At 73.0% G+C, this 54,405-nt stretch carries 51 protein-coding genes and 1 tRNA gene (1 of these 52 cut by a window edge); 26 read left to right on the top strand and 26 right to left on the bottom strand.

Annotated elements, in window-relative coordinates; genetic code table 11:
• The 3 genes from D3P35_RS14275 to truB form a co-directional block, all read left to right on the top strand.
• Positions 1 to 176, top strand: partial view of a pitrilysin family protein gene (locus D3P35_RS14275; RefSeq protein WP_232830510.1) — the final stretch only. 1,156 nt of this gene lie to the left of the window's left edge; 176 of the gene's 1,332 nt are visible here — the last part of the coding sequence; its start codon lies off the left edge, out of view; its stop codon occupies positions 174 to 176.
• 83 nt (positions 177 to 259) lie between these two features.
• Positions 260 to 682 (top strand): 30S ribosome-binding factor RbfA, encoded by a 423-nt coding sequence (gene rbfA / locus D3P35_RS14270; protein WP_118135407.1) that lies wholly within the window; start codon positions 260 to 262, stop codon positions 680 to 682.
• Between the two features lie 99 nt (positions 683 to 781).
• A complete protein-coding gene (gene truB / locus D3P35_RS14265; RefSeq protein ID WP_118135406.1) occupies positions 782 to 1,693 on the top strand; it encodes a tRNA pseudouridine(55) synthase TruB in 912 nt (303 codons plus the stop codon).
• A 16-nt stretch (positions 1,694 to 1,709) separates the two neighbouring features.
• Here the strand turns inward: truB and D3P35_RS14260 are convergent, their stop codons facing one another.
• Entirely contained in the window at positions 1,710 to 2,690 is a 981-nt protein-coding gene (locus tag D3P35_RS14260; protein WP_118135405.1) for a hypothetical protein, read from the bottom strand.
• 173 nt (positions 2,691 to 2,863) lie between these two features.
• Between D3P35_RS14260 and D3P35_RS14255 the strand changes: the two genes are divergently transcribed.
• Positions 2,864 to 3,211 carry a hypothetical protein gene (locus D3P35_RS14255; RefSeq protein ID WP_118135404.1) on the top strand — a complete coding sequence of 116 codons (348 nt, stop codon included), beginning with the start codon at positions 2,864 to 2,866 and terminating at the stop codon, positions 3,209 to 3,211.
• A gap of 123 nt (positions 3,212 to 3,334) precedes the next feature.
• Here the strand turns inward: D3P35_RS14255 and D3P35_RS14250 are convergent, their stop codons facing one another.
• From D3P35_RS14250 to ileS, 3 genes are all read right to left on the bottom strand, one after another.
• Positions 3,335 to 3,544 carry a cold-shock protein gene (locus D3P35_RS14250; protein WP_118135403.1) on the bottom strand — a complete coding sequence of 70 codons (210 nt, stop codon included), beginning with the start codon at positions 3,542 to 3,544 and terminating at the stop codon, positions 3,335 to 3,337.
• A gap of 192 nt (positions 3,545 to 3,736) precedes the next feature.
• On the bottom strand, positions 3,737 to 4,156 hold the full coding sequence (locus D3P35_RS14245) for a DUF1810 domain-containing protein (RefSeq protein WP_118135402.1): 420 nt from the start codon (positions 4,154 to 4,156) through the stop codon (positions 3,737 to 3,739).
• A 60-nt stretch (positions 4,157 to 4,216) separates the two neighbouring features.
• A complete protein-coding gene (ileS, locus tag D3P35_RS14240) occupies positions 4,217 to 7,171 on the bottom strand; it encodes an isoleucine--tRNA ligase (RefSeq protein WP_118135401.1) in 2,955 nt (984 codons plus the stop codon).
• Positions 7,172 to 7,470: 299 nt separating this feature from the next.
• Here ileS and D3P35_RS14235 point away from each other — a divergent pair, with 299 nt between their 5' ends.
• Complete coding sequence (locus D3P35_RS14235; protein WP_118135400.1) at positions 7,471 to 8,247, top strand: hypothetical protein; 777 nt, start codon at positions 7,471 to 7,473, stop codon at positions 8,245 to 8,247.
• A 185-nt stretch (positions 8,248 to 8,432) separates the two neighbouring features.
• Here D3P35_RS14235 and D3P35_RS14230 read toward each other — a convergent pair whose 3' ends face one another.
• A complete protein-coding gene (locus D3P35_RS14230; protein WP_118135399.1) occupies positions 8,433 to 9,557 on the bottom strand; it encodes a YcjF family protein in 1,125 nt (374 codons plus the stop codon).
• A gap of 4 nt (positions 9,558 to 9,561) precedes the next feature.
• Positions 9,562 to 10,980: a YcjX family protein gene (locus D3P35_RS14225; protein WP_198670621.1), complete on the bottom strand. Its 1,419-nt coding sequence runs from the start codon at positions 10,978 to 10,980 to the stop codon at positions 9,562 to 9,564.
• Positions 10,981 to 11,247: 267 nt separating this feature from the next.
• Between D3P35_RS14225 and truA the strand changes: the two genes are divergently transcribed.
• A complete protein-coding gene (gene truA, locus D3P35_RS14220; RefSeq protein ID WP_118135398.1) occupies positions 11,248 to 12,024 on the top strand; it encodes a tRNA pseudouridine(38-40) synthase TruA in 777 nt (258 codons plus the stop codon).
• Positions 12,025 to 12,031: 7 nt separating this feature from the next.
• Here the strand turns inward: truA and D3P35_RS14215 are convergent, their stop codons facing one another.
• From D3P35_RS14215 to D3P35_RS14195, 5 genes are all read right to left on the bottom strand, one after another.
• Entirely contained in the window at positions 12,032 to 12,820 is a 789-nt protein-coding gene (locus D3P35_RS14215; RefSeq protein WP_118135397.1) for a metal ABC transporter permease, read from the bottom strand.
• Between the two features lie 19 nt (positions 12,821 to 12,839).
• Positions 12,840 to 13,682, bottom strand: a complete 843-nt coding sequence (locus D3P35_RS14210; protein ID WP_118135425.1) for a metal ABC transporter ATP-binding protein — start codon at positions 13,680 to 13,682, stop codon at positions 12,840 to 12,842.
• Positions 13,679 to 14,134 (bottom strand): Fur family transcriptional regulator, encoded by a 456-nt coding sequence (locus D3P35_RS14205; RefSeq protein WP_118135396.1) that lies wholly within the window; start codon positions 14,132 to 14,134, stop codon positions 13,679 to 13,681. The genes D3P35_RS14210 and D3P35_RS14205 overlap by 4 nt, the downstream gene beginning before the upstream one ends.
• 339 nt (positions 14,135 to 14,473) lie before the next feature.
• On the bottom strand, positions 14,474 to 15,343 hold the full coding sequence (locus D3P35_RS14200; RefSeq protein ID WP_232830512.1) for a bifunctional helix-turn-helix domain-containing protein/methylated-DNA--[protein]-cysteine S-methyltransferase: 870 nt from the start codon (positions 15,341 to 15,343) through the stop codon (positions 14,474 to 14,476).
• 693 nt (positions 15,344 to 16,036) lie between these two features.
• Complete coding sequence (locus D3P35_RS14195) at positions 16,037 to 16,801, bottom strand: MBL fold metallo-hydrolase (protein WP_118135394.1); 765 nt, start codon at positions 16,799 to 16,801, stop codon at positions 16,037 to 16,039.
• A gap of 437 nt (positions 16,802 to 17,238) precedes the next feature.
• Here D3P35_RS14195 and D3P35_RS14190 point away from each other — a divergent pair, with 437 nt between their 5' ends.
• On the top strand, positions 17,239 to 17,637 hold the full coding sequence (locus D3P35_RS14190) for a hypothetical protein (protein ID WP_198670620.1): 399 nt from the start codon (positions 17,239 to 17,241) through the stop codon (positions 17,635 to 17,637).
• Here D3P35_RS14190 and D3P35_RS14185 read toward each other — a convergent pair.
• Positions 17,583 to 18,356, bottom strand: coding sequence for an FkbM family methyltransferase (locus tag D3P35_RS14185; protein WP_118135393.1), 774 nt, complete (start codon positions 18,354 to 18,356; stop codon positions 17,583 to 17,585). The genes D3P35_RS14190 and D3P35_RS14185 overlap by 55 nt on opposite strands.
• Before the next feature lie 86 nt (positions 18,357 to 18,442).
• Between D3P35_RS14185 and nth the strand changes: the two genes are divergently transcribed.
• The 4 genes from nth (at position 18,443) to D3P35_RS14165 (ending at position 22,043) form a co-directional block, all read left to right on the top strand.
• Positions 18,443 to 19,087 (top strand): endonuclease III, encoded by a 645-nt coding sequence (gene nth / locus D3P35_RS14180; protein ID WP_118135424.1) that lies wholly within the window; start codon positions 18,443 to 18,445, stop codon positions 19,085 to 19,087.
• Positions 19,084 to 20,073: an adenosine kinase gene (locus tag D3P35_RS14175; protein ID WP_118135392.1), complete on the top strand. Its 990-nt coding sequence runs from the start codon at positions 19,084 to 19,086 to the stop codon at positions 20,071 to 20,073. The genes nth and D3P35_RS14175 overlap by 4 nt, the downstream gene beginning before the upstream one ends.
• A 17-nt stretch (positions 20,074 to 20,090) precedes the next feature.
• A complete protein-coding gene (locus D3P35_RS14170; protein WP_118135391.1) occupies positions 20,091 to 20,828 on the top strand; it encodes an SOS response-associated peptidase in 738 nt (245 codons plus the stop codon).
• 747 nt (positions 20,829 to 21,575) lie between these two features.
• Positions 21,576 to 22,043, top strand: coding sequence for a DUF1203 domain-containing protein (locus tag D3P35_RS14165; RefSeq protein WP_118135390.1), 468 nt, complete (start codon positions 21,576 to 21,578; stop codon positions 22,041 to 22,043).
• 207 nt (positions 22,044 to 22,250) lie between these two features.
• Here the strand turns inward: D3P35_RS14165 and D3P35_RS14155 are convergent, their stop codons facing one another.
• The gene (locus tag D3P35_RS14155; protein WP_118135388.1) at positions 22,251 to 23,702 is read right to left on the bottom strand and encodes an MFS transporter; all 1,452 of its coding nucleotides are present in this window, start codon (positions 23,700 to 23,702) and stop codon (positions 22,251 to 22,253) included.
• 646 nt (positions 23,703 to 24,348) lie between these two features.
• Here D3P35_RS14155 and D3P35_RS14150 point away from each other — a divergent pair.
• The 3 genes from D3P35_RS14150 (at position 24,349) to D3P35_RS14135 (ending at position 29,371) form a co-directional block, all read left to right on the top strand.
• Positions 24,349 to 25,362, top strand: coding sequence for a methyltransferase (locus tag D3P35_RS14150; protein WP_118135387.1), 1,014 nt, complete (start codon positions 24,349 to 24,351; stop codon positions 25,360 to 25,362).
• Positions 25,363 to 25,518: 156 nt separating this feature from the next.
• Positions 25,519 to 26,532 (top strand): alpha/beta hydrolase, encoded by a 1,014-nt coding sequence (locus tag D3P35_RS14145; RefSeq protein ID WP_118135386.1) that lies wholly within the window; start codon positions 25,519 to 25,521, stop codon positions 26,530 to 26,532.
• Positions 26,533 to 27,904: 1,372 nt separating this feature from the next.
• Positions 27,905 to 29,371 carry an amidase family protein gene (locus D3P35_RS14135; RefSeq protein ID WP_157982153.1) on the top strand — a complete coding sequence of 489 codons (1,467 nt, stop codon included), beginning with the start codon at positions 27,905 to 27,907 and terminating at the stop codon, positions 29,369 to 29,371.
• A 220-nt stretch (positions 29,372 to 29,591) separates the two neighbouring features.
• Here D3P35_RS14135 and D3P35_RS14130 read toward each other — a convergent pair.
• Positions 29,592 to 29,668: transfer RNA gene (locus D3P35_RS14130), tRNA-Arg, on the bottom strand.
• A gap of 20 nt (positions 29,669 to 29,688) precedes the next feature.
• Between D3P35_RS14130 and D3P35_RS14125 the strand changes: the two genes are divergently transcribed.
• Positions 29,689 to 30,591, top strand: coding sequence for a phosphotransferase family protein (locus tag D3P35_RS14125; protein WP_118135384.1), 903 nt, complete (start codon positions 29,689 to 29,691; stop codon positions 30,589 to 30,591).
• 345 nt (positions 30,592 to 30,936) lie between these two features.
• Here D3P35_RS14125 and D3P35_RS14120 read toward each other — a convergent pair whose 3' ends face one another.
• The gene (locus D3P35_RS14120) at positions 30,937 to 32,088 is read right to left on the bottom strand and encodes a DNA recombination protein RmuC (RefSeq protein WP_118135383.1); all 1,152 of its coding nucleotides are present in this window, start codon (positions 32,086 to 32,088) and stop codon (positions 30,937 to 30,939) included.
• Positions 32,085 to 34,004 (bottom strand): DNA mismatch repair endonuclease MutL, encoded by a 1,920-nt coding sequence (mutL, locus tag D3P35_RS14115; protein ID WP_118135382.1) that lies wholly within the window; start codon positions 34,002 to 34,004, stop codon positions 32,085 to 32,087. Before mutL ends, D3P35_RS14120 begins: the two co-directional genes overlap by 4 nt.
• Before the next feature lie 427 nt (positions 34,005 to 34,431).
• Between mutL and D3P35_RS14110 the strand changes: the two genes are divergently transcribed.
• The gene (locus D3P35_RS14110) at positions 34,432 to 35,766 is read left to right on the top strand and encodes an amidase (protein WP_118135381.1); all 1,335 of its coding nucleotides are present in this window, start codon (positions 34,432 to 34,434) and stop codon (positions 35,764 to 35,766) included.
• A 359-nt stretch (positions 35,767 to 36,125) separates the two neighbouring features.
• Here D3P35_RS14110 and D3P35_RS14105 read toward each other — a convergent pair whose 3' ends face one another.
• From D3P35_RS14105 to D3P35_RS14090, 4 genes are read right to left on the bottom strand one after another with little or no spacing between them, the layout of a single operon-like run.
• Positions 36,126 to 36,608 (bottom strand): periplasmic heavy metal sensor, encoded by a 483-nt coding sequence (locus D3P35_RS14105; RefSeq protein WP_118135380.1) that lies wholly within the window; start codon positions 36,606 to 36,608, stop codon positions 36,126 to 36,128.
• 2 nt (positions 36,609 to 36,610) lie between these two features.
• Entirely contained in the window at positions 36,611 to 37,027 is a 417-nt protein-coding gene (locus D3P35_RS14100) for a hypothetical protein (protein ID WP_118135379.1), read from the bottom strand.
• Between the two features lie 44 nt (positions 37,028 to 37,071).
• Entirely contained in the window at positions 37,072 to 37,656 is a 585-nt protein-coding gene (locus D3P35_RS14095) for an RNA polymerase sigma factor (RefSeq protein ID WP_118135378.1), read from the bottom strand.
• Between the two features lie 50 nt (positions 37,657 to 37,706).
• A complete protein-coding gene (locus tag D3P35_RS14090) occupies positions 37,707 to 38,276 on the bottom strand; it encodes an EF-hand domain-containing protein (RefSeq protein WP_118135377.1) in 570 nt (189 codons plus the stop codon).
• A gap of 384 nt (positions 38,277 to 38,660) precedes the next feature.
• Here D3P35_RS14090 and D3P35_RS14085 point away from each other — a divergent pair, with 384 nt between their 5' ends.
• The 4 genes from D3P35_RS14085 (at position 38,661) to rpmG (ending at position 41,336) form a co-directional block, all read left to right on the top strand.
• Complete coding sequence (locus tag D3P35_RS14085; protein WP_118135423.1) at positions 38,661 to 39,059, top strand: DUF983 domain-containing protein; 399 nt, start codon at positions 38,661 to 38,663, stop codon at positions 39,057 to 39,059.
• Positions 39,060 to 39,158: 99 nt separating this feature from the next.
• The gene (locus D3P35_RS14080; protein WP_118135376.1) at positions 39,159 to 39,875 is read left to right on the top strand and encodes an NUDIX hydrolase; all 717 of its coding nucleotides are present in this window, start codon (positions 39,159 to 39,161) and stop codon (positions 39,873 to 39,875) included.
• On the top strand, positions 39,847 to 41,025 hold the full coding sequence (locus D3P35_RS14075) for an MFS transporter (protein ID WP_118135375.1): 1,179 nt from the start codon (positions 39,847 to 39,849) through the stop codon (positions 41,023 to 41,025). The genes D3P35_RS14080 and D3P35_RS14075 overlap by 29 nt, the downstream gene beginning before the upstream one ends.
• A gap of 143 nt (positions 41,026 to 41,168) precedes the next feature.
• Complete coding sequence (gene rpmG, locus D3P35_RS14070) at positions 41,169 to 41,336, top strand: 50S ribosomal protein L33 (protein WP_118135374.1); 168 nt, start codon at positions 41,169 to 41,171, stop codon at positions 41,334 to 41,336.
• Positions 41,337 to 41,415: 79 nt separating this feature from the next.
• Here rpmG and D3P35_RS14065 read toward each other — a convergent pair whose 3' ends face one another.
• From D3P35_RS14065 to D3P35_RS14050, 4 genes are all read right to left on the bottom strand, one after another.
• The gene (locus D3P35_RS14065; RefSeq protein ID WP_118135373.1) at positions 41,416 to 42,438 is read right to left on the bottom strand and encodes a hypothetical protein; all 1,023 of its coding nucleotides are present in this window, start codon (positions 42,436 to 42,438) and stop codon (positions 41,416 to 41,418) included.
• An 85-nt stretch (positions 42,439 to 42,523) separates the two neighbouring features.
• Positions 42,524 to 43,318: a Bax inhibitor-1/YccA family protein gene (locus D3P35_RS14060; protein ID WP_118135372.1), complete on the bottom strand. Its 795-nt coding sequence runs from the start codon at positions 43,316 to 43,318 to the stop codon at positions 42,524 to 42,526.
• A 228-nt stretch (positions 43,319 to 43,546) separates the two neighbouring features.
• On the bottom strand, positions 43,547 to 46,090 hold the full coding sequence (locus D3P35_RS14055; RefSeq protein WP_118135371.1) for an ABC transporter permease: 2,544 nt from the start codon (positions 46,088 to 46,090) through the stop codon (positions 43,547 to 43,549).
• Positions 46,087 to 46,818 carry an ABC transporter ATP-binding protein gene (locus D3P35_RS14050; RefSeq protein ID WP_118135370.1) on the bottom strand — a complete coding sequence of 244 codons (732 nt, stop codon included), beginning with the start codon at positions 46,816 to 46,818 and terminating at the stop codon, positions 46,087 to 46,089. The genes D3P35_RS14055 and D3P35_RS14050 overlap by 4 nt, the downstream gene beginning before the upstream one ends.
• Here D3P35_RS14050 and D3P35_RS14045 point away from each other — a divergent pair.
• Both D3P35_RS14045 and thpR read left to right on the top strand, forming a co-directional pair.
• The gene (locus tag D3P35_RS14045) at positions 46,817 to 47,542 is read left to right on the top strand and encodes an arylesterase (RefSeq protein WP_118135369.1); all 726 of its coding nucleotides are present in this window, start codon (positions 46,817 to 46,819) and stop codon (positions 47,540 to 47,542) included. The two genes, D3P35_RS14050 and D3P35_RS14045, sit on opposite strands and share 2 nt — an antisense overlap.
• A gap of 75 nt (positions 47,543 to 47,617) precedes the next feature.
• Positions 47,618 to 48,160, top strand: coding sequence for an RNA 2',3'-cyclic phosphodiesterase (thpR, locus tag D3P35_RS14040; RefSeq protein WP_118135368.1), 543 nt, complete (start codon positions 47,618 to 47,620; stop codon positions 48,158 to 48,160).
• On the opposite strand, the gene D3P35_RS14035 is transcribed toward thpR, so the two are convergent.
• The gene (locus D3P35_RS14035; RefSeq protein ID WP_118135367.1) at positions 48,154 to 48,378 is read right to left on the bottom strand and encodes a DUF1127 domain-containing protein; all 225 of its coding nucleotides are present in this window, start codon (positions 48,376 to 48,378) and stop codon (positions 48,154 to 48,156) included. The two genes, thpR and D3P35_RS14035, sit on opposite strands and share 7 nt — an antisense overlap.
• A gap of 145 nt (positions 48,379 to 48,523) precedes the next feature.
• On the opposite strand from D3P35_RS14035, the gene D3P35_RS14030 reads away from it, so the two are divergent.
• On the top strand, positions 48,524 to 49,396 hold the full coding sequence (locus D3P35_RS14030) for a LysR family transcriptional regulator (RefSeq protein ID WP_118135366.1): 873 nt from the start codon (positions 48,524 to 48,526) through the stop codon (positions 49,394 to 49,396).
• A gap of 181 nt (positions 49,397 to 49,577) precedes the next feature.
• On the opposite strand, the gene D3P35_RS14025 is transcribed toward D3P35_RS14030, so the two are convergent.
• Complete coding sequence (locus tag D3P35_RS14025; RefSeq protein ID WP_118135365.1) at positions 49,578 to 50,549, bottom strand: NADPH:quinone oxidoreductase family protein; 972 nt, start codon at positions 50,547 to 50,549, stop codon at positions 49,578 to 49,580.
• A 69-nt stretch (positions 50,550 to 50,618) separates the two neighbouring features.
• Here D3P35_RS14025 and D3P35_RS14020 point away from each other — a divergent pair, with 69 nt between their 5' ends.
• From D3P35_RS14020 to D3P35_RS14010, 3 genes are all read left to right on the top strand, one after another.
• Entirely contained in the window at positions 50,619 to 51,668 is a 1,050-nt protein-coding gene (locus tag D3P35_RS14020) for a DUF2332 domain-containing protein (RefSeq protein ID WP_118135364.1), read from the top strand.
• Between the two features lie 229 nt (positions 51,669 to 51,897).
• Entirely contained in the window at positions 51,898 to 53,718 is a 1,821-nt protein-coding gene (gene typA / locus D3P35_RS14015) for a translational GTPase TypA (RefSeq protein WP_118135363.1), read from the top strand.
• 278 nt (positions 53,719 to 53,996) lie between these two features.
• Positions 53,997 to 54,386, top strand: coding sequence for a helix-turn-helix domain-containing protein (locus tag D3P35_RS14010; protein ID WP_118135362.1), 390 nt, complete (start codon positions 53,997 to 53,999; stop codon positions 54,384 to 54,386).
• The last annotated feature ends 19 nt before the right edge of the window (positions 54,387 to 54,405 follow it).

Raw genomic sequence — 54,405 nt, 5'->3', positions numbered from 1 at the left:
TCCTCGTGGGCGTGCAGGAGGAGGGCCTCGGCATCGACTACACCGAGAAGCGCAACGACTACGTGAACGCGGTCACGAAGGAGGACATCGCCCGGGTGGCGAAGCGGCTGATGACCCCCGACGGCCTGCGCTTCGTGGTGGTGGGCAAGCCCGAGGGCGTGACCGCCTCGAACTGACGCCTGCCGGGCATCCGGCGCGCGGGGGCGGTTGCGTCCGCCCCCGCGCGGCTCTACATGGGCGGCAGCGAAAGGATATCCCGATGGCCAAGCGACAGTTCACTGAAACCTCCGGACCCAGCCAGCGCATGCTGCGCGTGGGGGAGCTGATCCGTCGCGCCCTCTCGGACGTGCTGTCGCGCGGCGACCTGCATGACCCCGATCTCGGCCGCTCGCCCATCACCGTCTCCGAGGTGCGCTGCTCGCCCGACCTGCGGCACGCCACGGTCTTCGTGCTGCCGCTGCTGGGCGAGAACACCGCCGGTGTGATCGCGGCGCTGGAGCGCAACCGCGGCGAGCTGCGCCGCGTCGTCACCCGCGCGGTGAAGCTGAAATTCTCCCCCGAGCTGCATTTCCAGCCCGACGAGAGCTTCGACCGCATGGACCAGACCCGCCGTCTGCTCTCCACCGAGACCGTGCGCCGCGACATCGAGAGCGACGACGACGAGGACGACGAGCGGGACTGATCCCGCACGCACTCCCGCGCTGCCCCCGGCGCGCTTGAAACCCGGGCGCGGCGGCGGTACAGGCTCTGGCCTCGGGAACGGCACGCAGGAAGGGCGCAGATGGCACGCGGAAAGAAGGGTCGTCCGGTCGATGGCTGGCTGGTGGTCGACAAGCCTGCCGGCATCACCTCCTCCGCCGTGGTGAACAAGGCCCGCTGGGCCTTCGGCGCGCGCAAGGCCGGCCATGCCGGCACGCTCGACCCCGCCGCCACCGGCGTGCTCGCCATCGCCTTCGGCGAGGCCACCAAGACCGTGCCCTACATCACCGACGCGATGAAGGCCTATCGCTTCACCGTCACCTGGGGCGCTGCCACCAACACCGATGATGCCGAGGGCGAGGTGATCGAGACCACCGATGCCCGCCCCTCCGAGGCGGAGGTGCGCGCGGCGCTCCCCGCCTTCATCGGCGACATCGAGCAGGTGCCGCCGCAGTTTTCCGCCGTGAAGGTGGACGGCGAGCGCGCCTATGCGCTGGCCCGCGCCGGCGACGCGCTGGAGCTCGCGGCCCGGCCGCTCTTCGTGGAGAGCCTCGAGCTGGTGGAGGCCACGGCCGATGCGGCGGTGCTGGAGATGGTCTGCGGCAAGGGCGGCTACGTGCGCTCCATCGCGCGTGACCTCGGGCGCTCGCTGGGCTGCCTGGGCCATGTGAAGGAGCTGCGGCGCATCTGGTCCGGGCCCTTCGAGGCCTCCGACGGCATCCGCTTCGAGCTGCTCGACGAGCTGGCGAAATCGCCCGAGCTCGACCGCCACCTCCTGCCGCTCGAGACCGGCCTCGCCGAGCTGCCCGAGCTGCGCTGCACCCCCGAGGGCGCCGCGCGGCTGCGCAACGGCAACCCCGGCATGGTGCTCGCCTCCGACATCGAATACGGCGAGGAAGCCTGGGCGAGCCACGAGGGCCGCGCAGTGGCGATCGGCGTCTACAAGGCGGGCGAACTGCACCCCTCCCGCGTGCTGCTGCCCGCCGGCGAGTGACGGGCGCGCCGGCGGCTCAGGTGCCGGCCTTCACGCGTGACTGGCTGTGGGCGAAGGATTTCAGCAGCCCGTCGCTAGGCTCGGGATCGGGGCCGGCATGGCGGGCGAAGACCTCGCGCAGGCGCTGGCGAACCTGGGGGCGGATGTCGTCGTGCCCGTCGAGCAGGGCGTCGAAGCCCGCGGCATCGGCAGGCACGCCGCTTTCCGCCAGCCGGGCATAGATCTCCGCGCGGGTTTCGGGCGCGAGGTGGCGCACCCCGTTGAGCCGCCGCATCAGCGAGACCACCGCCCAGTCCGGGCTGCGGTTGAGCCACTGCCGCCCGGGGTCGATCCGCGCCGCGAGGTCGGGCGACAGGCCGCAGGCCACCAGCACCGTGGGCACCACGCCGCCCGGCTCGGTGGGCGCATCGTAGCGCAGCCGGGTGACCGCCTCCGCGCCGAAGGCCGCTTCCCACAGCCGGGCGTCGTCGGCCATGCGCCGGGTGGCGCGCAGGGCATAGGAATGAAAGTCGAGCCGGCCGTAGGGCGGCGCCTTCACCGACTGGATGTAGCGCGAGCGCAGGCGCTGCAGCGGGTTGCGCTCCATCGCCACCACGTGCACGTCATGGCCGGAGAGATACTCCGCCACCCGGGCCACGGCGCCGGTATCGAGCTGGAAGAACGCCTCGGAGGACAGCAGGATGCTGCCCGGCCCGGCGCGGTCGATCTCGGCGAGCAGGGCGGGCCACACCTTCTCCGCCGGCAGGCGGTCGGACGGGCCGATGAAGGCCGGGTACTCCGGGCGCAGCGACAGGGCGAGCAGGTGCTGCGCCACCCCCGCGCCATGCGAGAGGCAGCCGGCGCGCGGGTAGATCACCCCCTCGCGGGCCAGCAGGCGGCGGTTGGTCGCGAGCGCGGTCTGCAGCGTCGTGGTGCCGGTCTTGGGCGCCCCGATGTGCAGGACCACCCTGCGCCGGCTCCCCGCGGGTTTCAGTTTCCTCAGCAGGGTGCCGAACATCCCGTATCTCCTCGCTTCCCGCCCGGCCGGCGCCCCCGCACCCGCCGGGGCGCACCCGTCCCCGGATGAGGAGGGTAGGGCGGTTACCGCACTGCGGCAAGCCGACGAACCAAACCGGGCCGTCGCGCGTTCATGCCGGTGAAGGCCATTCCGGCCCTTGAAAGGAGACTGCCATGTCGGTTTTCGGTGCTGTCTACGACGGCCAGAACGACCCGTCTCTCTCCGAGCAGGCGGTCATCATCCGCTTTTCACACGCGGATGACGACATGACCGAGGTGCTCGCGCTCGAGGATGCACTGCGCGAGACGCTCGGGGAGGACAGCAATGCCTCCGTCGACGGATACCATGTCGACCCGGCGGACGGCCGCGTCGTGATCACCATCACCGGGCCGCGCGCCGACGAGATCTGGGCGCAGGTCCAGGACCTGGTGCAGAAGGCGCACCTGCTGTCGGGCGCGATCATCACCCTGCGCCACGGCCCGGACGCCGAGGGCACCGCCCGGGAGTCGGTCACCTACTGACCGCCATCGGGCGAGGGCCCCCGAAAATGCGAAACGCCCCTGCCGGCATCACCGGCAGGGGCGTCTTACGTTACGTCAGGCGTTGGCGCGCGCGGCCCTGCCGCGGGCGCCGAGGGGCCTGAATCAGTCGATGAACTTCACATCGCCTGCGGATTCGCGGCCGTCGCGGCCCTTCTCCATCTCGAACTCGACCTTCTGGCCATCGGCCGGAGCGGCGAGGCCCGCACGGTTGAGCGCCGAGATGTGCAGGAACACGTCCTTGCCCGCGCCATCAGGCTGGATGAAGCCGAAACCCTTGGTTTCGTTGAACCATTTCACGGTGCCAGTAGCCATCGTGGTATCTCCGTCTGTCTTTTCCGCCGTCTGCAGGATGCAACGGCGCCGGCGTATCGGTCCTGTATCGAAGGACTGTGCGCCGGTAGTCGACGGAACAGCAGGCTCAATAGAAGAACGTTTAGCAAGTCCCCTATGCGGGCAAAGCCGATTCAACGCAAGGACTATCGGGGCCCGGCCACCGGCGCCGCTTCACAATCGCGCAAGGGTGGCGGGGTCTTCCGCGCCGTCGAAGAAGGCTTCCAGCGCGCGGTCGAACAGGGCCTCGTCGGCGCTGCCGGGCGGCGAGACGCGGCGGAAAAGTGTCATGCAGGAGCGGAACTTGGCGTCATCCGGCTGGCCGAGAATGTCGCGCACCGGGCTGCCGGCATGCAGCAGCATCGCCTCGGTGACCTCGCGCAGCCGGGGGCCGAGCACAGGGTCGGCGAGGTAGGCCTTCGCCTCGCCCGGGCCGGTGATGGCGAAGCGGCGCGACATCTCCGAGCGGCCGAGGCCGACAAGCTGGGGGAACACGAACCACATCCAGTGGCTCGTCTTGCGGCCGGACCTGAGTTCGGCGAGCGCAGCGGGGTATACCCCCTCCTGCGCCTCGGTGAAGCGCATGAGCGACATGTGCAACGATGTGCGCCCGACCCCGGCTGCGTCAAGCGCGCCGGGGTCGGGGGGGGAGGTTCAGCGGGCCGAGAGCGCCTCGTCGCAGCGGCCGCAGACGCCCGCGTGGGCATGGGTGCCGACATCGGGCAGGATCTGCCAGCAGCGGGCGCATTTCTCGCCCTCCGCCAGCGCCGGCACCACGGCGATGCCCGGCACGTCCTCGAGGGTGAAGGCCCCCTCGGGCGCCGGAGCGTCGGTGAGGGTGAGGCCCGAGGTGATGCACAGATCGGCGAAATCGACGCTCTCGAGCGCTGCGCGCACCTCCGCATCGGCCACGTGCACCACCGGGGCGGCCTCGAGGCTGGCGCCGATGCGCTTCTCGCGCCGCTCCACCTCGAGCGCGCCGGTCACCACCCGGCGGGCGCGGCGGATCTTCTCCCATTTCGCGTCGAGCGCATCGTCACGCCAGGCGGGGTCGGTGGCGGGGAAGTCCTGCAGGTGCACCGAGCTGTCCTCGCCGGGGAAACGCTCCAGCCAGACCTCTTCCATGGTGAAGGCCAGGATGGGCGCCAGCCAGGTGGTGAGGCGCTGGAACAGCATGTCGAGCACCGTGCGCGCGGCGCGGCGGCGGAGGCTGGAGGGCGCGTCGCAGTAGAGCGCGTCCTTGCGGATGTCGAAGTAGACCGAGGAGAGGTCGACCGTGCAGAACTGGAACAGCTCCTGGAACAGCTTCTGGAAGCCGTAGCGGCCGTAGCCCTCGCGCACCGTCACGTCGAGCTCTGCCAGCCGGTGCAGCACCCAGCGCTCCAGCTCGGGCATCTCGGCGGGGGAGAGACGCTCGCTCTCCTCGAAGCCGGCGAGGTTGCCGAGGATGAAGCGCATGGTGTTGCGCAGGCGGCGGTAGCTGTCGGCCACGCCCTTGAGGATCTCGGGCCCGATGCGCTGGTCGGCGGTGAAATCGGTCTGTGCCACCCACAGGCGCAGGATGTCGGCGCCGTACTGCTTCACCACCGTCTCGGGCACGATGGTGTTGCCGAGCGACTTGGACATCTTCATGCCCTTCTCGTCGAGCGTGAAGCCATGGGTGACCACGCCGCGGTAGGGCGCGCGGCCCTTGGTGCCGCAGGCCTGCAGCATGGAGGAGTGGAACCAGCCGCGGTGCTGGTCGGTGCCCTCGAGGTAGACATCGGCGATGCCGTCGGCCGCGCCGTCCGCCCGGTCGCGCAGCACGAAGGCATGGGTGGAGCCGCTGTCGAACCACACGTCGAGGATGTCGTCGACCTTCTCCCACTCGGCGGCGTCGTATTCATTGCCGAGGAAGCGCTCCTTCGCGCCCGCCTCGAACCAGGCATCGGCACCCTCGGCGCGGAAGGCCTCGGCGATGCGGGCGTTCACCGCCGCGTCGCGCAGGATCTCGGTGCCGTTGGTGCCCTTGCGCACGAAGCAGGTGAGCGGCACGCCCCAGGCGCGCTGGCGGCTCAGCACCCAGTCCGGCCGGGCCTCGATCATCGAGTAGAGCCGGTTGCGGCCGGTCTGCGGCGTCCAGCTCACCAGCTTGTCGATGGAGGTGAGGGCGCGCTCGCGGATCGTGTCGCCGTAGGTGTCCATGCCGTCGTCGAGCGGCTTGTCGATGGCGGCGAACCACTGCGGCGTGTTGCGGAAGATCAGCGGCGCCTTGGAGCGCCAGGAATGCGGGTAGGAATGGGTGATGCGCCCGCGCGCCACCAGCGCGCCGCAGCCCGCCAGCGCGTCGATCACCCGGGTGTTGGCGTCCTTCTCCTTGCCCTTCTCGTCGAAGATGACGGCGCCGCCGAACAGCGGCAGGTCGGGGCGGAAGGAGCCGTCCTCCAGCACGTTATGCGTCATCGGCAGGCCGTGCTTGAGGCCCACCAGGTAGTCGTCCGCGCCGTGGCTGGGGGCGGTGTGCACGAAGCCGGTGCCGGCGTCATCGGTCACGTGGTCGCCGGCGAGCATGGGCACGTCGTAGTCCCACTCGGCATTCGCCGCATCGAGGCCGCGGAACGGGTGGGCGAGGGTGAGGCCGGCGAGCTCGAGCGCGCTCACGGAGCGCAGCTTCTCGAAGCCCTGCACGCGCGCGGCGCGGAAGGTGTCCTCGGCCAGCTTGTCGGCCAGCAGGTAGGTGGCGCCGGGCTTCGCCCAGTTCTCCTCCGCCGCCTCGGTGACGCGGTAGAGCCCGTAGGAGATGTCATCCGAGAAGCACACCGCGCGGTTGGACGGGATGGTCCAGGGCGTGGTGGTCCAGATCACCACGGAGGCGGAGGTGAGGTCGTCCTCCTTCACGTCGGTGGCGGCACCGGGGAAATCGGTCACCTCGTCGGTGTCGGGCAGCGGCTTCACCGCGCCCACCACCGGGAAGGCCACCCAGATGGTGTGGCTCTTGTGGTCGTGGTACTCCACCTCGGCCTCGGCGAGGGCGGTCTTCTCCACCACCGACCACATGACCGGCTTCGAGCCCTGGTAGAGCGAGCCGTTCATCACGAACTTCATGAATTCCTCGGCGATCACCGCCTCGGAGGTGAAATCCATCGTGCGGTAGGGATCGGCCCAGTTGCCGGTGATGCCGAGGCGCTTGAACTCCTCGCGCTGGATGTCGATCCACTCGGCCGCGAAGCGCCGGCACTCGGCGCGCAGCTCGTTGATCGGCACCTCGTCCTTGTTCTTGCCCTTCGCGCGGTACTGTTCCTCGATCTTCCACTCGATGGGCAGGCCGTGGCAGTCCCAGCCGGGGATGTAGCGGCTGTCATGGCCCAGCATCTGCTGCGAGCGGACGATGAAATCCTTCAGGATCTTGTTCAGCGCGTGGCCGATGTGCAGGTGGCCGTTGGCATAGGGCGGGCCGTCGTGCAGCACGAAGGGCTTGCGGCCCTGCTGTTCGCGCAGCCGGTCGTAGACGCCGAGGCGCTCCCAGCGGGCGAGCCATTCCGGCTCGCGCTTGGGCAGGCCGGCGCGCATGGGAAATTCGGTCTCGGGCAGGGCGAGGGTGTCTTTGTAGTCAGGCGTATCGGCACACATGATCGTGGTCCCGTTCATCTTGCATCGGTCTGGGGAAGAGGGTGGCGCGGCAGTCCATGCGCCTTTGTCCCGGCGCTTCAGACGTGGAGCGCCGGGCCGCTAATTCGCAAAGCGATGCTGAAATCGGTCCGCATGGCCAGCGCTATACATCATGTGCCGGAGGGGGTCCAGCACGGCGCGCCGCTCACGCAGCCGTGAACGAGACGCGCGACGGAATGGGGATTGCGGCGCGTTTGTGGCATTGTAACACGACAGGAACGCGACGTGACGGCGTGCAGACGCGAAGGAGGTCCCCCGCGATGATCAGGATCATGACAGCGGCCGTGCTCAGCCTGGGCCTCGTGCTCGGGCTCGGGGCGCAGCAGCCCGCGCGGGCCGATGACAAGACAGGACAGATCGTGGTCGGCGTGCTCGCCGGGGTGGCCGCGCTCGCCCTGCTTGCCGACGCGGCAAGCGACAACGACAGGCACTACGCCCCGCCGCCGCGCTACGTGGAGCCGCGCTGGGCCTATCGGCCAGCGTACCGACCCGCCTACCGGCCGTATTACTACCGCCCGGCGCCGGTCTACGTGGCGCCGCGCCCGGTGGTGGTGGTGCCGCGCGCCCCGGTCTATTACGTGAAGCCCCGGCCGCGCCCGGTGATCATCGTGAACCGCCCGCGGCCGCATTACGCCCCCTCGCATGGCCGGCCGGACTGGCATTACCGCCCCGATCGCGGCCGCCCCGCGTGGCAGCACCGCCCGGACCGGGGCCGGCCCGACTGGCAGCATCGGCCGGACCGGGGGCGCCCGGACTGGCAGCACCGCCCCGACCGCGGCCGTCCCGACTGGCAGAATCGCGCGGACCGCGGCCGCCCGGAATGGCAGCGCCCCGATCGCGGCCGCCCGGGCTTCGCGCCGGGCAACAATCGCGGCCCGCGCCCCGAGGCGCGTGACCGCGGCAGGGAGCGGGACCGGGCCCGGCCCGTGCCGCGTGCCGACCGGCGCGACCTGCGCGAGGCCCGCCAGCGCGCCGCCCGCGGCAACATGCGTGACGCCCGCTTCCAGGGCGGCGGCCGCCCCACCGGCCGCAACTGAGCCATACGCCCCGGCCCGACCGCCCCCGGCAGAGGGGTGGCGGCGCCGGTGGTCTGCCCTTCGGAACGAGGCAGGGCAGTGCGGACACGCCGGTGATCGGCGTGTCCGTTTTCGTTTGCGCGGCAGCGATCCCCGGGAGCCGGTGCCGCCCGGAGGCGGCGGGAGGTTTGCGCCCCCCCGGGCGCTCAGCCCTTGGCGGCGAAGCCGGTGAGGGCGCGGCGCACGAGGCCGGTGACGGCGGGTTTCTCCAGTGCCGCGAAGGGCATCGGGCGACAGACATCCATCGCCGCCACCCCCACCCGCGCGGTGAGCGCGCCGTTCACCACCCCCTCGCCGAAGCGGCGCGAGAGCTTCGACATCACCCCGCCGCCCAGCATGGCGCCGATCATGTCGTCGCCCATCGCCACCGCGCCGGTGGCCACCAGGTGGGCCGCAACCGCCCGCACCAGCCGCCAGGAGCCCAGCGTGCCGGCCCGCCCGCCGTAGATCTCGGCGATGCGGCGCACCATGCGCACGTTGGAGGAGAGCGCGGTCAGCACGTCGGCGAAGGCAAGCGGGATCAGCGCCGTCGCCACCGCCACCTGCCGGGCGGCGAGCTCGACCTCCCGCGCCGCCGCGGCATCGAGGGGGCCGAGGTATTCGCGCTCGGTCAGGGCCAGCAGGGCGTCGGGGTCGAGGATCTCGGCCTCGCGCTCCTTCACCCGCGAGCGCGCCCAGGAGAGGTCGGAGCGCCCGGAGTAGAGCGCCGCGACGCCGGAGGTGACGGCAAGGGCCGCCTCGCGCTCGGGCAGGCGGCGGGCGGCATCGGCCCGGGCGCGCAGCCGGTCGACGCGTGAGAGCCGGGCGAGGCCGGCCAGCTCGCGCACCACGAAGACGAGCACACCCAGCGCCACGATGCCGCCCAGCACCAGTGCGGCGAGGCCCAGCCAGGGGTTGCGCTCCGCGAGGCCCAGCACGAAGGACCAGGCCGCCCAGCTCACCGCCATGCCCACCAGCCCGGTGACCGCCGCCCAGACCAGCTTGCCGAACCAGCTCATCCGCCGGCTCGCGAGCCGGGTGGCGCGGGCCATGGCGGCCCCGGTGGCGGGGTCGTCATCGGCGATGGGCGGCGCCTCGGCGGGGGAGGGAGCCTCGGCGGCAAGCGCTGCCCCCTCGTCGAGCAGCACCGCGCCACGGCGCAGGGGCGCGCGGCGCTCGGCCTCGGCGGCGGCGTCGCGGGCGGGGGGTGTCTCGGGGGCGCGCGGCGTTTCGCCCGAGGGGCTGAAGACCACGGGGCCGCGGCGGCGGGGCGGATTCTGCTCGGATGTCATGGCGTTACTCCAGCCTGTCGCCGATGAGGAAATCGAGCGCGCGGTCGAGGCGGATGTGCGGCGGCCCCTCGCCCGGGCGGCGGGTGAGGCGCGGCGGCGCGAAATGCATCACCTGGTAGTCGCCGTCGAGCCAGAGCGCCTCGCCGGTGCGGGCGGGGGCGAGCACGGCGGCGGGGTCTTCCGGCAGGTCGCCGGGGTGGAGGACAACCTCGCGCCCGGTCTCCTCCAGCGTGCCGCGCACGCAGTCGAGCGGCTGGCCCTCGTGGGTGACAGTCTGCTCCACCGTGGCGCGCAGGCTGGCGATGGCCATGGCGGCGGTGCGCGCGCCGCGGAAATCGGCCCGGTCGCGCGCGTCGCGCAGCAGGGCCTCGGTGATGGCCACCAGCCGGTCATGCTGGGAATGGTGCAGGTGGTCGGCCTTGGTGGCGCAGAACAGGATGCGCTCCACCCGCCGCAGGCCGATGAGCGAGGAGAGCCACGAGTTCGCCCCCGGCCGGAAGCCGCGCAGGATCTCCGACATCGCGAGGCGCAGGTCCTCGATGGCGCGCGGGCCGTCATGCAGCGCCTCCAGCACGTCGACCAGCACCACCTGCCGGTCGATGCGGGAGAAATGGTCGCGGAAGAAGGGTTTCACCACCACGCGCTTGTAGGATTCGTAGCGCCGCTCGAAGGCCCGCCAGAGGGAGCCGGAGCGCGCGCCCTTCACCTCCGGCAGCGGGCAGAAGGTGAGCGCGGGCGAGCCCTCGAGATCGCCGGGCATCAGGAAGCGGCCCGGTGCGAGGTCGGAAAGCCCGGCATCGCGCCCGGCCTGCAGGTAGTCGCGGAACGACCGGGCGAGGGTTTGCGCGGCGGGCTCGTCGAGCGCGGCGGAGGGATCGCTGGCCTCGAGCTGGCCAAGCCAGCCTGTCGCCAGCGATGCCCGCGCCGGGGCGCGGGCCGCCGCCAGCGCCTCGGCCGACCATTCGGCGAAGGAGCGGGTCATCAGCGGCAGGTCGAGCAGCCATTCGCCGGGGTAGTCCACGATGTCGAGATGCACGGTGCGCGGGCCGGAAAGGCCGGAGAGCCAGCCGCCGGGCCGCACGCGCAGCGAGACGCGCAGCTGGCTGATCGCCCGGGTGGAGGCGGGCCAGTGCGGCGTGGCGCCGGAGAGGGCGGCGAGATGGCCCTCGAGGTCGAAGCGCGGCACGGAATCGTCGGGCTGGGGTTGGAGGAAGGCGGTCTCGATACGCCCGCCCGCGGCGAGCTGCGGCATGCGCCCCCGGTCGAGCAGGTTCGCCACCAGCGAGGTGATGAACACGGTCTTTCCGGCGCGCGAGAGGCCGGTGACCCCCACCCGCACCACGGGTTCGAACAGCGATCCCACCCCCTGGCTCGCGTCCTCCACGAGGCGCGTCACGCCGTCCGCGATGTCATTCAGTCCCATGCCTGCCCGCGTTCTCCTGATCTTCAGGGCACAATATGGGGCGCCCGGCGCGGAATGTTGAGCCCCGATGCCCCGGGCGCGCCGGAATGTCCGGGGAAGGGGCTGGTTGAGGGGCTCGGCAGAGGTGACCTTCCCTGAACGATGGCGGCCCGTGTCCCGTGCTCCGTGCCGGCCGCTTCCGGGCCGGGCGGCTCGTGCACGCATCCCTCAGCCGGTCGCCTTGCCCCCGCGCTTGAGAAATCCCCGGCGCCGGGATAGGGCAGGGCCATGCCTCGCTTCGCCCTTGTCATAGAGTATCACGGCGCGCCCTTCGCCGGATGGCAGCGCCAGAAGGACCAGCCCTCCGTGCAGGAGAGCCTGGAGCGCGCGCTGCGCCGGCTCGACGGCACGGTGGGCTCGATCGCGGCTGCGGGCCGCACGGATGCCGGGGTGCATGCCGCGGGCCAGGTTGCCCATGCCGATCTGGTGCGCGAGTGGGAGCCCTTCCGCCTCTCCGAGGCGCTGAACTGGCACCTGAAGCCCGAGCCGGTGGCCGTGGTGCATGCGGCCCGGGTGCCCGATGACTTCCACGCGCGCTTCTCGGCGCTCGAGCGGCGCTACCTCTACCGGGTGGTGGAGCGCCGCGCGCCGCTGGTGCACGAGAACGGGCTTGCCTGGCGGGTGGGCCGCAGGCTCGACGTGGAGGCGATGCGGGCCGGGGCCGCCCACCTGCTGGGCCGGCATGATTTCACCACCTTCCGCTCCTCCATCTGCCAGGCCGACAGCCCGGTGAAGACCCTCGATGCGCTGGAGATCGAGGCGGAGGACCGCGGCCTCGCCGGGCGCGAGATCCGCTTCCGGCTGCGGGCGCGCTCCTTCCTGCACAACCAGGTGCGCAGCTTCGTGGGCACGCTGGAGCGGGTGGGCGCCGGGGCCTGGCCGCCGGAGCGGGTGCGCGACGCGCTCGAGGCGCGCGACCGCGCCGCCTGCGGCCCCGTGGCGCCGCCCGATGGCCTGAGCCTGGTGGGCGTGGGCTATCCGCCGGAATTCGGCCTGCCGGGCTGAGCGGGCCTCAGCGCCGCAGGGTGGCGATGGCGTTGGCGAGGCAGAAGAAGGCCGCCGCGGCGAGGATGATCGAGGGCCCGGTCGGGCTGTCGAGGGTGAAGGACAGCCAGAGCCCGCCCACCACCGACACCGTGCCCACCAGCGCCGCGCCGAGGGCCATCGCCTCGGGCGTGCGGCTCAGCGGCCGGGCGGCGGCGGCGGGGATGATCAGCAGCGAGGTGATCAGCATCACCCCCACGATGCGCATCGCCAGCGCCACGAACAGCGCCAGCAGCAGGGTGAGCACCAGCCGGTCGCGCACCAGCGAGCCGCCCTCGGCCACCATCAGCTCCGGGCTGAGCGTGCCGTTCACCAGGCTGCGCCAGAACAGGCCGGTGACCGCGAGGATCACCGCCCCGCCGGCGGCGATGAGGGTGAGGTCGTCCCAGCCCACGGCCAGGATGTCCCCGAAGAGATAGGCCATCAGGTCGACCCGCACCCCCGGCAGCAGCGCGAGCGACACCAGCCCGGTGGCCAGCGCCGCATGGGCGAAGACACCCAGCACCGTGTCCATCGCGTAGCGCCCGGCGGCGGTGGCGGCGGTGACGGTGAGCGCCATGGCCGCGGCGAGGGCCGTGACGGCGAACATGATCGGCAGGCCGGCGAGCAGCCCCAGCGCCACGCCCAGCAGGGCGGCATGCGAGGTGGCATCGCCGAAATAGGCCATGCGCCGCCACACCACGAGGCAGCCCAGCGGGGCGGCCACCAGCGCGGCCACGATGCCGGCGAGGCCGGCGCGGATCAGGAAATCGTCCATCGGTCTGGGGGTCCCGGGGTCAGGATGCGGCGTGGTCGGGTGCGGAGGCGCGCGGAGGCTGCGCCGGGCCGTGCGTGTGCCCGTGGCCATGGTCGTGCCCGTGGCCCTGTGCATCTCCGTGCTCATGCCCGTGCTCATGCCCGTGGTCGTGCCCGTGATCATGGCTGTGGTCGTGCCGGTGGCGGTAGAGGGCGAAATCGGCGCGGCTGCCGAACAGGCGCTGGTAGGCGGGGTCGGCGGTCACGTGGTCGGGGGCGCCGGAGCAGCAGACATGGCCGTTGAGGCAGATCACCCGGTCGCAGGCGCCCATCACCACGTGCAGGTCGTGGCTCACCAGCAGGATGGCGACGCCGCGCTCGGCCCGGATCTCGGAGACGAGCCGGTAGAAGGCGGCCTCGGCCGGCTGGTCGAGCCCCTGGGTGGGTTCGTCGAGGATGAGCAGGTGCGGCTCGCGCAGCAGGGCGCGGGCGAGGAGCACGCGCTGCATCTCGCCGCCCGAGAGGTCGGAAAGCTGTGCGCTCTCGAGCCCGGTTGCCCCCACCCGGTCGAGCACCGCGGCGCGGGCACCGTGCTTCAGCCCGCCGGAGAGCGACAGGAAGCGGCCGACGCGCATCGGCATGGTGCGCTCGATCTGCATCTTCTGCGGGGTGTAGCCCAGCCGCAGGCCGGGGCGGCGGATCACCCGGCCCGAGCCGGGGCGCAGGGTGCCGATGAGCAGGCGCAGCAGCGTGGTCTTGCCGCCGCCGTTGGGCCCCACGAGGGTGACGATCTCGCCCTCGGCAATGTCGATGTTCACATCGTCGAGGATGCGGCGGCCGCCCTGGCGGAAGCTCAGGCCCTCGGCGCGCAGGAGCCCGCTCATGCGCCCGCTCCCGTCGCGGCGCAGCCGGTGCACAGGCCGTGGGTCTCGACCGACATGTGCTCGACGCGAAAGCCGGTTCCCGCCGCCTCGCGCGCCAGGCGGTCGAGCGCGGGCGTCTCCAGCTCCGCCACGCCGCCGCAGCCCCGGCAGATGAGGAATTGCGCGTGGTGGGGGTGGTCGGAGGCGGCGCAGACGGTATAGGCGGAGAGGCTCTGCAGCTTGTGCACCAGCCCCTGGGCGGCGAGGAAGTCGAGCACGCGGTAGACCGCCGGCGGGGCCGAGGCCGCCCCCTCCGCCTTGAGCAGGTCGAAGAGCTCGTAGGCCCCGAGCGGCCGCCCGGCATGGTGAAGTGCCGCCAGGACACGGGTGCGCAGCGGCGTCACGCGCAGGCCACGCCGGGCCAGCGCAGCGGAAGCATCGGCGCTGCGGCTGCAGGCGAGGCACTCGGTCATCGGCATCCTTCCGGGTTACATTGTATCCCGGAAAATAGGCGGCCGGCGCGGCGGATGCAAGGCGCCACGCCGCAACGCGCGCGGCTGGAACGGCGCGCCCGCCCGCCATCCCGCGCCGGAGACGCGGCACGCGGCGACACGACGGGCGGGGGCTCGATGCCCCCGTCCGGCGTCTTTCCCCGCGGTCCGGCGGGCGGTCTGCCTGTCGCCGGGGCCCGCGCTGCCACGGCCGGCGCGCCGGTGGAGGGCGGACGCGCGGCAGGGGCATCGAACCCCTGCCGCGCGTGTCGCCGCAGGGCGGCTCCGGCGCCCGGCCCCGCCGCCGGCCCCTTCTGCCGATCAGGCTGCCGTGCCGGAGGGCAGGGCGACGGGGCGCGGGGCCGTGTCGGACCGGTCGGTGTCGGTGGCGGCGTCGGCACGGGCGGCTTCCCAGGCGAGCATGGCGCGCTTCACCGGCAGGCCCCAGTGGTAGCCGCCGAGCTCGCCCGACTTGCGCAGCGCGCGGTGGCAGGGGATGAGCCAGCTCACCGGGTTGCGCCCCACCGCGCTGCCCACGGCCCGCGATGCTTTCGGACGCCCGATCACCCGGGCGATCTCCGAATAGGTGGTGACGTGGCCGCTGGGGATGCGCAGCAGCGCCTCCCAGACCTGAAGCTGGAAGGGCGCGCCGATCAGGCACAGCCGCGTCTCGCCCCCGGTGCCGCCGAAGGCGCTGCCCACCAGCGGTGCGAGGGCGGCGGGGGCTTCGCAGAAGCGGGCGGCGGGCCAGCGCCCGGTCATGTCGGCCATCGCCGCGTCGCGGCCGGTCTCGGCGGCGAAGGCGATGCCGCAGATGCCGCGGTCGGTGCCCATCACCAGCGCCTCGCCGAAGGGCGTGTCGAACCAGCCCCAGCGGATGTCGAGCCCGGCGCCGCCGGAGGCATAGGCACCCGGGCTCATCGCCTCCCAGCGCAGGAACAGGTCATGCAGCCGCGAGGGCCCGGAGAGCCCGGTCTCGAAACTGGTGTCGAGCACGGTGAACCGATCACGCAGCAGCGAGCGGGCGTGGTCGAGCGTGAGATACTGCAGGTAACGCTTCGGGCTCACCCCCACCCACTGGCTGAACAGCTTCTGGAAATGCGCCGGGCTCATGCCCATCTCGGCGGCCAGCGCGTCGAGCGAGGGCTGATCCTCCCGGCGCTCGCCGATCAGGCGGATCGCCTCGGCCATCACGTCGTAGGCGCGCGGGCTGTGCTCGGTCATCTCGTCTCTCCTGTGGCGGCATGGCTCGGGTTCCGGGGTGAAGATACCGCGGCGCCGGGCGGCGGGCGACCCGAATCCTGTGGGCCCCCGCTCCTGTGTGCCCGACTCCTGTGCGTGGCACGCGGCCCGTGCTGCCCCTTGCCGTGGCACGCGGCCTTCGCCGGCCTGCCTCCGGGGCTGTGCCTGGTCCGGGCCGGGGTCTCGGGGCACGGTTGACGCCCTCGCCCGAGGCGGGGCGGTGGCGCGACCCGGCGAGAGGTGGACAGGGACTACAGGGCGCACCGAAGGCGCGGGTCCACGGTCAGGCGGCAGCGAAGGCGAGCCGCGCGGCCTGCGTGCGGCACGGCGGGACTCGCGCGGCGGGACCTGCACGGCGGGACTTGCGCGGCGGGACTTGCGCGGCGGGACCTGCGCGGCGGGACGGGGCGCGGCCGGCATGCAGCGCGGCGAGCCGGCGGAGGGGGGGCCACGCAACGCACCGGGCAGGGGAGGCTCCGGGGCCGGCGCAAGACGGCGCGGCGAGCAGGCGGCGGGGCGGTGGCCCCCGGGATCACCGCGGGCTCCGGCGAGAGCGTGCGCGCGGGCATCGCGGGCGGAGCGCGCGCCTCGTGGGGGGCGGATGCGCTTTTCGAGCCGCGGGGAGGCCGCTTGCCGGCGCGCTCAGAACCCCTCGGGGTCGTGGGTGCACACGATGTCGATCGCGTCGCGCGCGCGGGCGTGCAGGTCGGCGGCATGGCGGTGGTTGCCGGCGATGGCGTGGCGGTCGAAGGCCGTCACGTTTTCCACGCCGCGCAGGGTCCAGGGCACGCAGCCGCCGCTCTCCAGCGTCTCGCGGTGGTAGAACATGTCGCCCACGTGCAGCAGCCAGCGCTGGCCCTGGCGCACCGCATAGCCGGTGTGGCCGCGCGAATGGCCCGGGATCGGCACCATCAGCAGCCCCTCGGCCACCTCGTCGAGCGGGGTGACGCCGGCGAAACCCTGCCAGCTGCACTCGCCGGGCGGATGGGCGCGGATGTCGGGGCCGTGGGCGATCTGCGCCGGGCGGTAGCGGCGGCGCTCGGAGAAGGCGGGGCGCTCGCGCAGGGCCGTCGCCTCGTCGAGGGTCATGTGCACCCGGGCCTGCGGGAAGTCGGCGAGCCCGCCGATATGGTCGAGATCGCCGTGGGTGATCAGGATGTGGCGCACGTCGGCGGGGTCGAGGCCCAGCCGCTCGATCTGGCGCAGGGCGGTCTCCTCGGGGTCGAGGGCGGGGCGCAGCACGTGGCGCAGCGGGCCGAGCCGGCCGGCGGGATCGGCGATGTCGGCCAGGCCGATGCCGCTGTCCACCAGCACGAGCCCGGCGTCCGTCTCCAGCAGCAGCACCCGGCACACCATCGGCGTGCGGTAGAGGCGCAGGGTGCCGCAGTTGAGGTGGTGCAGTTTCATGGCGTGTCCGCGTGGCTCCGGTCCCTCGGCCATGAAACACCTTTCCGGGCTCCGGATAAATCCCCCGGTTGCAGGCGGGGGCGGCCACACTCCTGCGCGGGGGCCGGGGCGGCGCGCGCTCGGGTGCGGGCCCGCCCGTCGACCGCCCGTCGCCTGCGCCGCCCGGCCATCGGCGTGGCGAGCGCCGGCGTGGCGGCGGGCGGCCTGCCGAGGCGACGAGACAGACGCAGCGGGCATCAGCGAAAGCCCCGGCCCGACGGCCGCCCCGCGCCGCCTCGACGCCTCCGCCGGCATGTCGGGCAAGGCGCGATCCGCCATCCTTGCACTCCCCGCCAGGGGGGCGAGATCTCCGTGCCACAGGCATCGGGCAGGACTGCCTGCCTCACCGGCACGAGCCGGCCCGCAGCGGGCCGTGCCACCAGCCGATGGAGAGTATCGTGAAGGTCCTGTATCGCATCCTGTCGCAATCTGCCTTTTCCGCCGGGATCGATGTGCCGCTCGGCGCGGTGGACATCGGGGAATGGCTGCTTTCCCTGCCCGAGGCCGAATACCTGCGCTGCTGCCCGCCCGACCATATCGCCGCCGGCGTGACCAGCACCGACGACGGAAGGCGCATGACGATCAATGTCGAGATGACCGGCACCGGGCTCGTGGTGCAGCATTACGCGGCCGAGGAGGTGGGCCCGGCCTATCTGCGGATGAACTCGATCTCCGACGTGTTCACCGCCGCCGGCCGCACCAGCGTGAACGTGGTCTGGGAGCTGACCGCTCGGCCCGCGCCTCAGCCCCGGCGCAGCCAGATCTGGTCGACGCCGATATGGGTGGCGAGCCGGTAGCCGGCGCGCTCCATCAGCGCGTCGATGGCCGGGCTCGCCTCGTTCACCTCGATGCTCCAGGCGGTGATCTCGAAGCGCTCGAAGGGAAAGGCCGCGAGCACCGCCTCCTCGCCGCCTTCGATGTCGATGGAGAGGTAGTCGATGCGGCGCAGCCCGGCCTCGTCGAGGATGGCGGCGAGCGGGCGGGTGGGCACGCGGATCACCTCCGCGCGGGTGCGGCTGTCGGCCTCGATGGCGGCGCGGGCCTGCGCGCCCATGGTCTCGACCAGCCCGCCCATCTGCAGGTAGCCGCGGCGGATGTCGAGGAAATCGGCCTCGCCCTCCGCCGCCGCCACCGCGAGGTTGAGGCAGGGGCTCGCGCGGTTGCGCTGCACCTCGGCATGCAGGTGCGGGGCCGCCTCCACCAGCAGGCCGCTCCAGCCGCGGAAGGCCTCGAAGAAGGCGGTGTTCGAGCCGGTGATGCCGTCATAGGCGCCCACCTCGACGAAGACGCCGCCGCGCTTGCGCCGGAACACCGCGCGGTCGAGGAACTCGTCCTGCCCGGCCTGGCTGAAATAGGGCCGGTCGCGCCCCAGCATCTGCCACAGCGCCCAGCGTTCCTGCGCCAGCCGGCCGCGCTGCGGGCTGTCGGGCATCTGGCGCACCGCGGCGCGCAGCCGGCGCTCGGCCTCGGCGATCACCTCGCGGGCGCGGGCCAGTTCCTCGGTGATGTCGCTCATTCCTCGGCTCCTTTCGCGCGGGAGCGGGGCCGCCCGCCCGCGCGGGCCCTTGCTCCGGGCGCGGCGGCGGTGCAATGTCCCGGCTCATGACGACCCAGCTCGATTTCAACACCATGCGGGAGATTTTCGCCCGCTTCCACGCCCGCGAGCCCGAACCCCGCGGGGAGCTGGACCATGTGAACGCCTACACGCTGCTCGTGGCCGTCGCCCTCTCGGCACAGGCCACGGACAAGGGCGTGAACCGCGCCACCAAGGCGCTGTTCGAAGTGGCCGATGCGCCGGCGAAGATGCTCGCCCTCGGCGAGGAGGGGCTCACCGAGCACATCAGGACCATCGGTCTCTACCGTAACAAGGCCAAGAACGTCATCAAGCTCTCGCGTATCCTGGAAGAGCAGTACGGCGGCGAGGTGCCCTCCTCGCGCGCCGCGCTGCAGGCCCTGCCCGGCGTGGGGCGCAAGACCGCGAACGTGGTGCTCAACATGTGGTTCCGCCAGCCGGCCCAGGCGGTGGACACGCATATCTTCCGGGTGGGCAACCGCACCGGCATAGCGCCGGGAAAGAACGTCGACGTGGTCGAGCGCGCCATCGAGGACAACGTGCCGGCCGAGTTCCAGCTCCACGCCCATCACTGGCTGATCCTGCACGGGCGCTACACCTGCACGGCCCGCGCCCCGCGCTGCAGCCTGTGCCTCATCAACGATCTCTGCACATTCGAGGAAAAAACCGCATGAAATCCCATCAGGTCACCGGAATCGGCAATGCGCTCGTGGATGTCATCGCCCCGGTGCAGGACGCGTTCCTCGCCGAGCACGGGGTGGAGAAGGGCATCATGACCCTGATCGACCGCCCGCGCGCCGCCGAGCTCTATGGCCACATGGGCCCGGCGACCGAGATCTCCGGCGGCTCCGGCGCCAACACCATCGCCGGCCTCGCCGCGCTGGGCGACCGCACCGCCTACGTGGGCAAGGTGAAGGACGACCAGCTCGGCGCCATCTTCGCCCATGACCTGCGCGCCCAGGGCGCCACCTACGACACCCCGCTCGCCCCCGCCGACCACGAGGCCGAGACCGGGCGCTGCATGGTGATGGTCTCGCCCGACGGCGAGCGCTCGATGAACACCTATCTCGGCGTGTCCGAGTTTCTCGCTCCCTCGGACATCGACGAGGCGCTGATGGCCGGCTCCGAGTGGCTCTACCTCGAGGGCTACCGTTTCGACGGGCCGGAGAGCCACCAGGCCTTCGCCAGGGCGATCTCGGCCTGCAAGAGCGCGGGCGGGCGCGCCTCGGTCACCCTGTCGGACCCGTTCTGCGTCGACCGCCACCGCGACGCCTTCCTGAAGATGATCCGCGAGGACCTCGACCTGCTGTTTGCCAACGAGCACGAGCTGATGTCGCTCTACAAGGCGCCCACGCTCTCCGCGGCGCTGGAGGCGGCGCGGGCCGATTGCGCGCTGGTGGCCTGCACGGTGGGCGAGCGCGGTGCGATCATCCTGCACGGGCAGGACACGATCGAGGTGCCGGCCACCGCCACCAAGGTGCTCGACGCCACCGGGGCGGGCGACCTCTTCGCCGCCGGCTTCTTCCACGGGCTGGTGAGCGGGCGCGACCTCGCGGCCTGCGGGCGCATGGGCTGCATCGCGGCCGGCGAGATCATCTCGCATTACGGCGCGCGGCCCGAGGCCGACCTGAAGGCGCTGTTCTCCGCCGCGGGCCTCTGAGCGCGAGGGCCCGGGAGATGTGCGGACGCTTCACCCATCACCTCTCCTGGGCCGAGATCCACCGGCTCTACAACCTCACCGCCGAGGCCGACCGGGCCCGCAACACCGCGCCGCGCTACAACATCTCCCCCACCGAGGACGTGCTCTTCGTGCGGGCGGGGGAGGAGGAGGACGGCGAGGTGCTCGACGAGGGCCGCTGGTGGCTCGTCCCGCCCTGGGCGAAGGAGGTGCCGAAATACCCGATGTTCAACGCCCGTGCCGAGACGGCGGCCACCAAGCCCGCCTTCCGCGAGGCGTTCCGCACCGGGCGCTGCCTGATCCCCGCCGACGGCTATTTCGAGTGGACGAAGGGCGAGGACGGCGGGCGTGACCCCTGGTACCTGCACCTGCCCGGCGGGCGGCCCTTCTCCTTCGCCGGGCTCTGGGCGCGCAACGAGCGGCTGGGGCTGACGAGCTGCACCATCCTCACCGCGCCCTCGGTGGCGCCGATCGACCGGCTGCACCACCGCATGCCGGTGATCCTCGCGCCTGATGCCTATACGGAATGGCTCTCCTCCGACACCGGCGCCGAGGCGGCCTCGGCCCTGCTCGCCCGGCATCTCGACGGCGAGCTCGCCTTCCACCGGGTGAGCCGCCGGGTGAATGCCACGCGCTACGAGGGTGCCGACGCCATCGCGCCCCTCGACGAGGCGGCAGAGCAAACGCCGGACCCCGAGGAGAAACTCCCGCCGCGTCAGGGCGACCTCTTCGGCTGAGCCCCCGTTCATTCCGCCTGCCGTGGCCGCGCAAGGCGGTGGCGGCCGGGCGTCCCCGCCTCCCCCGGGCGGGTCCTCCGCTCCGATCGCCGCGCGCCGAGGCAGCGCCTCGGGGGGCATCGAGCCCCCCTCGGCGCTGGCCGGCCCCCGGGGGGCCGGCGGGACCGTCGCCCTCCGGCGGATCAGGCCGGCGTCGGTGGGGCCGGTGATGGCGGTGGCCATCGGCCGGGGCTCGAATCCGTCCTCCGGCTGCGCGGGAGCCGATGTCACCCGCCCGGGACGGTTCGCTCTCCTTCGCCGGGGGCGCTGCAGCCGCGCGGCACGCGCGGCCCGGCCCAAACCGCAGGAGACGCGCCCGCAGGGCGGGTCGACGGAGGGCGGGAGCCCCCCGGACCGCGGCCGGCTGGCGGGCGCCGGCGAGAGCCTCCGGTCCGTGCGCCTGCCCTGCGTCGCGCCCGCGCGGCCGGTGATATGCAACGACCACGGCGGGTCTCTCGCGGCGGGCCCCTGCAGCGAGCAGCTTCCACCCGGGGCAAGCGGAGCCGGTGCATCTCCTTCCGGGCCCGATGCCGGGACGTGGGGGCTGAACGGGATCCTGCCGCTCGCTGCCGGCAGCCCGGCCCCGGCCGCGTGCGGGCCGATGCCGGGTGCATCGCGCCCTGCCGCCGCCCGATCGCAGGATCCGGGTGGCCCGGCGGGCCCTCGCCGGTCTAGGCCCCGGGGCACAGGCAAACAGAGGAGAGTGCCATGTCCTTCCGCATCACCGGTCTCGCGCCGGACCCGTTCCTGCCGCTCTACGGGCTCGACCCCGAGACGCTCGCCGCCCGCGGCATCCGCCGGATGACCGCCGGTGCCGCGCCCGAGTTTCCCGACCGCATCGAGATGCGCCATGCCCGCGAAGGCGAGACGGTGCTGCTGCTCAACCATGTCTCGCAGCCTGCCGCCTCGCCCTACCGCGCCACCCACGCGATCTTCGTGATCGAGGGCGCGACCGAGCGCTACGACCGCAGCGGCGAGGTGCCCGAGGTGATGCGCCCGCGCCTGCTCTCCCTGCGCGGCTTCGACGCCGAGGGCCTGATGCGCGACGCCGACGTGGTGGAGGGTGCGGAGGTGGAAGGGCTCATCGAGCGGCTCTTCGCCGACCCGCAGATCACCGAGATCCATGCGCATTATGCCCGGCGGGGGTGCTTCTCGGGGCGCATCACCCGGGCCTGACCGGCGGCCCTCCCCCCCGCCCCGCGGCCCGGGGGAGGGCCCTCGCGCGGTCGTCCTGCCACGCGCGGGCGGCAGGCGCGGGATGCCCCGGGACCCCGTCGCGACCGGTGACCGCGCCCGGCCGGCCGGGGCCCGCGCCGATCCCGCGGGGGCCGACCCCCCGCCGGGGGCGCGTGATCCCGCCGGGGCCGGCCCCGTGTGGCGGGCTCAGGCGGGGCGGGGGAGCGCGCCCTCTCGTGGCGGGCGCACGAAATGCGCCGCCGCCAGCAGCCCCACCCCCGCCACCGGCAGGCAGGCGATGAAGATCACCGAGGAAACCCGCCGCGCCGTCTCCGGCTCCATCACCGTATCGAGGCCGAAGGCATTCGCCACGATGCCGACATAGGCGGCGCCCACCGCGTAGCCCATGCGCTGCACGGTGGGGAAGGCGGCGGCGATGCGCTCCAGCTCGCCCGGGGCCGCCAGCGCCTTCGCCCGGCGCAGGATGAAGGTCCAGGCCATGCCGAAGCCGCCGCCCTTGAGCACCGCGCAGGCGGTGATCAGCCAGATCGGCCCGGTGGGCATCACCACCGCCGAGCCGGCCACGCTGAGCGTGATCAGCGCCATGCCGGCGAGGATCAGCTTCGCGTCATGCCGCTCGGCCGCGCCGGAGACCAGCACGGCCATCACCGTCCAGGACACGGAGCCGGCGGCGATCACGTAGCCCGCCAGCAGCGCCGGCGTGCCGTGGATCTGCGCCATCAGCAGCGGGCCGAAGATGTTCATGGTGATGGTGGCGGCGGAGAAGCAGAAGATCATCACCAGCGCCGCGCCCGCCGGCCGGCGGATGTTCACCGGGCCGGCCGGCAGCAGCCGCCCCGCCCCGGAGCGCCCGTCGATCACCAGGAACAGCGCGAGGCAGCCGAGCCCGGCCAGCACCAGGAGCGGCGTGCGCAGCGCGGTCACCTCGATGCCGGCATAGGCGATGAACACCACGCCGGCGGCGAGGCAGGCCAGCCTGCGCACCGGGACCCGGCCCGCGGCCCGCGCCGCCTGCCGGTCGGGCCCCGACATGTCGGAGGAGCGCAGCAGGATCCAGGCGGTGAGCGCCACCGCCTTCACCATGAACAGCACGAAGCCGCCGCGCCAGCTGCCGAGCTCCACGAAAGCCCCGCCGATCAGCGGGCCGAGGAAGGCCGAGACACCCCAGAGCGTGGAGATCGCCGCCATGGCCCGCGCGGTGAGATGGGTCGGGAACACCCGCGTCGCGGTCACGAAGGAGAGCGCCACCAGCCCGCCGCCGCCCAGCCCCTGCAGCAGCCGCCCGGCAAGCATCACCCACATCTCGGGCGCCGCCGCCGAGAGCGCGCAGCCCAGGGCGTAGAGCGCCGCATGCGCGGCCATCGGCAGGCGCACCCCGTGGCGCAGCGAGAGCAGTCCGCTCATCGCGCCCGCCACGATCGAGCCCACCTCGTAGAGCGCCGATGTCCAGGAGATCAGCCGCGTGCCGCCGATATCGGCGACGATCGAGGGCATCATCGTGGAGACCAGCAGGCTGTCGGCCGCGTGCAGCCACACCCCGAGGCACACCAGCAGCAGGCTCGGCGCGTAGCGGGCGGTGAGCAGCTCGCGCCAGCGGCCGGTACCGCCGGGCCGCGGCGCGGGTGAGGTGGGGTCCACGGGGGGAGGCCTTCTATATTACAAAGATATCACTTTGAATAATGGCCCGGGCGGCGCGATGTCAATGCCGCCGCGCGCGGCCCGAAGCCGCCATCCGCGCGCATTCCTCCGCCACCGCAAGTTGCTTCCTCCCCCGGCGCGCCGGCTGCCCGGATCGCTGCTTCCCATCCCCCTTGCCCGGGCGACCAGCCCGGGCCGCGCCCGACCCTCCCCCCGGGAGGGCGCGTTGGCGTTGCCCCGCGCCGCACAGCCCTCGTCCGGGGCTTTCGGGATGAACCGCTGACCACCAGCGGAGGTGCGCCCACCCGGGGTCGGGCGCGGCCCTCCGTTCCCGGCTTGGAGCGGAGACAAGACCTGCCAAGGGGCACCCGCACTTCCCGGTCCGGGACCGGCAGCGGCCCGGCCCGGGCCGTCTGCCACGCGCGCCGGGGTGCGGGGGCCGGCAGGCCCCCTCGGCCTGGCGCGCGTTCCCCCCTCGGACGAGGGACGAACGAGGCCGCTCCGCGCGAGCGTCGGGCGCTCCCCCTCAGGGCAGGGCGGTGTGACGCCCGGTCGAAAGGCTCCCGGGTGGTGCGGCGCCGAAAAACCGCGTAGCATCGCGGTCATTCCACCGAAATTCCCGAGCATACCCCACGAGGACATTTGCATGACACTTCTGACCAGGGCCGAAGAGATATCCGATGTCGCCTTCGGGTTCATGGGCTCGAAAGCCCTCTTCGCGGCACTTCATCACGGAGTATTCACCGTGCTCTCCGGCGGCAGCCTCACGGCCGAGGAGACCGGCGCCGCGACCGGCCTGCACCCGGAGCGCGCGCGCACCCTGCTCACCGCTCTGGCCGCCCTGGGCCTCGTCTCGGTGGAAGGGGCGCGCTTCGCCAATTCCCCTGCCGCCGAGGCCTTCCTGGTGAAGGGCGCGAAATACGATTTCGGCGATTACCTGCGCCTGCAGGTGGACCGGCAGATGTACCCGCTGCTCGACCAGATCGAGCAGGCACTCGACAATTCCCTGCCCGAGGAGGCCACCGCCTCCTACGCGGACTGGTTCTCCGACCCCGAGGAAGCCCGGCTCTACTCGGCCAGCCAGCATTCCGGCTCGCTCGGGCCGGCGCGCAGCCTCGCGCGCAACGTCGACCTCTCCGAGGCGCGGCGGCTGCTCGACGTGGGCGGCGGCACCGGCGCCTTCGCCATCACCCTGTGCCAGGCCTGGCCGGAGCTGGAGGTGACCATCGTCGACTTCCCCAACGTGGCCGCGCTGGGCACTGCCTACGTGAAGCAGGCCGGGCTCGGTGACCGCATCCACTACGCGCCGGGCGATGCGCTGCAGGCCGACTGGCCGGAGGAACAGGACGCCATCCTGATGTCCTACCTCTTCTCCGGCGTGCCGGGGGAGGCGCATGACGCGCTGCTCTCCCGCGCCTACGACCACCTCGCCCCCGGCGGCCGGGTGATGATCCACGATTTCGTGGTGAACGCCGACCGCACCGGCCCGAAGCTCGCCGCCCTCTGGCAGCTCCAGCACACCGCCTTCACCCCCGAGGCCCGCTCGCTCGACGATGCCTGGCTCGACGCGGCGCTGGGCAATGCCGGTTTCGCCGAGGCGAGCGTGGCGCCGATGATCCCCGGCATGACCATGCTGGCCCAGGGCGTGCGCCCCGACTGAGGCCCGCCTGCCACCCGCCGCAGCGGCCGCGGCGGCGGGGAGGGTCGAGAAAAATATCGCACACGATTAAATCGCAGGCTTGACGTGCGGAGGTCGAAGTCCTAATTGAATCGCACACGATACAATCGGACACGATTTTCAACAGGAGCCACGACCATGACCCGTACCATTCTCAAGGCCGGCGCTGCCGCTCTCGCCCTCACCGCCGGTGCTGCCAAGGCCGATCCGGTGCTCTACCCGGATGCCGCCGCCTTCGTCGCCGCCACCTCGCAGGGCGCGCCGATCTACACCCTCACCCCGGAGGAGGCGCGCGAGGTGCTGCGCGGCGCCCAGTCCGGCCCGGTCGATGCGCCGGAGGTCGCGGTGGAGGACCGCACGCTGCCCGTCGGCCCCACCGGCGAGACGAAGATCCGCGTGCTGCGCCCCGAGGGGCTGGGCGAGGACGCCCCGGCGGTGGTCTATTTCCACGGCGCGGGCTGGGTGATGGGCGACACGCTCACCCATGACCGGCTGGTGCGCGAGATCGCGGCCGGCGCCGGTGCGGTGGTGATCTTCGTCGACTACGAGCGCTCGCCCGAGGCCCGCTACCCGGTCGCCATCGAGCAGGACTACGCGGTGACCCGCTACGTGGCCGAGCACGGCGCGGAGTTCGGCATCGACCCCGCGCGCATCGCCATCGCCGGCGACAGCGTGGGCGGCAACATGACCGCGGTGGTGAGCCTGCTCGCCAAGGAGCGCGGCACGCCGCGGATCGCCGCCCAGCTGCTGTTCTACCCGGTGACCGACGCGGGCCTCGACACGCCGTCCTACGACGCGTTCGCCGAGGGCCCCTGGCTCACCCGCACCGCGATGGAATGGTTCTGGGACCAGTACCTGCCCGACGCCGACGCGCGCGAGGACATCCACGTCTCGCCGCTGAACGCGACGCCGGAGCAGCTCGCCGGCCTGCCGCCGGCGCTGGTGATCACCTCGGCCAACGACGTGCTGCGCGACGAGGGCGAGGCCTATGCGGCCAAGCTCATCGAGGCCGGCGTGCCGACCGTGCAGACCCGCTACGCCGGCACGATCCACGACTTCGTGATGCTCAACGCGCTCGCCGATCTCCCGGGCACCCGCGCCGCGATCGCCCAGGCCAACGGCTTCCTGCGCGAGCACCTCGCCGCCGAGTGACGGCCGGCCCCGGCCCGCACCCCTGACAGACCGGGCCGCGCTCCCCCTCCGGAGCGCGGCCCGGCCCCCGTTCCCCCCCCCGAAACGCCGCCCCGGACCCTGCGCGCGCCGAGCCAGATCACGGAGCCGCCCCGGGGCGCCGCACGACCGCTCCCCCCGGGGCGGTCCCTGTCGGACCAGGACCCGACACGCTCGCTGCCGCACTCGCGCCGCCTCGCTTGCGGCACGCACCGCGGCTCCGGCCGCCTGCCGGCCATACTGCCTGAGGCGCCCCCGACACATCGGCCCCTCGAGGGCGCTGGCAGAGCCGACAAGGCGCCGGCCCCGCCCCGCGTGCCCTCGCCGCGACACTCGCGTCACCGCCCGCCACCGCGCCGGTCTGCCCTTGCACGGCCGCCAGAATCACCGACTGTCTCCCTGTCTCCCTGTCTCCCTGTCTCCCTGTCTCCCTGTCTCCCTGTCTCCCTGTCTCCCTGTCTCCCTGTCTCCCTGTCTCCCTGTCTCCCTGTCTCCCTGTCTCCCTGTCTCCCCGTCTCCCCCGGGCAGGCCGGCGCCGTGCGGCTACCCGTCCCGGCTTGCGCGCGGGCTGTCCGATCGCGACGGCCCTCCGGGCAGTGGGCAGTGGGCAGTGGGCAGTGGGCAGTGGGCAGTGGGCAGTGGGCAGTGGGCAGTGGGCAGTGGGCAGTGGGCAGTGGGCAGTGGGCAGTGGGCAGTGGGCAGTGGGCCGGACCACCCGGCCCGCCGCCGGGCTGCACCGGGCGAAGCGCCTGTTCCGCTCCCCGACGCCTTTGCCCGCCCGCCGGATGCGCAGCATCCGGCCCGGCCCAAAGAGGCGGTCACCGACAGGTGGGCGCATCACGGGAGAGCCCCGGCCGACAGGCCCCCCGCGTGCGGAAGCGGAGCCCTCCCGCCCTCCGTCGACGCGCCCTGCGGGCACGTCTCCTGCGGTTTGGGCCGGGCCGCGCCTGTGGCGCGGCGGGCGTGCGGGGCCCGGCCACGCGCCCGGACTGTCGCGGCGGCCCGAGTGTTGCCGGGTGCAGCTCCAGGTGGGGCCGCCCGAACGCCTTGCAGCGCCTTCCCGCCGCGCTCCGAGGTCGCAGGGCCGCGCGACCGGCGCGGGAAGGGCCAATGCCCGGCGGCGCCGCGTTTCAACGGCCGGTGCCGCGTCTTGCCCGGGCCCGGGCGTCCGCGGCGCTACCCTCGGCGAATTTTCGCATACGAAAGACACGAAATCTCGCACGCGCCGGGTTGCCTCTCCGGCCGATCGCGCCGACTGTCCTGCAAGGCCCCCGGCGCCCGGCGGCCTTCACCCGACCGAGACATCCCGCGCGCCCGCCCCGGGGGCCGCACCGCATGGAAAGACCTGCCGCCGATGGACCTCAACCTGCTCAGCGCCAGACGGCTCCTGGAGGGCTATGCCCGGGCCGAATTCACCCCCGTCGACGTGGCCCGCGCCTGCCTCGCGCGCATCGAGGCCACGCAGGGCGCGCTGAATGCCTTCTGCCTCATCGACAGCCCCCGGACCCTGGCCGAGGCCGGGGCCCCCGCCGCGCGCTGGGCCACCGGCGCGCCGCAGGGGCCGCTCGACGGCGTGCCGGTCTCGATCAAGGACCTGATCGACGTTGCCGGCTGGCCCACGCTCTCGGGCAGCAACGCCACTTCGCCGGAAACCCACACTGCTGCACGCGACGCGGCCCAGGTGGCCCGGCTGCGCGCGGCGGGGGCGGTGATCCTCGGCAAGACCACCACCACCGAGTTCGGCCACAAGGGCGTCTCCGACAGCCCGCGCACCGGGGCCACGCGCAATCCCTGGAACCTCGCGCTCACCACCGGCGGCTCGAGCTGCGGGGCCGGGGCGGCGGCGGCGGCCGGGCTCGGGCCGCTGCACCTGGGCAATGACGGCGGCGGCTCGGTGCGCATCCCCGCCTCCTTCTGCGGGGTGATCGGGGTGAAGCCGGGCGCCGGCACGCTGGTGACCGACCGCGCCGGCATCACCGGCCCGCTCGTCGCCTCCGGCCCGCTCACCCGCCACGCCGGGGACGCGGCGCTGCTGCTCGACGTCATCGCCCACCGCGGCCCGGTGGAGGCGGACGGTACGCTGCTCTCCGGCCCCGGACTCGCCCCGGGCGCCTTCTCCGACGGCCTCGCCCTCGGCGCCTCGGGCCTGCGCATCGGCTGGCTGCCCACCCTCTCCGGCGCGCCGGTGGAGGCGGAGACGGCTGCGCTCGTCAGGGCCGGTCTCGAAGTGCTCTGCTCCCTCGGCGCGGAGGCGGAGGAGACCGCGCTCGACCTGCCGCGGGCCGAGGAGGCCTACATCACCATCCTCTCCGCCGGCACCGCGCTCTTCGTGAACGAGATGTCGCCGGGCCAGCGCGCGCTGATGGAGCCCGCGCTGATGGAGCTGGTGCGCGTGGGCATGGCGGTGACGGCGGCGGAGTACGCCCATGCCTACCACCGGCTGCGCGGCGGCTGCATCGCCAGCCTGCGCGCGCTCTTCACCCGCTACGATCTGCTGGTGCTGCCCACGATGCCGGCGCCCGCCTTCCCGCTGTTCCACGACTACCCCGGCCCGCAGGACCGCGGCTGGCGCGCCGACTGGACGCCCTTCACCTTCCCCTTCAACCTCGCCGGCCTGCCGGCGGCCTCGCTGCCCTGCGGCCTCACCGGAGCGGGCCTGCCGGTCGGGATGCAGGTGGTGGCGCCCTGGGGGCATGAGGCGCGGCTGATGGGTGCCGTCGCCGCCTTCTGCGCCGCCGCCCCCGCCGCGGCTCCGCCCGACTTCATCACCCCCGAAGGCGGCAATGCCGACGGGTTCCGTGCCCGCGCCGAGGCCCTCTGACCGCACGCCCGACCTGCCGAGCGACCGGGGGGCCGGCGCATCCGACACGCTGCCGAACGGACAGGGGGCGAGCGGACGGCGGCGGGCGCGCCGGCCTTCTGCGGGTCCGGCCCACGCAGGCAGCCCGCCGCGCCTCCCCGGGCGGGGCGGAACGCGGGCGGCAGGCTCGCCCCGGACACGGGCCATGGAGCGGGGAGAGCGGACAAGCGTGACGGAAAACTGGTGACCCCGGCGCGATTCGAACGCGCGACCTACCGCTTAGGAGGCGATTGCTCTATCCAGCTGAGCTACGGGGCCAACGGACACAGGGTTTACAGATGCGGGTCGATCCGGTCAACGCGAGAAGCCGGGAGGCGGCGCGGCAGGCGCCCCCGCCCGCGGCGCTGCTGCGCGTGCTGGAAGGGGCCGGCCTCGGCCCGGTGCGCGCCGGAGCCTTCGCGCCGACCACCGGTGGCAACACCAACCTCGTCTGGCGCTGGCAGGCGCGCGGCGGCGCGCTGGGCGTGAAACTGGTGCAGCCGGGGGCGGACACGCCGCTCTTTCCCAACGACCCGGCGGCCGAGTTTGCCGCCCTGCGCGCGCTGGAGGGCACCGGCCTCGCGCCGCGGCCCGTGGCGCTCTGCCCGGTCGGTGCCGGCCGGGCGGTCATCTACCGCTGGGTGGAGGGCCGGACCTGGGACGGCGCGCCGGAGCCACTCGCCCGCCTGCTGCGCCGGCTCCACGCCCTGCCGCCACCCGGCGGCCTGCGCGCGATGCCGGCCGACCCGCTGGCCCACGGTGCCGCGATGCTGGCCGGGCTGGGCAGCGACTCGCGCCGCGCCGCGCTCGAGGCCCGCCGGCCCGAGCACCCTCCCGGTCCCGCGGGCCCGGCGGTGTTCCTCCACGCCGACCCGGTTCCCGCCAACGTGGTGCTCACCCCCGAGCCGCTGCTGATCGACTGGCAATGCCCCGCGCGGGGCGAGGCGGCGGAAGACATCGCGGTGGCGCTCTCGCCGGGCATGCGCAGGGTCTACGGCGGCCCGCCGGTCAGCGCTGCCGGGGTGCAGCGTTTTCTCGAGGCCTACGCCGACCCGGCGGCCACGCGCCGCTACACCGCCCTTGCCCCGGCGCTGCACTGGCGCCTCGCCGCCTATTGCCTCTGGCGCGCCATGCAGGGCGGCCCGCTTGCCGAGGCCTATGCCGCCGGCTTCGAGGCGGAGCTCGCCGCGCGTTTCGTCTGAGGCGGGACGGCAGCGAGACCCGCCGGGCGTCCTGCCGCAGGAACGCGGGCGGCGGCATCCCGTCCGGACAGCCCGGCTCGGCCCTTCCGCCCGGGCGAGCAGCCCGGGCCGCGCCCGACCCTCCCCCCGGAAGGGCGCGTTGGCGATGTCGGTTGCCGCACAGTCCTCGTCCGGGGCTTTCACGATAAACCGCTGACCACGGGCGGGGGTGCGCCCACCCAGGGTCGGGCGCGGCCCTCGTCACCGGGCGTAAACCGGATCCTGTGTCGTTCGGGGGCACGGCAGGTTCGCGCTCGGCCTGGGCGCGCAGGGCGATCGGCGGTGCCGGGGGCCGCCGCTCCGGCGTTACCGGCGCTGGGGCATGGCGGTGGCAGGGCGCGGGGCGGGCCGGGGGAGGTCGGGCGCGGCGGTGTCGAAGTCGAAGGCCTCGAGCTTCAGCGCCCGGTTGCCGGCCTTGGTGGCGGAGATCTTGATCTCCTCCACGTCGCGCGCCGCCTGGTCGAAATGCCGGTCGAGGTTGCCCACCCGGTCGACGAGCCGCTCCATGTCCTTGTGCAGCAGGCCGAGCTCGCGGCGGATGGCGCCGGCCTGCTCGCGCATTCGGGCGTCCTTGAGGATGGCGCGCAGCGTGTTCAGCGTGGCCATGCAGGTGGTGGGCGAGACGATCCAGACGCGCAGCTCGAACCCCTCGCGCACCACCTCGGGGAAGGTGGCGTGCAGCTCGGCGTAGACCGCCTCGGAGGGCAGGAACATCAGCGCGCTGTCGGCGGTCTCGCCCTCGATGATGTAGCGCTCGGAGATGGCGCGCAGGTGGTGGCGCACGGCGAGGCGGAAGTCGCGCGCCGCCTGCTCGCGCTCGCGCTCGGTCTGCGCGGCACGCAGGCCCTCCCAGGCCTCGAGGGGGAATTTCGCGTCGATGGCGATGGTGCCGGGCGGGTTGGGCAGGTGCAGCAGGCAGTCGGCGCGGCGGCCGTTCGAGAGCGTGGCCTGGAGGGAGAAGGCGTCCGGCGGCAGGGCGTTGCTGACGATGTCGGCGAGCTGGATCTCGCCGAAGGCGCCGCGGGCCTGCTTGTTGGAGAGAATGTCCTGCAGGCCCAGCACGTCGCCCGAGAGCTTCTCGATCTTGGCCTGGGCGCGGTCGATCGCCTCCAGCCGCTGCTGCAGCTCGCCCAGCGAGCGCGCGGTGCGCGTGGCGGTGCCGTGCAGCGTGACCGACATGCCCTTCTGCACCTCCTCGAGGCGGCGCTCCATGCCCTCGGCCATGCGGGCCTGGGCGGCGGCCTGGGCCTCGGAGACGGCGCGCAGCCCGCCCGCGAGCTGCGACTGGCCCTCGTCGAGCCGGCGGATGGCGATGTCGAGCCCGGCCATCGCCTCGGCCAGCGCGCGGGCCTCGGCACCGCCGTCGCGGCGCGGGCGCAGCAGCAGGACGAGCAGCAGCAGCACCGCGGCGCCGGCGAGCACCAGGGGGAGGGGCAGGGTCTCGGGCAGGGCGGTCATCGGCGGCCGAAGAGCTTCTCGATCTCGGCGAGCGAGAGTTCCACCCAGGTGGGCCGGCCGTGGTTGCACTGGCCGGAATGCGGCGTGGCCTCCATCTCGCGCAGGAGGGCGTTCATCTCCTCCACCGTGAGGCGGCGGCCGGAGCGCACCGAGCCGTGGCAGGCCATGCGCGACATGATCGCCTCGAGCCGGCTCTCTAGCAGGGCGGAGGTGCCCATGTCGGCGAGCTCGTCGCCGATGTCGCGCAGCAGGGCGGCAGCGTCGCAGCGGCCGAGCATGGCGGGGGTTTCGCGCACGCAGATCGCACCGGCGCCGAAGGGCTCGATGGTGAGGCCGAGTGCTTCGAGCGCCTCGGCATGGCCGAGCAGGCGCTCGGCGTCCTCGGCCGACATCTCGACGATCTCGGGCATGAGCAGGGTCTGGGCGGCGATGCCGGCCCTGGCGTATTGCGCCTTGAAGCGCTCGTAGACCAGGCGCTCGTGCGCGGCGTGCTGGTCGACCACCACCATGCCGGTGGCGGTCTGGGCGACGATGTAATTCTCGTGCAGCTGCGCCCGGGCGACACCGAGGGGCGGCAGATCGGACGCGTCCTCCGGCCGGGGGCCGGCCGCCTCGGACGCCCCTTGCGGGGCGGCCTCGCCGGCCGGGCGCGGGCCTTCGACCCGCGCGGACCAGCCTCCGAGCTCGGCGAAACCCTGCTGGGCGGGGGGCTGCGGGGCCTGGGCCTGCCAGCCGGTGGCCAGGGCTTCGGCCGAGGGGCGGGGCGGGGGTGTGTAACCGCCGCGCGACGGCCAGGGGGCGGCGGGCCGGCCCTCGGGGCGGAAGGCGCCGAGGGCGGCGGAGGAGACCGTGGTCGCCGCCCGGTGCCCGGCGCCGGCGAGCGCGTGCAGCAGTGCGGAGACGATCAGCCCGCGCGCGATGCCCGGCTCGCGGAAGCGCACCTCGGATTTCGCCGGGTGCACGTTCACGTCCACCCGCTCGGGCTCGATGTCGAGGAACAGGGCGGCGGCGGGGTAGCGGTCGCGGCTGAGGAAGTCGGAATAGGCGGCGCGCAGGGCGCCGGTGAGCACCTTGTCCTGCACCGGGCGGCCGTTCACGAACAGGAACTGCTGCACGGAGGAGCCGCGCGAATAGGTGGGCAGGGCGGCGTAGCCGGTGAGGCGCAGCCCGTCGCGCTCGGCGTCGATGGGCAGGGCGTTCTCGGCGAAGCCGGCGCCGAGCAGGCTGCGCAGCCGGGCGAGGCGCGCGGCTGGCAAATCGCCGCTCTCGCGCCGGGCCTGGAAGGTCACCCGCCCCTCGCCGCCGCCCGAGACGTCGCGCAGGGTGAAGGCGGTGAAGGGGGCTGCGAGCGACAGGCGGCGCACGGTCTCGCTCACCGCCTGCATCTCCGAGCGGTCGGTGCGCAGGAACTTCAGCCGCGCGGGCGTGGTGTGGAACAGGTCGCGCACCTCCACCACCGTGCCGCGGGCGAGGGCGGCGGGGGTGACCGGGCCCATCTCGCCCGAGGTCACGCGCAGCTCCGCCGCCTCCGCAGCGCCCTCGGCCCGCGAGGTGAGGGTGAGCCGGGCCACCGAGCCGATGGAGGGCAGCGCCTCGCCGCGGAAGCCGAAGGAGCGGATGTCGAGCAGGTTGGTGCCGTCGATCTTCGAGGTGGCGTGGCGCGAGAGCGCGAGCGCGAGCTCGCCGGCCGGGATGCCGTGGCCGTCGTCGGTGACGCGGATCAGCGTCTTGCCGCCGTCGGCCACCGCGATGTCGATGCGCCGGGCGCCGGCGTCGAGCGCGTTTTCCACCAGTTCCTTCACCGCGGAGGCCGGGCGCTCGACCACCTCGCCCGCGGCGATACGGTTTGCCGCCGCCTCGTCGAGCTGGCGGATCTGCGGCAGGGCACGGCTTATCTTGGGGCTTTCGGCGTTCATGACACCATCTTTAGCTCCAATCGCGCGATTCCGCGAGAGCGAGATTTGCGGCGGGGGGCCTGTGCCGCCGCGGAAAAGGGGAGAGAGCGCCGGTCTCGCCGCTGGCTGCTCCGGTTTGAGGCAGGTGCCGGGGGAGAGCCCGTCCGGCGTGAGCGGCGCCGGGGACTTGCCGCGCCCCGGCCTGCGGCCGCTGCGAGCGCGGACACCGCCCGTCCCCGCTGCAGCAAACCCGCGGCCCGGCATTTGCGTCGCCCCCCCTGGTTCGGCCCCCGGGCCCGGCCCCGGCAGGGGCCGCGCCGGAGCGGCGCCCCGCCGCGACACGGGGGGTGCGAGCGGCCCGGCACGGGCCGGTCTCCGCCGGATCACGGCCGCTTGCAGCCCGCCGGCCGCTTCGCTACCGTCGCGCCGAACTCAGGGGAGACGGGATATGGACAGAGAGCTGCTCGGCGCGACGGCGAGTGAACTTGGCCGCGGCATCGGCACCGGCGAGATCGACGCGGAGGCGCTCACCGAGCTCTTCCTCTCCGCCATCGCCGAGCATCCGGAGGCAGCCCGCATCTACGCCCGCACCACCCCCGAGCGCGCCCGCGAGGAAGCCGCCGCGGCGGCGAAGCGCGCCCGCGCCGGCCTGCGCCGCGGCCCGCTCGACGGTGTCCCGGTGTCCTGGAAGGACCTGTTCGACACCGCCGGCATCGCCACCGAGGCCGGCTCCGCCCTGCTCGCCGGCCGCACGCCCGCGCGCGACGCGCTGGTTCTGGAGCGCGCCACCCGGGCCGGGCTCGTCTGCCTCGGCAAGACCCACATGTCCGAGCTCGCCTTCTCCGGCATCGGCATCAACCCGGTCACCGCCACCTCGCCGAACGTGAACTACCCCGACCGCGTGCCCGGCGGCTCCTCCTCCGGCGCCGCGGCCTCGGTGGCCTTCCGCCTCGCGCCGGCCGGCATCGGCTCGGACACCGGCGGCTCGGTGCGCGTGCCCTCGGCCTGGAACGACCTCGTGGGCTTCAAGACCACCCATGGCTGGCTGCCGCTCGACGGGGTGGTGCCGCTGGCCGCCGGGTTCGACACCATCGGCCCGCTCTGCCGCTCGGTGGAGGACGCGGGCCTGCTCGCCGCCATCATGGCCGCCGAGCCCGCGCCCGACCTCTCCGGCGCCCGGCTCGACGGGCTGAACCTGCTGGTGCTCGAGACCGTGGCGCTCGACGAGATCCGCCCCGAGCCGCTGGAAGGCTTCGAGCGCGCGGTCGCCCGCCTCGCCGAGGCCGGGGCGAAGATCACCCGCGGCGAGGTGCCCTGTCTCGCCGGTGCCATGGGCCTCTCCGCCTCGCTCTTCACCGGCGAGGCCTGGGCGGAATGGGGCGAGCTGATCGAGAGCAACCCCGACGTGATGTTCGACCAGGTGCGCGAGCGTTTCCGCGCCGGGCGCGAGGTGAGCGCCGCGCAATGGCTGCGCGACCGCAAGCGCATGATGGCGATCCGCGGCGAATGGGCCGCCGCCGTGGGCGGCTACGACGCCGTCCTCGTGCCCAGCTCCGCCATCCTGCCGCCGGTCACCGAGCGGATGATGGAGGACGCGGCCTATTACGTGCGCGAGAACCTGCTCGCCCTGCGCAACACCCGCATCGGCAACCTGATGAACGCCTGCGGGGTGACCCTGCCCACCGGCGTGCCCTCCTGCGGCATCACCGCCTTCGGCCTGCCGGGCCGCGACCGCGAGATCCTGCGCGTCGCCGCCGCGATGGAAGTCGCGCTCGGCGCCTGAGGCGGCACGAGCGGCTCACCGCCACGAGCGCATGGGCGGGGCCGGCCAGAGGGCCGGTGCCCGCGATGCGCGCCGCGCCGGCGGCCTCCTGCCCCCTTCGGGAAGCGTTCGCGCCCTGCCCTCGCCGGGGCCGGGCGACGATCAGGAGGCTTGCAGGCGCACGCCCCGCCCGGAGCGCGGGAGCACCGGCATGAAATCCCGGCCCGCGCGGGCGCGGGCATGCGGTCCCGCCCGGTCGAGGGCGCGTGCGGCGGTTTGCAGGCCCCCGCGCCGCTCATCACCGCGGGGGGCACATGGAAACCCCCGCGCGGCACGGGGCAGCGCGGGGGCATGGGCGCGGCGGGTCGGCCCGGCCGGCTTCAGTCCTCGCGCTTCTCGCGGTGGTCGCGGCGCGGGGCGGCCATGGCCTCGGCGAAGCGGCGGCGCGCGTCGGGCGACATGTCGGCGAGCACGTCCACCGCCTGCTCGTTGCCGTCGCTGAACATCTGCCCGAAGGCCTCGGACTGGCGCTGCAGGATCGCCCGCATCGCGTCGGCGTCGAACGCGTCGGCACGGAGGATGTCCTGCAGGCGCTCCCGGTCGCCGCGCGAGCGCTCGATGAGCGGCTGCATCTCGGCGCGCATCCGGTCGTTCATGCCGTCGAAATGCGCCCGGTCGTCCTCGGGCAGGTTGCGCAGCGCGTGGCGCAGGTTGAAGGCCATGAAGGGCGCGCCCCGCTCGTGCGGGGGCCGCACCAGCGCCCCCACCACCAGGCCGCCGATCACCAGGTTCGCGCCCAGCGAGACCGCGAGCAGGATCTTCACCCAGCGCGGGCTGCGGGCCGGGGATACCGTGTCGGACATGGTCAGATCTCCGGGTAGCTGTCGACGAGCAGGGCGAACTCGCTGCTGGTCTGCTCGTAGGCGAGGGTCATGTCGGCGCCGGTGAGCGTGTCGAGCACCGGCAGGTCGGTCACCGCATCGGGGCCGGCGAAGCCCACCCAGAAACCCACCGCCGCACAGGCGGCGAGCCCGGCCACCGCGCGCCAGCCGCCGAAGGCCCCGGCGAGCCGCGTCACGAGGCTGCCGCGCGGCGCCGGCGCCGGCGGCCGGGCAGGGGCGGCCCGCTCCGCCGCCACGTCGGCGGCATCGCCCAGCACCCGGGCGAGAAAGGCCTCCGAGGGCCCGGGCTCGGCCGCCCTGGCCTCGGCGAAAAGCGCCTCGAGCATCTCGTCCGTGCCCCGGTCCGGGGCGCCCGGCTGTCCGGTGTCCGCGCGGCTCATGCTACCCGATCCTTCTTCATGTCATCCATCATCATGTGCGACGCTCAGCGGAAGCCAAGCTCCTCCTGTCTCTCCGCGAGGGCTGCGGCGAGGGCGCGGCGCGCCCGGCCCAGAAGGCTCTCCACGGCTTCCACCGAAGTGTCCAGCACCTCGGAAATCTCGATGTTCGACAGCTCGTCGAAGTGACGGAGCTGCAGGGCGATGCGCTGCCGCTCGGGCAGCGTGCCGATGGCGCCGTGCAGCGCCGAGGCCCGCTCCCGCGCCTCCAGCGACTGCTGCACCGAGGGCGCGCCGTCGGAAACCTCCGGCGCGTCGTCGAGCGTCACACCGGGCCGGCGGCGGCGCAACCGGTCGGTGCACAGGTTCGACGTGACCCGGTAGAGCCATGTCGAGAGCTTCGCCTCGCCCGGGCGCCAGTCCGGGGCGATGCGCCAGAGCCGCAGCATGGCCTCCTGGGCCACGTCCTCTGCCTCGGCCTGGTCGCGCAGCATGCGCCGGGCGATGGCCAGCGCCCGGGGGGCGTGGCGCGCCGTGAGCGCCCGCGCGGCGGACTGGTCGCCCCCTGCATAGCGGGCGAGCAGCGTCTCGTCGCTGGTCTCTGTCGGGGCGGAGTCGAATGCCATGGTCATCTGGTCGGTTTCCCCGCGCGGCCCGGGGCCGGACCGCGCGGGGAGGGATCTTATTCGGACGGGCGGTCGTCATCAAACCCGCGGCCCATCGGGCCGTGGCCGGCATGCCCGCCATGGCCCCAGCGGCCGCCGTGGTGGCGCATCATCGCCGCCCGGCCGGCCTCGGCCTCCTCGGCGGTGACGGTGCCGTCGCCATCGGTGTCGAGCATGCGGAACATCATGTCCTCCCGGGTGGCGGGGGGCTCACCGGCCGAGATCACGCCGTCGCCGTTGCCATCGGCGCGGGCCATCATGAAATCGGCCATCTTCTCGGCCCGGCGCTGCAGGCGCTCGCGGCGCTCCTCCTCCATGCGCCCGGTGATGGCGGCCACCATCTCGTCGCGCGAGATCTCGCCGTCGCCATTCGCATCGGCGGCCTCGAAACGGGTCGTCCGGTAGGCCTCCATTTCGGCGCGGGTCACCGCGCCGTCGCCGTCGGCGTCCATCTTCTCGAACATCGCGGTGCCATGGTCGCGCGGCCCGTGTCCCTCCGGCCCCGGCCCCTTCGCGGAGACCGCGGTGGCGGCCAGCGGCGAGAGGGCGACAAGCAGGGCAATCGTGGCGCTCAAGGGAGTTTTCATCGTTTCTCTCCAGTATCCTGGCGGAACCCGTGTCGTTCCGGCCTGTGTATCTCTTCATACGCAGGCAGGCGGCGGCTCCGTCGCGGCGGGGGGCAGAAATCTCGCCGCCCCGGGGCGGCGGCCGCGAGGTACGAAACCATCGGCCGGGTCCGCGGGCCGCGCGGGCGCGACATGAGGGTATCAGGGGAGGGCATCAGGGGAGCGGCGCCACGCCCGGGTGGCGGGCCCCGCAGGGCAGCAGAGCGCGGGCGGGCGGGGCCTTCCGCCGCGCCGCGGCAGACCGGAAAGGATCGCGGAAAATGGCAAGGGCCGCATGCGCGTCATCCCGACGCAATGACACTCTGTCAGGGTCACAGTGCCGCGCGCGGCAACTATACCTCGCCCATGCGCGATGAGAGTTCAGCAACAGCCCTGCCGGTGGACGAGCGTCCGCTTCGCCCCGCCCTGGCGCGGGGCTGGAGGCGGCGTTGCCCGGCCTGTGGCGGCGGCACCCTGTTCAAGGGATACCTCACCGTGCGCCGCAGTTGCCCTGTCTGCGGCGAGGAACTGCACCATCACCGCGCCGATGACGGCCCGGCCTGGGCCACCATCGTGATCGTGGGGCACCTCGTCGCCCCGGTGATGCTCTTCGTCTATTCCACCTTCCGCCCCGCGCCCTGGCTGATGGCGGTGGGCCTGTCGCTGGGCTTCCTGTGCCTCACGCTCTACCTGCTGCCGCGCATCAAGGGCATGTTCGTGGCCTTCCAGTGGTCGCGCCGCATGCACGGCTTCGACCGCGACTGATTCGCCCGGACACGGCTGCGCCCGGCGCCCGGGCGGACGGGCGACTGGACAAGGCGCCGCCCGCGCGGCCATAGTCGCCGCAACCAGCCAAGAGGCCCCATGACCAGCCCCGAAGACACGCCCGCCCCGGCCCTGCCGGACAAGACGGCCATCCGCGACGCCGCGAGCGTGGTGATCGTGCGGCGTGACGGCGGGCGGGCCCGGCTGCTGATGGGCAAGCGCGGCGCGAAGGCCGCCTTCATGCCGAGCAAGTTCGTCTTTCCCGGCGGCGCGATCGACCCCGCCGACACCGCCCTGCCGGTGGAAACCCCGCTTGCCCCGCTGACCGCCCGGCGCCTCGCCGAGGCCGCCCCCGAGGGCGTGGGCGCGACCCTGGCCCGCACCGCGGTGCGCGAGATGTTCGAGGAGACCGGCCTCGCCCTCGGCCGGGCCGACGCGCGCGCCCGCGGGCTGGCCGATGCCGCCCCCGCGCCCTGGCAGCCCTTCCTCGCCCGCGGCCTGCGCCCGGCCACCGACGCGCTGCGCTTCATCTTCCGCGCCGTGACGCCCGAGGGCCGGCCCCGGCGCTTCGACGCGCGCTTCTTCCTCGTCGACGCGTCCGAGATCGCCGGCGACCCGGACGATTTCTCCGGCGCGGAGGACGAGCTCTCCGACCTCACCTGGCTCGACTTCGCCGAGGCCCGGCGGCTCGAGATGCCCTTCATCACCGAGATCGTGCTCGCCGAGGTCTCCGCCATCCTGCGCGAGGGCGGGGCCGACCGGCCGGCGCCCTTCTTCCATCACGACAATGAACGTTCCTGGTTCCGCGCCCTCTGAGGCGGGGGGGCACGCGACCGGCCTGCTCTGCGCCATCCTCGCGGTCACCCTCGCCGGCTTCGGCATCTCGCTCACCCATCCGCTCTTCGCGGTGCTGCTGGAGCGGCAGGGATACTCGGGCCTGGCCATCGGGCTGTCCTCCTCCTCGCTCGCCATCGCGATGCTGGCCGGCGGGCTGCTGATGCCGCGGGTCGTCGCGCGCACCGGGCTCATCCCGGTGATGGGCGCCGCGGCGGCCTGCTGCAGCACCACCCTGCTGCTGGCGGGGGCGATGGAGAGCTACTTCGGCTGGATCGTCACCCGGTTCTGCTTCAGCCTCGGCGCCACGGCACTGTTCTACGGCTCCGAGCTGTGGATCGTCTCGGCCGCGCCGCCGGCCCGGCGCGGGCTGTGGCTGGGCATCTACGGCTTCGTGCTCTCGGGCGGGTTCCTCTCCGGCCCGCTGCTGCTCAACGCGGTGGGCACCGAGGGCTGGCCGCCCTTCCTCTGGGCGGCGCTGATCATGGCCATGGCGGCGCTGCCGGTGATCGCGGGCGCGCGCCACGCGCCGCGGCATTTCGGCGCCTCGCCCGCCGGGGTGCTGGAGACGCTGCGCTTCTTCCGCACCGACCCCTCGCTGATCTGGGGCGTGGTGCTCTACTCCGTCTTCGAGTTCGGCGTGCTGGGACTGCTGCCGGTCTGGGGCCTGCGCATCGGGCTGGAGGAGGGGCTGGCCATCGCGCTCGTCGCCCTGGTGCCGCTGGGCAACATGCTGCTGGAACTGCCCATGGGCATCGCGAGCGACCGTTACCCCCGCCGCGTGCTGATGATGATCTGCGCGGCCGGCGCGCTTGCCACCGGCCTGCTGATGCCGCTGTGGGCGGGGTGGGAGGCCGGGCTCACCGGCCTTCTGCTGCTCGCCGGGGGCGTGGTGGTCGGGCTCTACGTGCTGCCGCTGGCCGAGTTCGGCGCGCGCTACAGCGGCGACGCGCTGTCACGCGCCAATGGCGCGGTGATCGTGGGCTACGGGCTGGGCGCGTTGCTGGCCCCCACCTTCCTCGGCCAGGCGATGGACCTTGCCGGCCCGCACGGCCTGCCCTGGGGGCTGGCGCTGCTGGCGGGCATATACCTCGCGCTGCTCGCCTGGCGGGGCCGGTCGCGCGGGGCATGACTCCGGCGCCGGAAAACACGTGTGGCGCTTGACTCTCGCCGGCGGGGATGCAATTAGGCGCGCAGGAATTTTCGTGCCGTCGCGCATCAGCGCGTGTGCGCGCTATGTTGGATGTGCCCGCAGGGGCCTGAGGAGACGGAACAATGGCGAAACCGACCACTGTTAAGATCCGCCTGAACTCCACCGCGGGGACCGGGCATTTCTACGTGACCAAGAAGAACTCCCGCACCATGACCGAGAAGATGTCGGTGCGGAAGTACGACCCGGTCGCGCGCAAGCACGTCGAGTACAAAGAAGGCAAGATCAAATGATCTCGCCTCGTTGATGCCTTCGGGCATCAAACTTGAAGGGCGGTACCTCCGGGTGCCGCCGTTTTGATTCCCGGGGCTCTCAGCTGCCGAGGCCGCGGCGCAGGCCGGCCAGCACCTCGGCCAGCAGCATGCGGTGATGCGCCGCCCGGCCGTGCGAGGCGCAGAGCGGGGCGTCGGGCTCCTCCTCGGCCAGGATGGCGGCGCCGCGCGGGGTGCAGAGGGCGAAGGCGTCGAAGCGCCCGGCCTCGGGCAGGGTGACGGTGTCGAGCCCGGGCAGGCGGCCCAGCAGCGGCGTGGCGTCGAGCGCCGGGGGCCGGCTCTCCGCCGTGCCGAGGCTGATGGCGGTGAGCGGCAGGGAGATGCCGCGCAGGCTCTCCGGGGTCATCAGCGCGGCGAACTCGGGGTCGACCAGCACGCCGGCGCGCAGGCGCGGCTCGGGTGTCACCTTCGCCAGCGGGCCGAGCTCGGCGGCATGCAGGTCGAGCCCCTGCGCCGCGAACCAGCCGCAGTCCATCGCGCGGCCGGGCGTGTCGCAGGCGCCGCGCAGGCCCTCCGGGTCGAGGCGCGCGCCCGCCAGCGCCAGCACCGAGGTGCCGCCGAGGAACAGGCCCACCGCGCCGATGCGGCTCTCGTCGACATGGGGCGCGAGGGCGGGGTCGGCCAGCAGGCTGTCGAGCGCGGTGCGCAGGTCGTCCGGGCGCAGCCAGATCTCGGCCAGCGCCGCCTCGGCGCTCGCGGGCGCCGGCGGGCGGATGACCGCGACGATCATCCCCTCCGCCGCGAGGCCGCGCGCCAGCCAGTCCGCCATGTGCGGGGCCGAGCGCAGCCCGCCATGCGAGACCAGCACCAGCGGAAAGCGCCCCTCGGCCAGCGGCGCGCCGAGCCGGGCCGGGGTGGCGCGGAACACCGGCGTGCCGCCCGCCTCGCCCGGGGTGCCGCCGGGCCCGGCCGGGTACCACAGGCTGCCGTCGAGGCGCGCGCCCCGCGCCGGTGACGGCACCTCGAGCGGCCGCATGCCCACCGGCTCCCCGGCCCGGGCGTGGCCCGCGGCGAGGGAGGCGATGAACAGGAGCAGGGTGAGAAGGGCCCGGGCTGAGGGCATCGGCAGTCTCCGGCGGGGCAGGCAAACGGAAAAGGGCCGGGGAAGTGCCCCCCGGCCCTCGCGTGTCTTCAGCAGTGCGGCGCGATCACTCGCGGTTGCCGAGGAACTGCAGCAGGAACATGAACATGTTCAGGAAGTCCAGGTAGAGGTTCAGCGCGCCGGAGATGGCCATCTTCTCGGCCACGGCCTCGCCACCCGGCTGGGTGCGCACCTGCAGGTAGGAGTTCTTGATGTTCTGCGTGTCGAAGGCGGTGAGGCCCGCGAAGAGCAGCACGCCGATGATCGAGATGGCGAAATGCAGGCCCGGCGAGGCCAGCCAGATGTTGATGATCGACGCCACGAGGATGCCGATCACGCCCATCACCAGGAAGGCGCCCATGCCCGACAGGTCGCGCTTGGTGGTGTAGCCGTAGAGCGACAGGCCGGCGAAGGCGATCGCGGTCACGAAGAAGGTCTGCGCGATCGAGATGCCGGTGAAGGCCGCGAAGATCCACGAGATCGACAGGCCCATCAGCGCCGCGAAGCCGTAGAACACCATCGTGGCGGTGGAGGTGGACATGCGGTTGAGCATGGCGCCGAAGGCGAAGACCACCGCGAGCGGGGCGAACATGATCACCCATTTCAGCGGCGAGAAGAACAGCGCCGCGATCACCGAGGAGGGGATGACCGAGGTCTGGACCGAGGCGGGGTCGATGCCCTGCTTCATCGCGTTGATGACCACCGCGGCGTCGGTGCCGACGATGTAGGCGATGACGCCGGTGATCACCATGGCGATGGCCATCAGGCCATAGACCTTGTTCATGTGTGCGCGCAGGCCCGCGTCGATTTCCGCGGACTGCACCCCGGCAGTTGTCCGCCGGATCGTTTCAAACTGAGCCATTCGGCACTCCCTTTTTGGTTGACTGGTGTCTGTCTGGTGTCGAATTGACCCGCAGGCGCGGGCCGCCTCCCAATGTCGGGCTTCGGGGGGGCGAAATCAAGAACCCCGGGTGTGACACAAGCGCCATTCCGGCCCGATTTGTGGCCACGATTTCGTGGGTTTGCGCGATCCGGGCCGTGCTGCAGCGCGGCAGGCCCGGGTAACTGTCCCGTTCCGGAACAACCCCTCTCAGTCCCGCGCGCGCAGCACGCGTGCGGGACGGGCGGCCAGCGGCCGCAGCGCGAAGCCCAGGCCCGCGAGCAGGCTGGCGAGCGCCCCGCCCGCGACGATGCCCACCGCCGAGACCGGTTCGAAAACATAGCCCGAATCCATCACGAACACCATCACCGCCCAGCCGGCGAGCCCGCCCGCCGCCACGGCCACGATGCCGGCCGCAGCCCCCAGCAGGCCGGCGCGCATCGCGAAGCTGCCGAGGATGCGCCCGCGCGAGGCGCCGAGCGTCTTGAGCACGGCGGATTCGAACACCCGCCGCCGCTCGCCCGCCGCCGCCGCACCGATGAGCACGGTGAAGCCGGTGAGCAGCACCGCCGCCGCCCCCCAGCGCGTGGCGCGGGAGAGCTCGCCCAGGGCCGCCGTCACCCGCGCGATGGCGTCGCGCACCCGGATGGCGGTGATGTTGGGATAGGCGTCGGCCAGGTCGCGCAGCAGCGGCGCCTCGGCCTCGGGCGTCGCGTAGACGGTGGCGAGATGGGTGTGCGGCGCGCCGGCGAGGGCGCCGGGGTTGAACACCATCAGGAAGTTGATGCCCATGGAGCGGAAGTCCACGGTGCGGAAGTTCGCCACCTCGGCGGTGATGTCGCGGCCCAGCACGTTCACGGTGATCGTGTCGCCGATGCTCAGGCCCAGTTCGCGGCCCTCCTCGTCGGAGAAGCTCACCAGCGGCGGGCCGGAATAGTCCTCCGCCCACCAGCTGCCCTCGGTGATCACGCTGCCCTCGGGCGGCGCGTCGGCATAGGTCACGCCGCGGTCGCCGCGCAGCACCCAGGCGGCGTCGGGGTTGATCTCGGCCTCGGCGGCGGGGATGTCGTTGAGCCGGGTGACGATGCCGCGCAGCATCGGCGCGCTGTCCATGCGCTCCACGCCGGGCTCGGCCTCGGCGCGGGTGCGGAAGCCGTCGATCTGGTCGTTCTGGATGTCGACGAAGAAATAGGCCGGCGCGCGGTCCGGCAGCTCGCGGGTGATGACCTGGCGCAGGTTCGAATCGATCTGCCCCACCGCGGCGAGCACGGTGAGCCCGAGCCCGAGCGAGAGCACCACGCCCGCGGTCTCGCCCCCCGGCCCGCCCACGGCGGCCAGCGCGAGGCGCAGGCCCGGCCAGCCGTGCACCGCCCGGCTGCGCGCCGCGGCGCGCGCGAGGCGGCGGGTGAGCGCGGCCGCCCCCAGCAGCACCAGCAGCGTTGCCAGCACCCCGAAGGCCGCCCAGAGCGTGAGCGCCCAGAGCCCGGAGAACAGGCAGGCCAGCGCCACCAGCGCCACGGTGAGCACCGCCACGAGGGCGACATAGCGCCAGCCCGGCAGGTGGCGCTCGGGGGCGGCCATGTCGCGGAACAGCCCGGCGGCGCGGATGTCCCGCGCCCGCGCCAGCGGCCAGATGGTGAAGATCAGCGCGGTGAGCGCGCCGTAGAGCGCGGCCTCCGCGAGGGGGGCGGCATAGACGTCGAAGAGGGCGGGCACCGGCAGCTCGTCGGCCAGCAGCGGCCCGAGGGCGGCGGGGATGCCGGCGCCGAGCGCGAGGCCGATGGCGATGCCCACCAGCGTGAGCAGCCCGATCTGCAGGAAGTAGATGGCGAAGATGGTGTTGCCCGAGGCGCCCAGCGTCTTGAGCGTGGCGATGGTGTCGGTCTTGCGCTCGAGGAAGGAGCGCACCGCGGCCGAGATGCCCACGCCCCCCACCGCCAGCGAGGCGAGCCCCACCAGCACCAGGAAGGCGCCCAGCCGGTCGACGAAGCGCTGGATGCCCGGCGCGCCGTTGCGCCGGTCGCGCCAGCGGATGCCGGCGTCGGGGAAGGCCTCCTGCACCGCGTCCTCCATGGCGGCGAGATCGGTGCCGGGGGGCAGGCGCAGGCGGTAGTTGGTCTCGTAGAGCGTGCCGGGGCCGAGCAGGCCGCTGCCCTCCAGCGCAGCCCGGCTCACGATGCTGCGCGGCCCGAGGCTGAAGCCCGAGGTGCCGGCATCGGGCTCCCGCGTCAGCACCGCGGCGATGCGGAAATCGGTGGCGCCGAGGCGCACCGTGTCACCCACGGACAGCCCCAGCCGGTCGAGCAGCGCGCGGTCGAGAACGGCGCCGGGGCGGCCTTGCGGCCCGGGGGCGAGGGCCTCGGCGAGCGGGATCGCCGGCTCCAGCCCCACCGAGCCGTAGAGCGGGTAGGCCCCGTCCACCGCCTTCACCTGGGTGAGGGCGCGCTCGCGCTCGCCGGGCGCGGTCTCGGCGGTGAGCATGGAGCGGAAGTCGAACACTTCCGACACCGCCTCGGCCCGGGTGACCATGAAGGCGCGCTCTTCCGGGCTGGCGGCGCGGTAGGTGAGGCGCAGCTCGGCGTCACCGCCGAGGATGGCCGCGCCCTCGGAGCGCAGGCCTGCGTCGATGGCGCTGCGCACCGAGCCCACGGCGGCAATGGCCGCCACGCCGAGGGCGAGGCAGGCGAGGAAGACGCGGAACCCGGAGAGCCCGCCGCGCAGCTCGCGGCGGGCGATGCGCAGTGCCGGGCTCACTGGGCCGCCTCGGCGCTGGCGGCTGTCTCGGGGTCGATCTCGCCGTCGCGCAGGCCCACCACCCGGTCGCAGCGCGCCGCGAGCTCGGGCGCGTGGGTGACGAGCACGAGGGTGGCGCCGCGGTCGCGCAGGCCGAAGAGCATGTCCATGATCGCCTCGCCGGTGCTGCCGTCGAGATTGCCGGTGGGCTCGTCGGCCAGCAGGATGTCCGGGCGCGGGGCGGCGGCGCGGGCCAGCGCCACGCGCTGCTGCTCGCCGCCCGACATCTGCGCCGGGTAATGGTCGAGCCGGGCGCCCAGGCCCACGGCGCGCAGCTCCTCCGCCGCCTTGTCGAAGGCGTTCCGGTCGCCCGCGAGCTCCAGCGGGGTTGCGACATTCTCGAGCGCCGTCATGGTGGGGATCAGGTGGAAAGACTGGAAAACCACCCCCATATGATCGCGGCGGAAGCGCGCCAGCGCATCCTCGTTCAGGGCGGTGAGATCCTGGCCGAGGGCGCGCACGCTGCCCGAGCTGGCCCGCTCCAGCCCGCCCATGACCATGAGGAGAGAGCTCTTGCCCGACCCGGACGGCCCGATCAGCCCCACCGTCTCGCCGCGTTTCACCGTCAGGTCGATGCCCTTCAGGATGTCGACGCGTCCGGCATTGCCGGACAGGCTGAGGGTGACGGAACCGAGCTCGATGAGAGGTTTCCCGGGGAGCGGGGCGGCGGGGTCTGCGGTCGTCGGCATGGCGGTTACTGGTCTCCGTCGTCTCGGCGCTGCACTGCGATATGGGGGCGGCGCGGGCCTGCGCAAGCGCGCAGCGACGCTCTGTCTCGCCCTCGGGCTGGGCCTGCCGGGCCTCGCGGCGGCGCAGGGCGGCGCGGATGACGGCACGGTGACCGTGGCGGCGCTTGGCGATTCGCTCACGCAGGGCTACGGGCTGCCGGAGGCCCAGGGCTTCGTGCCCCGGCTGCAGGCCTGGCTCGACGAACACTCCGACGTGCCGGTGACGCTGGTGAATGCCGGGGTCTCGGGCGACACCACGGCCGGCGGCCTCGCCCGCATCGACTGGACGCTGACACCGGAGGTGGACGCGGTGATCGTGGCGCTGGGCGGCAACGACCTGCTGCGCGGCATCGACCCCGCGGTGAGCCGGGCCAACCTCGGCGGCATCCTCGCGAAGATCGACGATGCCGGCCTGCCGGCCCTGCTGGTGGGCATGCGCGCGCCGGGCAATTTCGGCCCCGAGTACCAGGCGGATTTCGACGCCATCTACCCCGAGCTGGCCGAGGCGCATGGCGCCGCCCTCTACCCGTTCTTCCTGCAGGGGCTGGGCGCGGGAGACGACCTCTCGGCCGCGCGCGGGCTCATGCAGGTTGACAACATCCACCCCAATGCCGAGGGTGTGAACCGTATCGTCGCCGATATCGGCCCGGCCGTTCTGGAGCTGGTGCGGGCGGCGGCGCACTGAGGCCCCCCACGGCGCGCGCTCCCCCTCACCGGCGCCCGCCGGCAGGCGCCCGGCCCCGTGAGCCGGGCTGACAGGATGCGACTTTTCGCTGCCATACCGCTGCCCGAGGCCGCGGTCGAACGTCTCGAACATCTCACCGCCGGCCTGCCCGCCGGGCGGCCCGAGCCCTCGGACAACTATCACGTCACGCTGGGGTTTTTCGGCGAATGCGACCGGCATGTCGCGGAGGAGATCTACCTCGGCCTCGACGAGATCCGCCTGCCGGAGGCGGCGACGCTGGAATTCGGCGGCCTCGGCATCTTCGGCGGCGACAAGCCGCGCCTGCTGCACGCGGCTCTGGGCGCCGACCCGGTGCTGAGCCGGCTGGAAGGCAAGGTTGCGTCGGTGGCCCGGGCCGCAGGACGCACGAAGCGTCACGCGCGGTTCATCCCGCATGTCACTCTGGCGCGGTTCCGCCCGGGAGAGGGGGGAGGCGCCGATCTGGTCCGCTGGATCGCGGCCCGGGCCGGTTTTTCCGCCGGACCCTGGAGCGCGGAGAGCTTCTGTCTCTATCGCTCGGATCTCGGCCGGTCTGGCTCCGTCTACACGGAGCTGGTGCGTTACCCATTCACTCAGTAGCTGCGCGGGAGGTCCCAGAAGCGCCGCGCCGCCTCCGCCTTCGCGGTGTCGCGGGTGACCCCGATGTCCTCCAGCATGCGGTCGTCCAGCTCGGCGAGGTGCCGGCGCTGGGCCGCGGTGTCGATCCAGGCCCGCAGCAGGCCGAAGAACGACCAGCGCGTTGCGTGGCGGCTCTGGCGCCCGGCGTGGCGGCGCGCGGAGAGAGATGTCGTGTTCATGATATGACTCATTCCGTATTCTGATTTCAAATGTTGATGCCATCACTGACATTGATGTATATGGGTTATGGCGCATGAAATCGGAAATGAATGTTAGTTTGATCACACATCATCGACGATGATGACTCGCGGGAGGTTCCGGACAATGGCACGCAACATCGACATGACGGCCCTGCGCTCCTTCGTGATGGTGGCGGAAACGGGTGGTGTCACCCGCGCCGCGGCGCGGCTGCACCTCACCCAGTCGGCGGTGTCCATGCAGTTGAAACGTCTCGAGGAAATGCTCGGCCAGCCGCTGCTCGACCGCTCGGGCAGGGGGGTCACGCTCACCCTTCAGGGCGAACAGCTCCTGTCCTTCGGCAAGCGCATCCTCGAGCTCAACGACGAGGTCTGGGCCCGGATGACCGACACCGCCTATTCCGGCGAGGTGCGCCTGGGCGTGCCGCATGACATCGTCTACCCCTATATTCCGGAGGTGCTGCACCGTTTCCACCACGCCTTTCCCCGGGTGCGGGTGACGCTTGATTCGAGCTACACCCGCAAGCTCAAGCGCCGCTTCCAGGCCGGGGAGATCGACGTGATCCTCACCACGGAGGATGTGCTCGACGCCGGCGGCGAGACGCTGGATTCGCCGCGCCTCGTCTGGGTGGGGGCGCCGGGCGGCTCGAGCTGGCGCACCCGGCCGCTGCGGCTCGCCTTCGAGAACATCTGCATCTTCCGCGCCGCCACGCAGAACGCGCTCGATTCCGCCGGCATCGACTGGGAGATGGCGGTGAACTCCGACAACACTCGCTCGGTGGAGGCGGCGGTTTCGGCCGATCTCGCGGTGCATACCTGCATCGACACCAACCTGCCGCCCTATTTCGAGCGCATCCGCCACAACGGCATGCTGCCCGACCTGCCGGACGTGCGGGTGAACATGTATGCCGCCTCGGGTCCGGATTCGGGCGCGGCACAGGCCCTCGCCGGCATGATCCGCGACGCCTACCGCGGCGCCTCCGCCGTCGCCGCCCAGTAGGCGGCGCACCTTCAAGAAGCCGCCCAGTAGGCGGCGCACCGTCAAGAAGCCGCCCGACAGGCGGCACTTTCATGAATGGCGGCCCGGCAGGTGTCGCACCCTCAGGGGGCTGGCCCACAGGCGGCCCACTTCAGGCGGCCAGAGGGTGAGCGGTGCCCGACAGGCGCCGCCCCGCAGGGGCTCAGGCGCAGCAGGGCATGGTGACCACCACCTTGCCGGTCGCCTTGCGCTCCGCCAGCAGGGCGAGGGCGGCGTCGGCCTGCGCCAGCGGCACGCGGTTCGAGATGTGCGGCGTGAGCCGGCCTTCCGCGCACCAGCCGAACAGCGTGGCGGTGCTCTGCGCCAGCAGCTCGGGGCGGAAGCGGGTGTAGCCGCCCCAGTAGAAGCCGATCACGTCGATGTTCTTCACCAGCAGGATGTTGGCCGGGATCTGCGGGACCTCGCCGGAGGCAAAGCCCAGCGGCAGCACCCGCGCCTCCGGGTTGCAGGCCCTCAGCGCCTCGGAGAACAGCGCGCCGCCCACGGGGTCATACACCACGTCGGCGCCGCCGAGCGCCTTCACCCGCGCGCGCAGGTCTCCCTTCTCGCTGTCGATCACGTGGTCGGCGCCGCGGGCCTTCGCCACGGCCAGCCTGTCGGCCCCGCGCGCGCAGGCGATCACCTCGGCCCCCATCAGCTTGCCGATCTTCACCGCCGTGAGCCCGATGCCCCCCGCCGCCCCCAGCACCAGCAGCCGCTCGCCGGGCTGCAGCCGGGCGCGGTGCCCGAGGGCGAGATGCGAGGTGCCATAAGCCACGATGAACCCCGCCGCCTCCACCATCGGCATCGCCTCCGGAAGGGGGGTGAGCCCGGTGGCCGGCAGCACGATCTCCTCGGCGAAGCCGCCATGGCCCGTCATCCCCGCCACCCGTGTGCCCGGCGCCGGGCCGGCGGCGCCCTCGCCGAGCGCCAGCACCTCGCCCGCCACCTCCATGCCAGGGGCGAAGGGCAGCGCCGGCTTCTCCTGGTAGCGCCCCTTCACCATCAGCGTGTCGGCGAAGTTCACCCCGCAGGCATGCACCCGCACCAGCGCCTCTCCGGGCCCGGGCCGCGGGGCGGGCAGGGTGTCGAGGCGCAGGGCCTCGCCCAGGGCGTGCAGTCTCGCGCTCTGCATGGAATCCTCCTCTGGTCTTGAACGGTTTTTGACAGTTAACTGGATCGGGGGACTTATGGGGAGCATCACGTGACATTGCCGACACCTGTGGGGGAGGCGTTCGAGAGGCAGGCCCAGGCCTGCGACGCTCTCGGCTCCCCGTTCACCGCGCGCCTGTGCCGGGCCCTGCCCGCGGCGCTGGAGGGCGAACTGCGTGCCCGCGTGGCCGGCTGGCCGGGCGAGCCGGTGGCCGACGCGCTGGCCCTGCGCCTGTGCGGCGGGCTGCATGCGCTGGCGCGCGAGGGGCGCGCGCCGGCCCTCACCGCCGCCTACCCGCCGGGGGAGGGCCCGCTGGAGGCCGGGCTGGCCGAGGCCTTCGCCGATCACCAGGCCTTCCTGCTGCCCTGGCTCGACAGCGCGCCGCAGACCAACGAGGTGGCGCGCTCGGGCGTGCTGCTGGGCGGGCTGATGGAGATCACCCGCCGCACCCGCCGGCCGCTGGAACTGCTGGAGATCGGCGCCAGCGCCGGGCTGAACCTCGCGCTCGACCGCTATTCCTACGATCTCGGCGCCGCCGGGCGCTGGGGCCGTGCCCGGGTGGAGATCGCCTGCGACTGGCGCGGCACATGGCCCGACACCGCGGCACCGCTCGCGGTGATCTCCCGCGCCGCCTGCGACCGCGCGCCCGTGCCGGTGCGCGACCCCGCCGCCCGCGCCCGGCTGCTCGCCTATGTCTGGGCCGACCAGTCGGCCCGGCTGGCCCGGGCCGAGGGCGCGCTCGATCTTGTCGCCGAGGCGCCCTGGCAGGTGGAGGAGGCCGATGCCGCGGACTGGGTGGAGCGCCGGCTCGCCGCGCCGCGCCCGCCCGGCTCGGTGCGGGTGCTGATGCATTCCATCATGTGGCAATACATGCCCGCCCCCGTGCAGGCGCGCATCCGTGCCGCGATGGAGCAGGCCGGGGCCGCGGCCACCGAGGCCGCGCCGCTCGCCTGGCTGGAGATGGAGGCCGACGAGGACCGCGGCTCCGCCGCCATCCGCCTCACCCTCTGGCCCGGGGGCGAGACGCGGGCGCTCGGCCGGGCCGATTTCCACGGCCGCTGGGCGGAGTGGGCGCTGCAGGTGAGGCCGGCGCGGGGGTGAGCCCGCCAAGTGAGCCCGCCAAGTGAGTCCGCTCCGCCACGCCGGCGGTGCCTCTTCGCCACGAAACTGTCTCGAAAGCCCCGGATCGGCGGATTCGGGGTGGATTTCTGCTGCACGCGGGGCACAGTTTGCGGCAATGCGGCATTTGCCCACTGGCATTCGGGCCGCGATTCGCCTAAAGGCCGGGCCAACGCCTGCCGCCCAGGCCCTCTCTTACAGGACGCCCGTCATGACGCTTCGCAACATTGCGATCATCGCCCACGTTGACCATGGCAAGACCACGCTCGTCGACGAACTGCTGAAACAGTCCGGCACCTATCGCGCCAACGCCGCCGTAACCGAGCGCGCGATGGACAGCAACGACCTCGAGCGCGAGCGCGGGATCACCATTCTCGCCAAGTGCACCTCGGTGGAGTGGCAGGGCAACCGCATCAACATCGTCGACACCCCCGGCCACGCCGATTTCGGCGGCGAGGTGGAGCGCATCCTGTCGATGGTCGACGGGGTCGTCCTGCTCGTCGATGCCGCCGAGGGCCCGATGCCGCAGACCAAGTTCGTCACCTCCAAGGCGCTCGCCCTCGGCCTGCGCCCGATCGTGGTGCTCAACAAGGTCGACAAGCCCGATGCCGAGCCCGACCGCGCGCTCGACGAGGTGTTCGACCTGTTCGTGGCGCTCGACGCCAACGAGGAGCAGCTCGAGTTCCCGATCCTCTACGCGTCGGGCCGCAACGGCTGGGCCGATCTCGAGCTCGAGGGCCCGCGCAAGGACCTCTCCGCGCTGTTCGACACGGTGATGACCCATGTCGGCGCGCCGAAGCAGGAGGCGCATGCCTCCGAGCCCTTCTCCATGCTCGCCACCACGCTGGAGGCCGACCCGTTCCTGGGCCGCATCCTCACCGGCCGCATCGAGACCGGCACCGTGAAGCCGGGCATGAGCGTGAAGGCCCTCTCCCGCAAGGGCGAGGAGGTGGAGCGCTTCCGCATTTCCAAGGTGCTCGCCTTCCGCGGCCTCGGCCGCCAGCCGGTGGACGAGGCGCAGGCGGGTGACATCGTCGCCCTCGCCGGCATGACGAAGCCCACCGTGGCCGACACGATCTGCGACACCTCGGTGGACACCCCGATCCCGGCCCAGCCGATCGACCCGCCCACCATCACCGTGACCTTCGGCATCAACGACAGCCCGCTCGCCGGCCGCGACGGCGACAAGGTGCAGTCCCGCGTCATCCGTGACCGGCTGCTGCGCGAGGCGGAGTCCAACGTCGCCATCCGCGTGGCCGACACGCCGGGCGGCGAGGCCTTCGAGGTGTCCGGCCGCGGCGAGCTGCAGATGGGCGTGCTGATCGAGAACATGCGCCGCGAGGGCTTCGAGCTCTCCATCTCCCGCCCGCGCGTGATCATCCGCGAGGAGAACGGCACCCGCATGGAGCCGGTCGAGGAAGCGACCATCGACGTCGACGAGGAATACTCCGGCACGGTCGTCGAGAAGCTCGCCCTGCGCAAGGGCGACCTGGTGGCCATGGGCCCCGGCGGCGCCGGCAAGACCCGCATCGTGGCCCATGTGCCCTCGCGCGGGCTCATCGGCTACCACGGCGAGTTCCTCACCGACACCCGCGGCACCGGCGTGCTCAACCGCGTGTTCCACGGCTGGACCGAGTGGAAGGGCGCGCTGCCCGGCCGCCGCGCCGGCGTGCTGATCTCGATGGAGGACGGTGACAGCGTGGCCTACGCGCTGTGGAACCTCGAGGAGCGCGGCAAGCTCTTCATCACCTCCGGCGAGAAGGTCTACCAGGGCATGGTGATCGGCGAGCACAGCCGCGACAACGATCTCGAGGTGAACCCGCTGAAGGGCAAGAAGCTCACCAACATGCGCGCGTCCGGCAAGGACGAGGCGGTGACGCTCACCACCCCCACCCGGCTCACGCTCGAGCAGGCCATCGCCTACATCAACGACGACGAGCTCGTCGAGGTGACGCCGAACTCGATCCGCATCCGCAAGCGCTACCTCGACCCGCACGAGCGCAAGCGGGAGGCGCGCAAGGAAAGCGTCTGATCGCCTTATGCGAGAGTTTTGCAGAATGCATTGCATTCTGCAAAACTACCTAGAATTGAATTTCCCAATCTGCACATTATCTCCCGGGTGAGTTGGGCGTTTTGCAAAGCCCCGGCGCCCGCAACCCGGTCTGACGCCCTTCGGACGAAAAAAACACCCCGGATTCACGCTTACGGCGAGTTGGCACGGGGGTTTCCGGAAGTTGGCACGGTTTCTGCATAGTCATGATCAGAGCCGACACCTGGCGCGGCATTGACCGGAAACCTGGAGATACCCGAATGAAACATCGTGTGGACGTTCACGTTGGCAAGCGCATCCGTCACCGTCGCTGGATGGTGGGCATGACCCAGCAGCAGCTCGGCGACCTGATCGGCATCAAGTTCCAGCAGATCCAGAAATACGAGACCGGCATGAACCGCGTCAGCGCGTCCCGGCTCTGGGACATCGCCAGCGCCCTCGATGTGCCGGTGAGCTTCTTCTTCGAAGGTGCCAACGGCGAGGACATCGTCGAGCAGCAGCCCGAGGTGGTGGCCGAGGCCGGTGTGGCCCGTGGCGACCTGCTGGCCGACAAGGAAGCCCTCGAGCTGGTGCGCTCCTACTACTCGATCCCGGAAGAGCAGCGGAAGCGCCTGTTCGAGCTGGCCCGCGTTCTCAGCGACGCGGCCTGAGCCGGCTGACCGCGGGCCG

Origin of the sequence: Oceanicella sp. SM1341 (assembly GCF_003448965.1) — a bacterium.
In the GTDB taxonomy this organism is placed as follows: Bacteria; Pseudomonadota; Alphaproteobacteria; order Rhodobacterales; family Rhodobacteraceae; genus Paroceanicella.
This window is presented reverse-complemented; position numbering and strand designations above follow the sequence as displayed.

What these genes read in the sequence shown, in the direction of transcription:
- rbfA (WP_118135407.1), top strand. Translation starts at nt 260, where the DNA reads ATGGCCAAGCGACAGTTCACTGAAACCTCCGGACCCAGCCAGCGCATG.
- truB (WP_118135406.1), top strand. Translation starts at nt 782, where the DNA reads ATGGCACGCGGAAAGAAGGGTCGTCCGGTCGATGGCTGGCTGGTGGTC.
- D3P35_RS14260 (WP_118135405.1), bottom strand. Translation starts at nt 2,690, where the DNA reads ATGTTCGGCACCCTGCTGAGGAAACTGAAACCCGCGGGGAGCCGGCGC.
- D3P35_RS14255 (WP_118135404.1), top strand. Translation starts at nt 2,864, where the DNA reads ATGTCGGTTTTCGGTGCTGTCTACGACGGCCAGAACGACCCGTCTCTC.
- D3P35_RS14250 (WP_118135403.1), bottom strand. Translation starts at nt 3,544, where the DNA reads ATGGCTACTGGCACCGTGAAATGGTTCAACGAAACCAAGGGTTTCGGC.
- D3P35_RS14245 (WP_118135402.1), bottom strand. Translation starts at nt 4,156, where the DNA reads ATGTCGCTCATGCGCTTCACCGAGGCGCAGGAGGGGGTATACCCCGCT.
- ileS (WP_118135401.1), bottom strand. Translation starts at nt 7,171, where the DNA reads ATGTGTGCCGATACGCCTGACTACAAAGACACCCTCGCCCTGCCCGAG.
- D3P35_RS14235 (WP_118135400.1), top strand. Translation starts at nt 7,471, where the DNA reads ATGATCAGGATCATGACAGCGGCCGTGCTCAGCCTGGGCCTCGTGCTC.
- D3P35_RS14230 (WP_118135399.1), bottom strand. Translation starts at nt 9,557, where the DNA reads ATGACATCCGAGCAGAATCCGCCCCGCCGCCGCGGCCCCGTGGTCTTC.
- D3P35_RS14225 (WP_198670621.1), bottom strand. Translation starts at nt 10,980, where the DNA reads ATGGGACTGAATGACATCGCGGACGGCGTGACGCGCCTCGTGGAGGAC.
- truA (WP_118135398.1), top strand. Translation starts at nt 11,248, where the DNA reads ATGCCTCGCTTCGCCCTTGTCATAGAGTATCACGGCGCGCCCTTCGCC.
- D3P35_RS14215 (WP_118135397.1), bottom strand. Translation starts at nt 12,820, where the DNA reads ATGGACGATTTCCTGATCCGCGCCGGCCTCGCCGGCATCGTGGCCGCG.
- D3P35_RS14210 (WP_118135425.1), bottom strand. Translation starts at nt 13,682, where the DNA reads ATGAGCGGGCTCCTGCGCGCCGAGGGCCTGAGCTTCCGCCAGGGCGGC.
- D3P35_RS14205 (WP_118135396.1), bottom strand. Translation starts at nt 14,134, where the DNA reads ATGACCGAGTGCCTCGCCTGCAGCCGCAGCGCCGATGCTTCCGCTGCG.
- D3P35_RS14200 (WP_232830512.1), bottom strand. Translation starts at nt 15,343, where the DNA reads ATGGCCGAGGCGATCCGCCTGATCGGCGAGCGCCGGGAGGATCAGCCC.
- D3P35_RS14195 (WP_118135394.1), bottom strand. Translation starts at nt 16,801, where the DNA reads ATGAAACTGCACCACCTCAACTGCGGCACCCTGCGCCTCTACCGCACG.
- D3P35_RS14185 (WP_118135393.1), bottom strand. Translation starts at nt 18,356, where the DNA reads ATGAGCGACATCACCGAGGAACTGGCCCGCGCCCGCGAGGTGATCGCC.
- nth (WP_118135424.1), top strand. Translation starts at nt 18,443, where the DNA reads ATGACGACCCAGCTCGATTTCAACACCATGCGGGAGATTTTCGCCCGC.
- D3P35_RS14175 (WP_118135392.1), top strand. Translation starts at nt 19,084, where the DNA reads ATGAAATCCCATCAGGTCACCGGAATCGGCAATGCGCTCGTGGATGTC.
- D3P35_RS14170 (WP_118135391.1), top strand. Translation starts at nt 20,091, where the DNA reads ATGTGCGGACGCTTCACCCATCACCTCTCCTGGGCCGAGATCCACCGG.
- D3P35_RS14165 (WP_118135390.1), top strand. Translation starts at nt 21,576, where the DNA reads ATGTCCTTCCGCATCACCGGTCTCGCGCCGGACCCGTTCCTGCCGCTC.
- D3P35_RS14150 (WP_118135387.1), top strand. Translation starts at nt 24,349, where the DNA reads ATGACACTTCTGACCAGGGCCGAAGAGATATCCGATGTCGCCTTCGGG.
- D3P35_RS14145 (WP_118135386.1), top strand. Translation starts at nt 25,519, where the DNA reads ATGACCCGTACCATTCTCAAGGCCGGCGCTGCCGCTCTCGCCCTCACC.
- D3P35_RS14135 (WP_157982153.1), top strand. Translation starts at nt 27,905, where the DNA reads ATGGACCTCAACCTGCTCAGCGCCAGACGGCTCCTGGAGGGCTATGCC.
- D3P35_RS14125 (WP_118135384.1), top strand. Translation starts at nt 29,689, where the DNA reads ATGCGGGTCGATCCGGTCAACGCGAGAAGCCGGGAGGCGGCGCGGCAG.
- D3P35_RS14120 (WP_118135383.1), bottom strand. Translation starts at nt 32,088, where the DNA reads ATGACCGCCCTGCCCGAGACCCTGCCCCTCCCCCTGGTGCTCGCCGGC.
- mutL (WP_118135382.1), bottom strand. Translation starts at nt 34,004, where the DNA reads ATGAACGCCGAAAGCCCCAAGATAAGCCGTGCCCTGCCGCAGATCCGC.
- D3P35_RS14110 (WP_118135381.1), top strand. Translation starts at nt 34,432, where the DNA reads ATGGACAGAGAGCTGCTCGGCGCGACGGCGAGTGAACTTGGCCGCGGC.
- D3P35_RS14105 (WP_118135380.1), bottom strand. Translation starts at nt 36,608, where the DNA reads ATGTCCGACACGGTATCCCCGGCCCGCAGCCCGCGCTGGGTGAAGATC.
- D3P35_RS14100 (WP_118135379.1), bottom strand. Translation starts at nt 37,027, where the DNA reads ATGAGCCGCGCGGACACCGGACAGCCGGGCGCCCCGGACCGGGGCACG.
- D3P35_RS14095 (WP_118135378.1), bottom strand. Translation starts at nt 37,656, where the DNA reads ATGACCATGGCATTCGACTCCGCCCCGACAGAGACCAGCGACGAGACG.
- D3P35_RS14090 (WP_118135377.1), bottom strand. Translation starts at nt 38,276, where the DNA reads ATGAAAACTCCCTTGAGCGCCACGATTGCCCTGCTTGTCGCCCTCTCG.
- D3P35_RS14085 (WP_118135423.1), top strand. Translation starts at nt 38,661, where the DNA reads ATGCGCGATGAGAGTTCAGCAACAGCCCTGCCGGTGGACGAGCGTCCG.
- D3P35_RS14080 (WP_118135376.1), top strand. Translation starts at nt 39,159, where the DNA reads ATGACCAGCCCCGAAGACACGCCCGCCCCGGCCCTGCCGGACAAGACG.
- D3P35_RS14075 (WP_118135375.1), top strand. Translation starts at nt 39,847, where the DNA reads ATGAACGTTCCTGGTTCCGCGCCCTCTGAGGCGGGGGGGCACGCGACC.
- rpmG (WP_118135374.1), top strand. Translation starts at nt 41,169, where the DNA reads ATGGCGAAACCGACCACTGTTAAGATCCGCCTGAACTCCACCGCGGGG.
- D3P35_RS14065 (WP_118135373.1), bottom strand. Translation starts at nt 42,438, where the DNA reads ATGCCCTCAGCCCGGGCCCTTCTCACCCTGCTCCTGTTCATCGCCTCC.
- D3P35_RS14060 (WP_118135372.1), bottom strand. Translation starts at nt 43,318, where the DNA reads ATGGCTCAGTTTGAAACGATCCGGCGGACAACTGCCGGGGTGCAGTCC.
- D3P35_RS14045 (WP_118135369.1), top strand. Translation starts at nt 46,817, where the DNA reads ATGGCGGTTACTGGTCTCCGTCGTCTCGGCGCTGCACTGCGATATGGG.
- D3P35_RS14050 (WP_118135370.1), bottom strand. Translation starts at nt 46,818, where the DNA reads ATGCCGACGACCGCAGACCCCGCCGCCCCGCTCCCCGGGAAACCTCTC.
- thpR (WP_118135368.1), top strand. Translation starts at nt 47,618, where the DNA reads ATGCGACTTTTCGCTGCCATACCGCTGCCCGAGGCCGCGGTCGAACGT.
- D3P35_RS14035 (WP_118135367.1), bottom strand. Translation starts at nt 48,378, where the DNA reads ATGAACACGACATCTCTCTCCGCGCGCCGCCACGCCGGGCGCCAGAGC.
- D3P35_RS14030 (WP_118135366.1), top strand. Translation starts at nt 48,524, where the DNA reads ATGGCACGCAACATCGACATGACGGCCCTGCGCTCCTTCGTGATGGTG.
- D3P35_RS14025 (WP_118135365.1), bottom strand. Translation starts at nt 50,549, where the DNA reads ATGCAGAGCGCGAGACTGCACGCCCTGGGCGAGGCCCTGCGCCTCGAC.
- typA (WP_118135363.1), top strand. Translation starts at nt 51,898, where the DNA reads ATGACGCTTCGCAACATTGCGATCATCGCCCACGTTGACCATGGCAAG.
- D3P35_RS14010 (WP_118135362.1), top strand. Translation starts at nt 53,997, where the DNA reads ATGAAACATCGTGTGGACGTTCACGTTGGCAAGCGCATCCGTCACCGT.